This window comes from Phycicoccus ginsengisoli, assembly GCF_054779295.1.
This window is the reverse complement of sequence record NZ_BAAGYN010000006.1, coordinates 111727-167562: the sequence shown is the minus strand read 5'-3', so window position 1 is coordinate 167562 and position 55836 is coordinate 111727. Positions and strand designations below refer to the sequence as shown.

Annotated in this window: 57 protein-coding genes and 1 pseudogene (2 of these 58 cut by a window edge); 31 read left to right on the top strand and 27 right to left on the bottom strand. The window is 68.7% G+C overall.

Annotated features, from left to right (window positions below; genetic code table 11):
• From ACYVDO_RS11955 to ACYVDO_RS11935, 5 genes are all read right to left on the bottom strand, one after another.
• Positions 1–8: the beginning of a glycoside hydrolase family 99-like domain-containing protein gene (locus tag ACYVDO_RS11955; protein ID WP_460936106.1), read on the bottom strand. Its footprint begins 2059 nt before the window's first position; only the first 8 of its 2067 coding nucleotides appear in the window; it begins with the start codon at positions 6–8; its stop codon lies off the left edge, out of view.
• Positions 5–769, bottom strand: a complete 765-nt coding sequence (locus ACYVDO_RS11950) for a rhamnan synthesis F family protein (RefSeq protein WP_460936104.1) — start codon at positions 767–769, stop codon at positions 5–7. The genes ACYVDO_RS11955 and ACYVDO_RS11950 overlap by 4 nt, the downstream gene beginning before the upstream one ends.
• A gap of 62 nt (positions 770–831) precedes the next feature.
• Positions 832–2133, bottom strand: coding sequence for a class I SAM-dependent methyltransferase (locus ACYVDO_RS11945; protein ID WP_460936102.1), 1302 nt, complete (start codon positions 2131–2133; stop codon positions 832–834).
• Complete coding sequence (locus ACYVDO_RS11940; protein ID WP_460936100.1) at positions 2120–3352, bottom strand: ABC transporter ATP-binding protein; 1233 nt, start codon at positions 3350–3352, stop codon at positions 2120–2122. Before ACYVDO_RS11940 ends, ACYVDO_RS11945 begins: the two co-directional genes overlap by 14 nt.
• Positions 3353–3390: 38 nt before the next feature.
• Complete coding sequence (locus ACYVDO_RS11935; protein WP_460936098.1) at positions 3391–4206, bottom strand: ABC transporter permease; 816 nt, start codon at positions 4204–4206, stop codon at positions 3391–3393.
• Between the two features lie 168 nt (positions 4207–4374).
• Between ACYVDO_RS11935 and rfbA the strand changes: the two genes are divergently transcribed.
• From rfbA to ACYVDO_RS11850, 17 genes and pseudogenes are all read left to right on the top strand, one after another.
• Positions 4375–5259, top strand: a complete 885-nt coding sequence (gene rfbA, locus ACYVDO_RS11930; RefSeq protein WP_460936095.1) for a glucose-1-phosphate thymidylyltransferase RfbA — start codon at positions 4375–4377, stop codon at positions 5257–5259.
• On the top strand, positions 5259–5879 hold the full coding sequence (locus ACYVDO_RS11925; protein ID WP_460936093.1) for a dTDP-4-dehydrorhamnose 3,5-epimerase family protein: 621 nt from the start codon (positions 5259–5261) through the stop codon (positions 5877–5879). The genes rfbA and ACYVDO_RS11925 overlap by 1 nt, the downstream gene beginning before the upstream one ends.
• Before the next feature lie 146 nt (positions 5880–6025).
• On the top strand, positions 6026–7849 hold the full coding sequence (locus ACYVDO_RS11920) for a polysaccharide biosynthesis protein (RefSeq protein ID WP_460936091.1): 1824 nt from the start codon (positions 6026–6028) through the stop codon (positions 7847–7849).
• Positions 7849–8979, top strand: a complete 1131-nt coding sequence (locus tag ACYVDO_RS11915; protein WP_460936089.1) for a DegT/DnrJ/EryC1/StrS family aminotransferase — start codon at positions 7849–7851, stop codon at positions 8977–8979. Before ACYVDO_RS11920 ends, ACYVDO_RS11915 begins: the two co-directional genes overlap by 1 nt.
• A 2-nt stretch (positions 8980–8981) precedes the next feature.
• The gene (locus tag ACYVDO_RS11910; RefSeq protein WP_460936087.1) at positions 8982–9602 is read left to right on the top strand and encodes a sugar transferase; all 621 of its coding nucleotides are present in this window, start codon (positions 8982–8984) and stop codon (positions 9600–9602) included.
• Positions 9599–10219: a NeuD/PglB/VioB family sugar acetyltransferase gene (locus tag ACYVDO_RS11905; protein WP_460936085.1), complete on the top strand. Its 621-nt coding sequence runs from the start codon at positions 9599–9601 to the stop codon at positions 10217–10219. The genes ACYVDO_RS11910 and ACYVDO_RS11905 overlap by 4 nt, the downstream gene beginning before the upstream one ends.
• Entirely contained in the window at positions 10216–11448 is a 1233-nt protein-coding gene (locus ACYVDO_RS11900; protein WP_460936083.1) for a glycosyltransferase family 4 protein, read from the top strand. The genes ACYVDO_RS11905 and ACYVDO_RS11900 overlap by 4 nt, the downstream gene beginning before the upstream one ends.
• Before the next feature lie 14 nt (positions 11449–11462).
• Complete coding sequence (locus ACYVDO_RS11895) at positions 11463–12482, top strand: polysaccharide biosynthesis protein (RefSeq protein WP_460936418.1); 1020 nt, start codon at positions 11463–11465, stop codon at positions 12480–12482.
• Entirely contained in the window at positions 12479–13585 is a 1107-nt protein-coding gene (locus tag ACYVDO_RS11890) for a polysaccharide biosynthesis C-terminal domain-containing protein (protein WP_460936081.1), read from the top strand. Before ACYVDO_RS11895 ends, ACYVDO_RS11890 begins: the two co-directional genes overlap by 4 nt.
• Positions 13582–14697 (top strand): non-hydrolyzing UDP-N-acetylglucosamine 2-epimerase, encoded by a 1116-nt coding sequence (wecB, locus tag ACYVDO_RS11885; protein ID WP_460936079.1) that lies wholly within the window; start codon positions 13582–13584, stop codon positions 14695–14697. The genes ACYVDO_RS11890 and wecB overlap by 4 nt, the downstream gene beginning before the upstream one ends.
• 6 nt (positions 14698–14703) lie before the next feature.
• Positions 14704–16086, top strand: a complete 1383-nt coding sequence (locus tag ACYVDO_RS11880; protein WP_460936077.1) for a lipopolysaccharide biosynthesis protein — start codon at positions 14704–14706, stop codon at positions 16084–16086.
• Positions 16087–16172: 86 nt separating this feature from the next.
• On the top strand, positions 16173–16640 hold the full coding sequence (locus tag ACYVDO_RS11875) for an acyltransferase (RefSeq protein ID WP_460936075.1): 468 nt from the start codon (positions 16173–16175) through the stop codon (positions 16638–16640).
• A 143-nt stretch (positions 16641–16783) separates the two neighbouring features.
• A complete protein-coding gene (locus ACYVDO_RS11870) occupies positions 16784–18058 on the top strand; it encodes a hypothetical protein (RefSeq protein WP_460936073.1) in 1275 nt (424 codons plus the stop codon).
• A 470-nt stretch (positions 18059–18528) separates the two neighbouring features.
• Positions 18529–18687, top strand: a pseudogene (locus ACYVDO_RS11865) (DapH/DapD/GlmU-related protein); the annotation flags it as partial.
• A gap of 412 nt (positions 18688–19099) precedes the next feature.
• On the top strand, positions 19100–19942 hold the full coding sequence (locus tag ACYVDO_RS11860) for a glycosyltransferase (RefSeq protein ID WP_460936071.1): 843 nt from the start codon (positions 19100–19102) through the stop codon (positions 19940–19942).
• Positions 19921–21042, top strand: coding sequence for a glycosyltransferase family 4 protein (locus ACYVDO_RS11855; protein WP_460936070.1), 1122 nt, complete (start codon positions 19921–19923; stop codon positions 21040–21042). The genes ACYVDO_RS11860 and ACYVDO_RS11855 overlap by 22 nt, the downstream gene beginning before the upstream one ends.
• Before the next feature lie 68 nt (positions 21043–21110).
• Positions 21111–22247, top strand: a complete 1137-nt coding sequence (locus tag ACYVDO_RS11850; protein ID WP_460936068.1) for a glycosyltransferase — start codon at positions 21111–21113, stop codon at positions 22245–22247.
• Here ACYVDO_RS11850 and ACYVDO_RS11845 read toward each other — a convergent pair.
• The 3 genes from ACYVDO_RS11845 to ACYVDO_RS11835 all read right to left on the bottom strand — a co-directional run bounded on the left by ACYVDO_RS11845 (position 22244) and on the right by ACYVDO_RS11835 (position 25684).
• On the bottom strand, positions 22244–23515 hold the full coding sequence (locus ACYVDO_RS11845; protein WP_460936066.1) for a nucleotide sugar dehydrogenase: 1272 nt from the start codon (positions 23513–23515) through the stop codon (positions 22244–22246). The genes ACYVDO_RS11850 and ACYVDO_RS11845 overlap by 4 nt on opposite strands.
• A complete protein-coding gene (locus ACYVDO_RS11840; RefSeq protein ID WP_460936065.1) occupies positions 23512–24438 on the bottom strand; it encodes an NAD-dependent epimerase/dehydratase family protein in 927 nt (308 codons plus the stop codon). The genes ACYVDO_RS11845 and ACYVDO_RS11840 overlap by 4 nt, the downstream gene beginning before the upstream one ends.
• A gap of 82 nt (positions 24439–24520) precedes the next feature.
• Entirely contained in the window at positions 24521–25684 is a 1164-nt protein-coding gene (locus ACYVDO_RS11835) for an NAD(P)-dependent malic enzyme (protein WP_460936064.1), read from the bottom strand.
• Positions 25685–26021: 337 nt separating this feature from the next.
• Between ACYVDO_RS11835 and ACYVDO_RS11830 the strand changes: the two genes are divergently transcribed.
• The 7 genes from ACYVDO_RS11830 (at position 26022) to mctP (ending at position 31857) form a co-directional block, all read left to right on the top strand.
• A complete protein-coding gene (locus tag ACYVDO_RS11830; RefSeq protein WP_460936062.1) occupies positions 26022–26951 on the top strand; it encodes an ABC transporter substrate-binding protein in 930 nt (309 codons plus the stop codon).
• 20 nt (positions 26952–26971) lie between these two features.
• Entirely contained in the window at positions 26972–27952 is a 981-nt protein-coding gene (locus ACYVDO_RS11825; RefSeq protein WP_460936060.1) for an amino acid ABC transporter permease, read from the top strand.
• Positions 27952–28827, top strand: a complete 876-nt coding sequence (locus tag ACYVDO_RS11820; protein ID WP_460936058.1) for an amino acid ABC transporter ATP-binding protein — start codon at positions 27952–27954, stop codon at positions 28825–28827. The genes ACYVDO_RS11825 and ACYVDO_RS11820 overlap by 1 nt, the downstream gene beginning before the upstream one ends.
• A complete protein-coding gene (locus ACYVDO_RS11815) occupies positions 28827–29204 on the top strand; it encodes a S24/S26 family peptidase (RefSeq protein ID WP_460936056.1) in 378 nt (125 codons plus the stop codon). The genes ACYVDO_RS11820 and ACYVDO_RS11815 overlap by 1 nt, the downstream gene beginning before the upstream one ends.
• A gap of 43 nt (positions 29205–29247) precedes the next feature.
• Complete coding sequence (sodN, locus tag ACYVDO_RS11810; RefSeq protein WP_310154854.1) at positions 29248–29646, top strand: superoxide dismutase, Ni; 399 nt, start codon at positions 29248–29250, stop codon at positions 29644–29646.
• A 226-nt stretch (positions 29647–29872) separates the two neighbouring features.
• Positions 29873–30187 (top strand): DUF3311 domain-containing protein, encoded by a 315-nt coding sequence (locus ACYVDO_RS11805; protein ID WP_460936053.1) that lies wholly within the window; start codon positions 29873–29875, stop codon positions 30185–30187.
• Positions 30184–31857, top strand: a complete 1674-nt coding sequence (gene mctP, locus ACYVDO_RS11800; RefSeq protein WP_460936051.1) for a monocarboxylate uptake permease MctP — start codon at positions 30184–30186, stop codon at positions 31855–31857. Before ACYVDO_RS11805 ends, mctP begins: the two co-directional genes overlap by 4 nt.
• 69 nt (positions 31858–31926) lie before the next feature.
• On the opposite strand, the gene ACYVDO_RS11795 is transcribed toward mctP, so the two are convergent.
• The 3 genes from ACYVDO_RS11795 to ACYVDO_RS11785 all read right to left on the bottom strand — a co-directional run bounded on the left by ACYVDO_RS11795 (position 31927) and on the right by ACYVDO_RS11785 (position 34911).
• A complete protein-coding gene (locus ACYVDO_RS11795) occupies positions 31927–33222 on the bottom strand; it encodes an HD-GYP domain-containing protein (protein ID WP_460936049.1) in 1296 nt (431 codons plus the stop codon).
• Positions 33219–34667, bottom strand: coding sequence for an HD-GYP domain-containing protein (locus ACYVDO_RS11790; RefSeq protein WP_460936047.1), 1449 nt, complete (start codon positions 34665–34667; stop codon positions 33219–33221). Before ACYVDO_RS11790 ends, ACYVDO_RS11795 begins: the two co-directional genes overlap by 4 nt.
• A 94-nt stretch (positions 34668–34761) precedes the next feature.
• A complete protein-coding gene (locus ACYVDO_RS11785; RefSeq protein ID WP_460936045.1) occupies positions 34762–34911 on the bottom strand; it encodes a hypothetical protein in 150 nt (49 codons plus the stop codon).
• 308 nt (positions 34912–35219) lie between these two features.
• Between ACYVDO_RS11785 and ACYVDO_RS11780 the strand changes: the two genes are divergently transcribed.
• Positions 35220–35294 carry a 50S ribosomal protein bL37 gene (locus ACYVDO_RS11780; protein ID WP_369791897.1) on the top strand — a complete coding sequence of 25 codons (75 nt, stop codon included), beginning with the start codon at positions 35220–35222 and terminating at the stop codon, positions 35292–35294.
• Positions 35295–35383: 89 nt separating this feature from the next.
• Here ACYVDO_RS11780 and rsrA read toward each other — a convergent pair whose 3' ends face one another.
• The 4 genes from rsrA to ACYVDO_RS11760 form a co-directional block, all read right to left on the bottom strand.
• Positions 35384–35677, bottom strand: a complete 294-nt coding sequence (gene rsrA, locus ACYVDO_RS11775) for a mycothiol system anti-sigma-R factor (RefSeq protein ID WP_460936043.1) — start codon at positions 35675–35677, stop codon at positions 35384–35386.
• Positions 35674–36291, bottom strand: coding sequence for a sigma-70 family RNA polymerase sigma factor (locus tag ACYVDO_RS11770; protein ID WP_460936040.1), 618 nt, complete (start codon positions 36289–36291; stop codon positions 35674–35676). The genes rsrA and ACYVDO_RS11770 overlap by 4 nt, the downstream gene beginning before the upstream one ends.
• Positions 36292–36535: 244 nt before the next feature.
• The gene (locus ACYVDO_RS11765; protein ID WP_460936038.1) at positions 36536–37174 is read right to left on the bottom strand and encodes an alpha/beta hydrolase family protein; all 639 of its coding nucleotides are present in this window, start codon (positions 37172–37174) and stop codon (positions 36536–36538) included.
• Positions 37171–38067, bottom strand: a complete 897-nt coding sequence (locus tag ACYVDO_RS11760; RefSeq protein WP_460936036.1) for an SOS response-associated peptidase — start codon at positions 38065–38067, stop codon at positions 37171–37173. The genes ACYVDO_RS11765 and ACYVDO_RS11760 overlap by 4 nt, the downstream gene beginning before the upstream one ends.
• A gap of 91 nt (positions 38068–38158) precedes the next feature.
• Here ACYVDO_RS11760 and ACYVDO_RS11755 point away from each other — a divergent pair, with 91 nt between their 5' ends.
• Genes ACYVDO_RS11755 through rsgA form a run of 3 tightly spaced genes read left to right on the top strand, consistent with a single transcriptional unit; the run spans position 38159 to position 41050 of the window.
• Positions 38159–38698 carry a DoxX family protein gene (locus tag ACYVDO_RS11755; protein ID WP_460936034.1) on the top strand — a complete coding sequence of 180 codons (540 nt, stop codon included), beginning with the start codon at positions 38159–38161 and terminating at the stop codon, positions 38696–38698.
• Positions 38685–40016 (top strand): 3-phosphoshikimate 1-carboxyvinyltransferase, encoded by a 1332-nt coding sequence (gene aroA, locus ACYVDO_RS11750; protein ID WP_460936032.1) that lies wholly within the window; start codon positions 38685–38687, stop codon positions 40014–40016. The genes ACYVDO_RS11755 and aroA overlap by 14 nt, the downstream gene beginning before the upstream one ends.
• Positions 40013–41050: a ribosome small subunit-dependent GTPase A gene (gene rsgA / locus ACYVDO_RS11745; RefSeq protein ID WP_460936030.1), complete on the top strand. Its 1038-nt coding sequence runs from the start codon at positions 40013–40015 to the stop codon at positions 41048–41050. The genes aroA and rsgA overlap by 4 nt, the downstream gene beginning before the upstream one ends.
• On the opposite strand, the gene ACYVDO_RS11740 is transcribed toward rsgA, so the two are convergent.
• Together ACYVDO_RS11740 and ACYVDO_RS11735 are read right to left on the bottom strand one after the other, a co-directional pair.
• Positions 40972–41571 (bottom strand): hypothetical protein, encoded by a 600-nt coding sequence (locus ACYVDO_RS11740; protein ID WP_460936028.1) that lies wholly within the window; start codon positions 41569–41571, stop codon positions 40972–40974. The genes rsgA and ACYVDO_RS11740 overlap by 79 nt on opposite strands.
• Entirely contained in the window at positions 41571–42119 is a 549-nt protein-coding gene (locus ACYVDO_RS11735) for a hypothetical protein (RefSeq protein ID WP_460936026.1), read from the bottom strand. Before ACYVDO_RS11735 ends, ACYVDO_RS11740 begins: the two co-directional genes overlap by 1 nt.
• A gap of 186 nt (positions 42120–42305) precedes the next feature.
• Here ACYVDO_RS11735 and ACYVDO_RS11730 point away from each other — a divergent pair, with 186 nt between their 5' ends.
• A complete protein-coding gene (locus tag ACYVDO_RS11730; RefSeq protein WP_460936023.1) occupies positions 42306–42839 on the top strand; it encodes an RNA polymerase sigma factor in 534 nt (177 codons plus the stop codon).
• Positions 42836–43450 (top strand): hypothetical protein, encoded by a 615-nt coding sequence (locus tag ACYVDO_RS11725; protein WP_460936021.1) that lies wholly within the window; start codon positions 42836–42838, stop codon positions 43448–43450. Before ACYVDO_RS11730 ends, ACYVDO_RS11725 begins: the two co-directional genes overlap by 4 nt.
• 96 nt (positions 43451–43546) lie before the next feature.
• Here the strand turns inward: ACYVDO_RS11725 and ACYVDO_RS11720 are convergent, their stop codons facing one another.
• The 5 genes from ACYVDO_RS11720 to ACYVDO_RS11700 all read right to left on the bottom strand — a co-directional run bounded on the left by ACYVDO_RS11720 (position 43547) and on the right by ACYVDO_RS11700 (position 49441).
• Entirely contained in the window at positions 43547–44656 is a 1110-nt protein-coding gene (locus ACYVDO_RS11720) for an ABC transporter ATP-binding protein (RefSeq protein ID WP_460936019.1), read from the bottom strand.
• Positions 44649–45695 carry an ABC transporter ATP-binding protein gene (locus ACYVDO_RS11715; RefSeq protein WP_460936017.1) on the bottom strand — a complete coding sequence of 349 codons (1047 nt, stop codon included), beginning with the start codon at positions 45693–45695 and terminating at the stop codon, positions 44649–44651. The genes ACYVDO_RS11720 and ACYVDO_RS11715 overlap by 8 nt, the downstream gene beginning before the upstream one ends.
• Before the next feature lie 20 nt (positions 45696–45715).
• Positions 45716–46648, bottom strand: coding sequence for an ABC transporter permease (locus ACYVDO_RS11710; RefSeq protein WP_460936015.1), 933 nt, complete (start codon positions 46646–46648; stop codon positions 45716–45718).
• Positions 46641–47567 (bottom strand): ABC transporter permease, encoded by a 927-nt coding sequence (locus tag ACYVDO_RS11705; RefSeq protein WP_460936013.1) that lies wholly within the window; start codon positions 47565–47567, stop codon positions 46641–46643. Before ACYVDO_RS11705 ends, ACYVDO_RS11710 begins: the two co-directional genes overlap by 8 nt.
• Positions 47568–47815: 248 nt before the next feature.
• Positions 47816–49441 (bottom strand): peptide ABC transporter substrate-binding protein, encoded by a 1626-nt coding sequence (locus ACYVDO_RS11700; protein WP_460936011.1) that lies wholly within the window; start codon positions 49439–49441, stop codon positions 47816–47818.
• Positions 49442–49771: 330 nt separating this feature from the next.
• Between ACYVDO_RS11700 and hisN the strand changes: the two genes are divergently transcribed.
• The gene (hisN, locus tag ACYVDO_RS11695) at positions 49772–50563 is read left to right on the top strand and encodes a histidinol-phosphatase (RefSeq protein WP_460936009.1); all 792 of its coding nucleotides are present in this window, start codon (positions 49772–49774) and stop codon (positions 50561–50563) included.
• Between the two features lie 18 nt (positions 50564–50581).
• On the opposite strand, the gene ACYVDO_RS11690 is transcribed toward hisN, so the two are convergent.
• The 5 genes from ACYVDO_RS11690 to ACYVDO_RS11670 all read right to left on the bottom strand — a co-directional run.
• On the bottom strand, positions 50582–52048 hold the full coding sequence (locus tag ACYVDO_RS11690) for a M16 family metallopeptidase (protein ID WP_460936007.1): 1467 nt from the start codon (positions 52046–52048) through the stop codon (positions 50582–50584).
• The gene (locus ACYVDO_RS11685; RefSeq protein WP_460936005.1) at positions 52045–53328 is read right to left on the bottom strand and encodes a M16 family metallopeptidase; all 1284 of its coding nucleotides are present in this window, start codon (positions 53326–53328) and stop codon (positions 52045–52047) included. The genes ACYVDO_RS11690 and ACYVDO_RS11685 overlap by 4 nt, the downstream gene beginning before the upstream one ends.
• A gap of 76 nt (positions 53329–53404) precedes the next feature.
• The gene (locus ACYVDO_RS11680) at positions 53405–54829 is read right to left on the bottom strand and encodes an NAD(P)/FAD-dependent oxidoreductase (RefSeq protein ID WP_460936003.1); all 1425 of its coding nucleotides are present in this window, start codon (positions 54827–54829) and stop codon (positions 53405–53407) included.
• Between the two features lie 182 nt (positions 54830–55011).
• Positions 55012–55509, bottom strand: coding sequence for a methylated-DNA--[protein]-cysteine S-methyltransferase (locus ACYVDO_RS11675; protein WP_460936001.1), 498 nt, complete (start codon positions 55507–55509; stop codon positions 55012–55014).
• A 101-nt stretch (positions 55510–55610) separates the two neighbouring features.
• Positions 55611–55836, bottom strand: the 3' portion of a protein-coding gene (locus tag ACYVDO_RS11670) for an HIT family protein (protein ID WP_460935999.1). The gene runs 203 nt beyond the window's last position; 226 of the gene's 429 nt are visible here — the last part of the coding sequence; its start codon lies off the right edge, out of view — the gene reads right to left on this strand; it ends in the stop codon at positions 55611–55613.

Genomic DNA, 55836 nt, shown 5'->3' with positions numbered 1-55836 from the left:
CGCCTCACAGCCACTCCTCGAGGTCCACGCCGTAGCGCCTGAGGACGTACGTCGGGATCTGTTCGCCGTTCGGCGCCACCTCGGGTGTTCGCAGCACCTCGCGTTTCACGAAGGGGAAGCCCAGCTCGAGCAAGGTCCTCCAGCCGCTGATCGTCGGGTTCAGTCCGTTGGACACGGTCCGTTGGTGCGGGAACGCTGCGGTCACCGAGAAGCCTTCCTTGCGCAGCATGGCGCTGAGTCCGAGCTCGTTGCGGTGGATGACGTGGTCCTTGTCCTGCAGGTGGACGATGTTGTCCCAGAAGCGACGCAGGGCAGGCTCCGCGAGCACGCCCCGGCGGAAGCCCAGGAAGTAGCTCTGGAGGTGGTGCCGGAACTGCACCGTGTCCGTCAGGCCGAACACGTCGGAGCCGGTGGCCTCGAACTCGCGCAGCAGACCCTCGAGCGACCACAGCGGCCCCACGAGACTGTCGTTGCAGAGGATCACTGCGTCCTGTGGGGAGATCCCCTCGTCCCAGGCCAGGCCGACGGCCCAGGACCCGAAGTCGTATCCCAGGTTGGGCTTGCGCAACACGGTGATCTCGGCCGCCACGTCGTCGTCCCAGACAAGTGGGCCCGCGAACTCGGACGCCGAGACGACGACAACCCGGTAGCCGCCACCCAGGAGCTGTCGGACGAGCTCGTTCAGTGAGCGTGACACCGTGGGCTGCGTGGAGTACTGCGCCACGACGGCCACCCGCCCCTGGCTCCCGCCGTGACCGCTGCGTTCCACGACCACCGACTCGAGGGTCGCGGCCCCGACCTTGGATCGGCGACCGATGTGTCCCGGCCCCATCACCGTGGTCGGCGGAGCCGCCGGACGGGGGCCGTGGCCCTCCACGAGACGGTCTGTCGCATCTCGCGGACGTGTTGCCACGACTCGAGCAGGTTGTTCCGAGTCTGCTCGAGCTCGGCGTCGGTCTCGGCCAGTTTCTTCTCGGCCTCCGAGAGGCGGTCGCGGTAACCCCGCAGCTCACCCCGCAGCCTTCGCAGGTCGTTCTCGGTGCGTGAGCGCTCCTGGTCGATCGCCTCTCGGGCCTGGGCCAGCTCGGTGGCGTGCTGCTCCTCGGCCGCGACCAACGCGGCTCGTGCGACGTCCCGGTCGGCAAGGGCGGCCTGGCGCGTCGCGACCACCTCCGAGGCGATGGCGGACTGGCGCCGGGTGCCGAAGGCGAACTCTGCCCCGCCCGTCTGCTCGCTGAAGGGAGCGAAGCGATGCGCCTTCTCCAGGACCACCAGGCTGTCGTGGACGTGGATCCCGTCGACGTGGCGGGTCCACAGCGGGTGGACACCCCCCGCGAAGTGGTACCCGTTCACGTCGTCGAGGCGGGCCTTCGCCCACTCCATGAACGTCCCCTCGCGATCGAGGCCACCGCCGTACTCGGGCCAGTAGGAGGTGTGGCAGTCCTCGACGATGTAGGTGCCGCCCTCGGCCAGTCGCGGGAACAGCGTCTCGACCGAGACGATCTGCTGGGTCATCGTGTGGCCGCCGTCGTCGAGGATGACGTCGAAGGGACCGTGCTCGTCGGCGACCCGCGCAAGGGCTTCGGGGTCCTCCTGGTCTGCCAGCACCACGGTGTAGGCCGCGGCGGAGTCACGGGCCGCCACGAGGGCAGCCTCGTCGATGTCGAGGCCCACGAGCTGCGCACCCTCGCCGAAGAAGCGCGACCACATCTGCATGGAACCGCCGCGGTACACGCCGATCTCGAGGACACGCGGGGCCCGGCCGACGTACTTGGACAGGTACCGCGTGTAGACGGGGAAGTAGTGCGGCCACTTGTCGATGACCTTGCCCGCCCGGTTCGCGGCGAAGTGCGCGAAGAGCGTGTCGTCGACGAGGGCTGCCCAGTGCGGGCCTGCGTAGAACGCGGCGCGGTAGACCTCGTTGACCAGGTCCTGCGGCGCCCCGATCGACGACATCGCCTCGCCCAGCCGGTCGAGTGCGGTGGCCTGCGGCTCACTGGTCAGGGCCCCCCAGAGCGCCGATCGCTCCTCATCGGTGAGGCCTTGCGACTCCACCAGCACGTTCCTGGCACGGTCCGGGAAGTCCGTCAGCCACGAGTGCAGCAGGACGGACGTCTCCTCAGAGGTCAGCACGATGCGATGTCCTTCCTTGTCCCGAGGCGACGCGGTCGCTCGTCCACGCCCCGAACATCCGGGTCAGCCCGGGCTCGCCCGAAGGGACCCCACGGACCCTGAGCTCATAACCTCGGTCGATGTAGTCGTAGGTGTGGCCCCTGTACACGGCTGCGGCGGAGAGCTCGTAGACCCCGGGCTGCAGGCTCAGCCGAGGCACGGTGAAGTCGACGGTGCCGCGCTCCTGCAGCTCGGGCACCACGGGTTCGCCCACCCCGGAGTTGGGACCCGCGACGATGACGCCCGACTCGTGGTGGAAGCCCAGCCCGAAGACGACGTCCCGCAGCGGCTCCTTGGCCTCGTAGTGCAACCTGAATCCGGCAGGTTCCCCGGTGAGCAGGACGGGGGTGGCCGCACCACTTCCGTCCAGGTACTCCACCGCGGTGATGCGCACCTCCCCGGACCCGAGTCGGGCATGGGCCCCGGGCACTTCGGGTGCCTCGACCACGCCGGCGGCGTCGGCCGCCGCCGCCTCACTCGTGTTCACCGCGTCGAGGTACTGCTGCACCACGTCGCGGGAGTCACCGAGGGCAGCCATGTGCCCGTGGTCCAGCCAGACCGCCTGGTCGCACAGGTCCTGCACCAGGCCGAGGGCGTGCGACACGAGAATGATCGTCGTGCCCCGCTTGCGCAGCTCGAACAGGTGGTCGAAGCACTTGCGCTGGAACTCCTCGTCCCCCACGGCGATGATCTCGTCGACGATGAGCAGTTCGGGCTCGATCGTCACCGCGATCGAGAACCCGAGCCGGACGTACATCCCGCTGGAGTAGACCTTCACCGGCGAGTCGATGAAGTCGCCGATCCCGGCGAAGTCCACGATCTGGTCCATGGACGCCTCGATCTGGCGTCGGGACAGCCCGAGGATGGCACCGTTGAGGTAGATGTTCTCGCGACCGGTGAGCTCGCCGTGGAAGCCGGCGCCGAGTTCGAGCAACGCCGACAACCGGCCCGTGGTGGCCACCCGCCCCGACGTGGGTCGGTGGACTCCGGCCAAGAGCTTGAGCATCGTCGACTTGCCCGAGCCGTTGTGACCGACCAGACCGAAGGTGGTCCCCCGCTCGACGTCGAAGCTGACGTCACGAAGCGCCCAGAACTCCCCGTCGGTCTTGCCCGAACCCCTGACCAGACGCTCCTTGAGAGAGTTCCTCTTCTCGGTGTGGAGGATGAATCGCTTGGACACACCTTCGACCCGGACCGCCGGGCCCCTCGCATTCTTGCTCACAGTTCCTCCCCCAGGTCCAGGCCGCGGGTTCGATGGACCAGGATCGCCAGGCCGGCAGCCACTGCGGAGCTCCCGAAACAGTAGAGCCAGGCGTGCGCCGGCGGGAGGTTGAGACCGTAGACCAGCTCCCGGAAGACCTGGATGAACTGGGTCATCGGATTCGCGGAGATCACCAGCCGCAGCGGGAGCCCGTGCCACTCCTCGGGGATGATCTGGATCCGGTAGATGATGGGCGAGATGTAGAAGAGCAGCTGCAGGGTGACCCCGATGATGTGGACGAGGTCCCGGAAGTAGACATTCAGGATCGACAGGATGTGGGACATCGCGGCGATGAACACGACGAAGCTCACGGCCCAGGGGACCACCAGCAGCCACGTCCAGGCGACGTTCCCGAGCACCACGAGGACGACGAGCAGGATCGAGAGCTCGATCGCCGACTGGATCAGCACGGCGATGACGGAGCCGAGGATGGGCGCGTAGGAGGGGAAGAAGATCTTCTTGAGCAGCGGCCCGGTGGCCAACAGCGTCGGCATGGCCGTGTTGATGGAGGTGGCGAACATGGTCCACGGAACGAGGCCGGCCAGGAGCCAGACGGTGAAGTTGCCCTTGCGCCCGGAGCCGAAGTCCGGTGGCGCCGCCCGGAAGATGACAGCGAAGACGACCGTGTACGTGAGCAGCGTGGCCAGGGGCACCACGAGCGACCAGGCCCACCCGAGCGCGGTCCCCTTGAACCGCGCACGGAGGTCACGCTCGGCGAAGTTCCAGACGAGACCGCGATAGGCAAGAGGCCCCGTCGCGTCACGAACAGCCATTCGAAGATCCTCCCGTTGAAGCCTTGGGACCGGGCCCCGCCCTGCCTCCACGCCGATGCCTCGACGCCCTGATCGGCGGCCCAGTCCGGCTCCGCGACCCCGGGAAGGGTACCCGATGAGCAGGCCCCGGCTGCCCCCGCGGGCGCGCGCGACCGTTAGAGTCGCCGCATGAAGGGCATCATCCTGGCCGGCGGATCGGGCACCCGACTGCACCCGATCACCCTGGGCATCAGCAAGCAGCTCATGCCGATCTACGACAAGCCGATGGTGTACTACCCGCTGTCGACCCTGATGATGGCCGGCATCCGCGAGGTGCTCGTCATCACGACCCCGGAGGATGCCGACCAGTTCCAGCGGCTCCTCGGCGACGGCTCGCAGTGGGGCATCGAGCTCTCGTATGCCGTGCAGCCGCGGCCCGAGGGCCTGGCCCAGGCGTTCGTCATCGGGGCCGACTTCATCGGCCAGGACTCCGTGGCGCTGGTCCTCGGCGACAACATCTTCTACGGCACCGGTCTCGGCACTGCCCTGCGCGACAACACCGAGGTCACCGGCGGCCACGTCTTCGCCTACCACGTGACCGAGCCGTCGGCCTACGGCGTGGTGGAGTTCGCCGAGGACGGGCAGGTGCTCTCGATCGAGGAGAAGCCCGCGGAGCCGAAGAGCTCCTACGCCGTGCCGGGCCTGTACTTCTACGACAACGACGTGGTCCAGATCGCCCGCGACCTCGAGCCCAGCGACCGCGGCGAGCTCGAGATCACCGGGGTCAACAACGCCTACCTCGAGCGGGGCACCCTCACGGTCACGGTCCTGGAGCGCGGCACCGCGTGGCTCGACACCGGCACATTCGAGGGGCTCATGGACGCCTCGCAGTTCGTCCACGTCGTCCAGCAGCGGCAGGGCCACAAGATCGGCTGTGTCGAGGAGATCGCCTGGCGCAACGGCTGGCTCACCGACGACGAGCTCGAGCGGCTCGCCGACTCCCTCGCCAAGAGCGGCTACGGCAGCTACCTGCACAGCGTCCTGGCCGAGGGTCGTGCCCGGGTGGAGGCGTGATGCACATCCGTCCCCTCTCCGTGGCCGACGCCTTCGAGGTCACCCCGCGCCAGTTCCCGGACGACCGGGGGGTGTTCCTCGAGTCGTTCCGCGGCGACCTGCTGGCCGAGCACGTGGGGCACGTGCCCGACATCGTCCAGACCAACGTCTCGGTGTCGTCCCGGGGCACCGTCCGGGGCATCCACTTCGCGGACGTGCCCCCGTCGCAGGCGAAGTACATCACCGCCCTGACCGGTTCCCTCATCGACTTCGTCGTCGACATCCGGGTCGGCTCCCCCACCTTCGGCCAGTGGGACTCGGTGCTGCTCGACACCCGGGACCGCCGCGCGGTCTACCTGCCCGAGGGCATGGGACACGCCTTCGTCGCCCTCGAGGACCACACCACGGCCATGTACCTCGTCACCGCGCCCTACAACCCGGGCCGCGAGCACGGCCTCCACCCGCTCGACCCCGAGGTCGGGCTCACCCTTCCCGAGGGACTGCAGTCACCACTGCTGTCCCCCAAGGACGCCGCCGCGCCCACGCTGGCGCAGGCGCAGGTTGCCGGACTGCTTCCCTCGTATGCCGAGTGCCGGGCTTACTACGACCAGCTGGCCCAGCGGGTGGACGCCTCGAGCTGACCGTTCTGGGTCGGTCTTCGCAGGTCAGGCGCCTGCGGAGGGTCCAACACGGACCAAACGGACTAGTAGACCTGCGCATACCCGACCCAAACCACCTGTAAACTCCTGATGGTTTTGTCGGGCAACCAAGGTGGAAGGGCCGTGCGATGCCGCCGAGCAGGGGACGTCAGCGTCGCGAGCGCCTGACCCGCTGGAGCTGGGCCCTCATCGACTCCGGCGCCTGGGTCGTCGCGATCTTCCTCGCCGCCTGGTTCCGGTTCGACCTGCGGCTGGAGCAGACGATCAGCCCGGCCATGCTGTGGTTCGCCGTGGCAGCCATGCTGGCGCAGCTCGTCTTCGGCACGGTCTTCGGGCCGTATGCCGTGGGGCACGAGCGAGGGTCGTTCGAGGAGACCTACGACGTGGGTCGCACCGTGGCCCTCACCACCCTCGTCCTCCTGACCCTCGTCTTCGCCCTCCACCTCGGCCCCATCCCCCGCAGCGTGCCCTTCACGGCGCCGGCCTTCGCGATGATCGGCATGTTCGCGGCGCGCTTCATCATCCGGTCCTGGCGTGCCCGGCAGGCCCTGATCCACAAGGCGGAGCAGCGCGCCATCGTGTTCGGCGCGGGCGAGGCCGGCCGCCGCCTCACCCGCAGCCTCATCCGCGACGCCGGGAGCGGCTACGCCCCGGTGGCCCTGCTCGACGACGACCGCGCGAAGGCACGCCTGCGGTTCGAAGGCGTCCGGGTCCGTGGGACGCGCACCGACATGGCGGCAGTGGCGGCCAAGCACGACGCCGAGGTCCTCATCATCGCGCTCCCCCTGGCCGAGGCTCCGACGATCCGCGAGCTGACCCAGCTGGGCGAGGACGCCGGGCTACAGGTCCTGCTGCTGCCGCCCATCAGGGACATCATCGGCGGCCGGCCGACCGCCGGCGACCTGCGCAACGTCGATGTCGCCGACCTCCTCGGGCGCCGCCCCGTCGACCTCGACACGGCCGTCATCGCCGACCAGATCGCCGGCAAGAGCATCCTCGTCACGGGCGCCGGAGGCTCGATCGGCTCCGAGCTGTGCCGGCAGATCGCCCGCTTCGGCCCCGCCAAGCTCTACATGCTCGACCGCGACGAGTCGGGCCTGCAGTCGACGCAGATGAGCCTCGACGGCCAGGGCCTGCTCAACACCGACACCGTCGTCCTCGCGGACATCCGCGACGTCGCCCGGATGCGCGAGGTCTTCACCCAGACCCGGCCCGACATCGTGTTCCACGCCGCCGCCCTCAAGCACCTGCCCCTCCTCGAGGCGAACCCCCTCGAGGCGTGGAAGAGCAACGTCATCGGGACCCACAACGTGCTCCAGGCGGCTGCCGAGGTCGGCGTCGGCTCGTTCGTCAACATCTCTACCGACAAGGCGGCCAACCCGAGCTGCGTCCTCGGCTACAGCAAGCGCGTCGCCGAGCGGCTCACGGCCGACTTCGCCCACCGCGAGCCCGGCCGTTACGTCTCCGTGCGGTTCGGCAACGTCCTGGGCTCTCGCGGCTCCGTCGTCCACACGTTCACCGCCCAGATCGAGCGAGGCGGCCCCATCACCGTCACCCACCCGGAGGTCGAGCGCTACTTCATGCTGATCCCCGAGGCGTGCCAGCTGGTGCTCGAGGCCGCGTCGATCGGCTCCGACGGCGAGGTCATGGTGCTCGACATGGGCGAGCAGGTGAAGATCGTCGAGGTCGCCCAGACCCTCATCCGGATGAGCGGCCGCCGCGACATCGAGATCACCTACACCGGCCTGCGCCCGGGCGAGAAGCTCGGCGAAGAGCTCTTCTCCCCTGACGAGGAGCGTCGCCACACCGCCCACCCACTCGTGAGCAGTGTCGAGGTGCCGGCGATCGACGCCGGCCAGGTGGCCCTGACCACCCACGCCGAGCCGACCCACGCCGCCCAGTGGATGCGACGCGAGGCCACGACCATCGCCGACAGGAGTCGCGCCCTCTGATGTCACGGATCTTCATGTCCAGGGCGGACGTCACCGATGTCGAGGAGCGCTACGTCCTCGACGCCCTGCGTTCTGGCTGGGTTGCACCCCTGGGTCCCGACGTCGATGCGTTCGAGGCCGAGGTCGCCGAGCGGACTGGCGTCTCCCACGCCCTGGCCCTGTCCTCGGGCACGGCTGCTCTGCACCTAGCGCTTCTCGATTCCGGGGCCAAGCCCGGGCGCATCGTCGTGCTGCCGTCCATGACGTTCGCGGCCAGCGCCAACGCCGTGGTCTACACCGGTGCTACGCCGGTCTTCGTCGACTCACGCCTGGACGACGGCAACGTTGACCCTCAGCTGCTCTTGGATGCGGTCGACGCACTGAGGGCCGAGGGCGCCGACGTCGCCGCTGTGATGACCGTGGACCTGTTCGGGCGCTGTGCGGACTACCGAGTACTGGTTGATGGACTCCTGTCGCGGGGCGTTCCCCTCGTCGAGGACGCCGCAGAGGCGTTGGGCGCCTCCTTGGACGGGAGAGCGGCCGGCTCATTCGGTCGTGCGGCCGCCCTGTCGTTCAACGGCAACAAGATCATGACCACGTCGGGCGGGGGAATGCTGCTCTCGAACGACGGCGAGGTCGTGGCCCGCGCCCGGTACCTCTCGGCCCAAGCTCGCCAACCAGCGCCGTGGTACGAGCACACCGAGGTCGGCTTCAACTACCGCATGTCGAACCTCTTGGCGGCCCTCGGCCGGGCGCAGTTGTCCCGACTTGATGCCATGATCGCTCGCCGACGCACGATCCGTGATCGCTACCAGGAGGCCCTGGCCGACGTGCCCGAGGTGCGGTTTCTTGGCCTCGACGGTGACAGCAAGTACGTCGACAACTGCTGGCTGACCTGCATCGTCATCGACCCCGACATGGCGGATGCATGTGGCGTCATCAAGCATCTCGACGCGGCCGACATCGAGGCGCGCCACCTGTGGAAGCCCATGCACCTGCAACCTGTGTTCGCTGACGAGCGCGTGTTTGCAACAGGCGCGTCCGAACAGCTGTTCTCTCGTGGCGTGACCCTTCCCAGCGGTTCTGCGCTGGGCGATGGCGACATCGACCGCGTCATCATCGAGTTGCGGTCCGCCCTCGGCGTGCGCTGATCATGGTCGGCTATCCGGGCAAGCGCGCCCTCGACCTGCTTGTTGGGATCCCCGCGCTCGTGCTCTCGATGCCCCTCCAGGCGGTCGTGGCCGTTGCGGTACGACGCCGACTTGGGTCTCCGGTCGTGTTCCGCCAGGCGAGACCAGGGCTGCAGGGCCAACCCTTTGAGCTGCGAAAGTTCCGCACCATGCTCCCGGTGGACATCGAGCGCGGATGGACCGATGACGAGAGTCGGATGACACGGTTCGGCGCCTGGTTGCGGTCGACGAGCCTGGATGAGCTGCCCACCTTGTGGAACGTCGTCCGCGGAGACATGTCCCTCGTCGGCCCGCGGCCACTGCTCATGCAGTACCTGGATCGATACTCGCCGCACCAGGCCCGGCGGCACGAGGTACGACCCGGCATGACGGGGCTTGCGCAGGTCTCAGGCCGCAACGCCATCACGTGGGAACGCAAGCTGGACCTCGACGTCGAGTACGCCGACCATTGTTCCCCTCGCCTGGACTTGGCCATCGCGCTGAGGACCGTCAGGCAGGTGGTCCGACGACACGGAGTCACGGCTGAGGGGCACGCAACGACATCGGAATTCATGGGATCGGCGTCTGATGGGCGGACGCCGTGACCGGGATCGTCGTCGTCGGCGGTGGAGGATTCGGACGTGAAGTCATCGAGATCATCGGCGCCACCGGCCATGCTGTCGAAGGCGTGGTGGACGACTCGCCTTCGGCCGAGCTCGCCTCGCTCGTGGGGAGAGCTGGCTCCCGGTTGGTCGGAACGCTCGACTGGTTGCTGACGCAACCGGCCGAGCCCACCGTTGTCATCGCAATTGGTGATGCGATGGCTCGCCGGACCATTGTGCGGCGACTTGAACCTGTTGCACCTGTGTACCCAGTGTTGATCCATCCCGACGCCACGGTTGGACGAGACGTTCGCTTGGGGGCGGGCACAGTCATCGCGCCAGGTGCCCGGCTGAGCACGAACATCGACATTGGGCGACACGTCCACATCGACCAGAACGCGACCGTTGGCCATGACACGACGATTGGCGACTTTGTGCGGCTGAACCCGCAGGCATGCATCTCTGGCTTCGTGACGGTAGGCGCCTCCGCTCTCGTTGGAGCTAGCGCCACGGTCCTGCAAGGTCTCGAGGTAGGTCCGCAGGCCATTGTGGGGGCCGGGGCTGTGGTGACGAGAAGCGTGTCTCCCGGTCTCACCGTCATGGGGGTACCCGCGCGATGAGGATCGCAGTGGTGACGCAGTGGTTCCCACCCGAGCCAGGCACGGTGGTGGCATCGGCCATCGCAACTGGTCTTGCATCTCGGGGACATGAGGTCCATGTGCTGACGGGCTTTCCGAACTATCCCACGGGGGTCCTTCACCCCGATTACCCCCTGCGTCCCTATCGTCGTGAACAGGTGGGCTCCGTGACCGTCCACCGCGCACCCCTGCACCCCAGCCACGATCGATCAGCGGTGCAGCGGATGCTGAACTACGTATCCTTCGCGGCCTCATCAACGGTTGTCGGCTGGACCCGGCTCCCCCGACCCGACGCCTGGCTCGTGTACTCGTCCCCGGCAACCGCCGCGATGCCGGCGCTGTTGTCCCGGTGGCCTCGGCACGCACCGACCTGCTTGATCATCCAAGACTTGTGGCCGGACAGCGTCACCCAGAGCGGTTTCGTCGGCAGCGGCCGCGTCGTCGCAGGCATCGAACGAGTGCTGAACCGGTTCTGCTCCTGGACCTATCGGCAGGCGTCGGGTATCGGCGTGATCAGCCCCAGCATGCGCGACATCCTGATTCATCGGGGGGTGCCGAGCTCCAAGATCTTCGACACGCCCAACTGGATCGATGACGAGCATGTCTCCGCGATCAGTCCCGACGGCCGGGCCGCTCTTGGTCTTCCGGAGGGCCGCCTTTTCATGTACGCGGGCAACGTGGGAGAGCTTCAGGGCCTCGACCCTCTGATCGAGGCGTTCGGCCATGTTCCTGAGGCGCAACTTGTGGTTCTGGGCGACGGTGTCGCTCGTGAACGCCTTCAAGCCCTGGCGAAGACTTCCCGTCTCGACAACGTGCGTTTTCTGGGTAGCCTCCCCTCCGAGAGAGTCGGTGCCTACATCCACGCCTCCGACGTGCAGATCGTCTCCCTTCAGGACACACCCCTCCTGCGAGCCACGATGCCGAGCAAGGTGCAGAGCTCCTTCGCTTTCGGGAAGCCGGTCCTTGCGCACGCCGCCGGCGACGTAGCCGCCCTCATCGATCATCACCACGCCGGGGTCGTGGCTCCCCCCGGCGACCTGGAAGGTACGGTTTCGGCGATCCGCTCGCTGGTCTCCTCGACGGACCCGAGGCTTGCGGAGATGGGCTCCAACGCCCGGGCGCTGTTCGAGGAGCAGTTCTCTGCCGACGCTGGACTTGATCGACTCGAAGCAATGCTCATGACCTCTCTGGCATCTGGAAGGACGCGGTAGTGCACTCCGAGAACATGGAAGGGGCGACCATCGCCATCACTGGCGGGACCGGCTCCTTCGGCTCCACCATGGCCGCACACCTCCTCGGTCGGGGGGTGGAGACGATCCACATCCTCAGCCGCGACGAGGCCAAGCAGGACGAGATGCGCAAGCGCTTCTCGGACTCGAGACTGCGCTTCTTCTTAGGCGATGTCCGCGACTACGACAGCGTCCTGTCCGCCTTCGTCGACACCGACTTCGTCTTCCATGCGGCTGCCCTCAAGCAGGTGCCGTCCTGCGAGTTCTTCCCAGAGCAGGCCGTGAAGACCAACGTCACCGGCAGCCACAACGTCATCGAGGCAGCTGCCCGTGTAGGCGTCCGCTCGGTCGTCTGCCTGAGCACCGACAAGGCGGTCTACCCGGTCAACGCCATGGGCATGAGCAAGGCCCTCATGGAGAAGACGGCGCAGGCGTTCGCCCGCAACAACCCGCACTCCAAGACGACCGTGTCAGTGACCCGGTACGGCAACGTCATGTACTCGCGCGGCTCCGTCATCCCGCTCTTCGTCCAGCAGATCCAGCAGGGCAAGCCGCTGACGATCACCGAGCGCAGCATGACCCGCTTCCTCATGTCCCTGCAGGAGTCGGTGGACCTGGTCGAGCACGCGTTCAACCACGCCGAGCCCGGCGACCTGTTCGTCCGCAAGGCGCCGGCCTCCACGGTCGACGTCCTCGCGCGTGCAGTCGCGTCCCTGCTCGGCGTCGACGACCCGCAGATCCGCGTCATCGGCACCCGCCACGGCGAGAAGCTCCACGAGACGCTCCTGAGCCGTGAGGAGATGCTCAAGTCCAACGACCAGGGCGACTACTACCGCGTCCCGCTGGATGCGCGCTCGCTCGAGTACGAGCTGTACTTCGAGGAGGGCGAGCGCGACGCGGTCGCCGTGGAGGACTACACCTCCGAGAACACCGAGCGGATGGACGTCGAGCAGACCAAGCAACTGCTGCTCAAGCTGCCCGAGATGCAGACCCTGCTCGCCGGGGTCCGCCCGTGAAGGTCCTCGTCACGGGTGCCGGCGGCTTCCTCGGCTGGCACACGCTGGCCCGGCTGCGCGCCCAAACGGACCACGAGGTGGTCGCCGTCACGCGGGAGAGCTGGGGCTCCCTGGCGGACGAGGTGCACTCCGCCGACGCCGTGATCCACATCGCCGGCGTCAACCGAGCTGAGGACCCGGAGCAGGTCCGGCTGGGCAACGTCCGGCTGTCCGAGGACCTGGCCGCCGCGGTCCGCGAGGCCGGCCGACCCGTGCAGCTGGTCAACGCCAACTCGATCCAGAGCGGCAACGGCACCCCGTACGGCGCCGGGAAGCAGCAGGCGGCCGAGCTCCTCGCAGCGGCCAGCGCGGACACCGGCAGCACGTTCGTCAACGTGATGCTGCCGAACCTGTTCGGCGAGCACGGCCGTCCGTCGTACAACTCCTTCGTTGCGACCTTCGTCCAGGCCGCCATCGACGGGAACGAGCCCTCCATCCAGGACCGGCCCGTGGATCTGCTGCACGCCCAGCGGGCCGCCCGGGCATTGCTCGACGGCCTACTGGCCCCCGCCGGACGCCTCGAGCCCCAGGGCACGCCCACGAGCGTCCTCGAGGTCTGGGAGCTGCTGCGCGAGTTCCACGGCCTGTATGCCACGGGCGACATCCCCGCCCTCGACACCGCCCTGCGCGTGGACCTGTTCAACACCTACCGCGCCGCCCTGTTCCCCGGGCACTACCCCATCACCCTCACGGCGCACTCGGACGACCGCGGGCGCCTAGTGGAGACCGTTCGGGCCCACGGTGGCCAGGGCCAGACCTTCGTCTCGACCACCCGGCCGGGGATCACCCGCGGCGAGCACTTCCACCTCAGCAAGGTCGAGCGCTTCGTCGTCCTGAGCGGTCAGGCACGCATCTCCCTGCGCCGGGTGTGCACGGAAGAGGTCGTGTCCTTCGACGTCAACGGCGCCGAGCCGGCGGTGGTCGACATGCCGACCATGTGGGTCCACAACATCACCAACACCGGTGACACCGAGCTGACCACCCTCTTCTGGACCCACTCGCTCTTCGATCCTGATAACCCGGACACGTTCTGGGAGCCTGTAGCCGTGGAGGCCAGCGCATGACCAAGGTGATGACCATCGTCGGGACCCGACCGGAGATCATCCGGCTCTCCCGGGTGATGTCCCGTCTGGATGAGACCGTCGACCACGTGCTCGTCCACACCGGGCAGAACTACGACTACGAGCTCAACGGCATCTTCTTCGACGAGCTGGGCATCCGGAAGCCCGACCACTTCCTCGAGGTCGACACGAGCAGCCTCGGTCGCGTCCTCGGGGAGACGCTCATCAAGGCCGAGGCGGTCCTGCTGACGGAGCAACCCGACGCCGTCCTAGTCCTGGGCGACACCAACAGCTGCGTCGCCGCCATCATGGCCAAGCGGATGCGGATCCCCGTGTACCACATGGAAGCCGGCAACCGCTGCTTCGACGAGAACGTCCCCGAGGAAACCAACCGGCGGCTGGTCGACCACGTGGCCGACTTCAACCTGGTCTACACCGAGCACGCCCGTCGCAACCTCCTGTCAGAAGGGCTGCATCCCCGTCGCATCCTTCTCACTGGATCGCCCATGAAGGAGGTGCTCCTGCATCATCGGGAGCAGTTCCAGGCGAGCAGCATCTTGGAGACCCTCTCCCTCGAGCAAGGCCGGTACCTGCTGGTTTCCGCGCACCGTGAGGAGAACGTCGACAACCCGGATCGCCTCGGCCAGTTGCTTGACTGCCTGGTGGCTGCGCACGAGAGGTTCCAGGTCCCTGTCCTGGTCTCGACCCATCCGCGGACCCGCAATCGCCTGGAGGCTCTCGGTCGCGAACTCCCTGAAGGAATCGTCTTCCACAAGCCGCTCGGCTTCATCGACTACGTGCGCCTCCAGCAGGACGCGCTGTGTGTCCTGTCGGATAGCGGCACCATCAGTGAGGAGTCGTCAGTCCTCGGCTTCCCGGCGATCACGCTGCGCGACTCCATCGAGCGCCCCGAAGCCCTGGATACCGGGGCAATCATCATGACGGGCCTGGATCCGGAGAACGTCGTGGAGGCGGTTGAGGTCGTGGTGCACGACCGGAGCGCCGGCCAGCACGTCCCCGCTGACTATGCGATCGACAACTGCTCCGAGCGAGCCGTGCGTTTCATTCTCTCGACCCGAGGACGTCACCGCGCTTGGGCCGGAATTCGGGGTTAGACGGGGATGGCAGCAAGGGTGATCGGTCCAGAAGAGGCATCGCAAAGCGACCCGGCGATGGCCGCTGCGGGCCTGACACGGTCGAGTCAGCTGAGACGCGGGATCCTCACGTCATTCATCAGTCGCGGAATCGCGGCGGTTGGGCCACTAGTGCTGATCCCTATCACCCTACGCTACCTAGGGGCCGAGACATACGGCTTATGGATGGCGGTGAGCGCTGTAGCGGCGATGGTCATGTGGGCGGATCTTGGCCTAGGCAATGGTCTGATGACGCAACTCGGCGAGCGACTGGCCGTTGGCGACACTCGCGGCGCCTCGAGACTCATATCTACTACCTACGCTCTGCTCGGGGCGGCGTCACTGACCTTAATTGGAGCTATATGGCTGTGCGCGCCTTGGATCCCTTGGACGCGGCTTCTCGGGGCAACCACTGCTCAGACATCGGGGCAGGCTCGCGCGGTTGCCCTCATCTGCCTGTCCGCGTTCCTGATCAACATCCCCCTCTCCTTGGTACAGCGGGTTCAATACGCGCGGCAGGAAGTCAGTCAGAGCAACTTGTGGCAGGCGGCAGCTGGCCTTCTGACGATCGCCACTACTGGGGCTGCGGTCGCCCTCACAGCAGCGCCGATCGAGGTCATCGCGGCGTCGAGCTTCGCGCTGCCCCTCACCAACACGATAAACGCCATCTGGTTCTTCTCGAGAAACCGGGAACTCCGGCCGACGGCGCGAAGAGTAAGTCGGAACGCCGTGCGCGGTCTAATGAGCTTGGGCGGGCAATTCCTTCTGGTGTCGGTGTTGACCTCAGTCGCCATCAATTCAGACAACTTGATAGTCGCCCACACGCTTTCACTGGCCGAGGTGACCACCTATGCGGTGCCTGCCAAGCTTCTCACCGCCTTGGGCCTAGTTGTGTCCCTTCTCAATCTCCCCCTCTGGCCAGCTGCCGCCGACGCTCTCGCACGCGGTGAGACCGAATGGGTCAAACGCACCGTTTCCCGCATGACGTTGCTGTCGGGCGCCGCGGTGGCAGTTCCAGCCGTCTGCTTGGTTGCGTTCGGTCCTCACCTCATTAGAGCTTGGAGTTCGGTTGACGTCTCCGGTCGCCCCGGGATGCTGCTGGGACTCTCGCTATGGTGGCTCATGCTCGCCATCGCCTCTCCGCGCCTGATGGTCCAGAACGCGCGTGGCTACCTTCGGCCGCAGGTGCTGGGCTGGCTAGCATTCGTACTAATCGGGATCCCACTCAAACTCCTCGCGGCTCAGAAGGCGGGGCTTGCCGGACTCGCGCTCACCGGGGCAGCCGCATACATGGCGTTTCTTGGCCCCGCAGTTCACGTCGGCTACCGCCGAACTCTCAAGCAGACGCTGTCGGGATCGGGGCAACAGTGAGCAGATTTCTTACGAACGCGCGGGCCATTTTTCGCAGATTGAACGATCGCCGCCTCGCTGCAACCGACCCCGAAGCCTTTGCCAGGATGATCGGTGTGCAGCTCCGGGGTCGCGTGCGGTTCTACGGGATCGACCGTGCGATGTTCGGCTCGGAGCCTTGGCTCGTCACGCTGGGCGACAACGTATACGTGACCGCAGGCGTACAGTTCGTGACGCACGATGGCGGCACGCTCATCCTCAGGAAAGAGGTCCCTGACCTCGAGTGGACTGCCCCCATTGTTGTTGGCAACGATGTGTATTTCGGAATTCGCTCTATCGTGCTCCCGGGCGTGCGAATCGGCGATCGGAGCATCATCGCGGCCGGGGCGGTAGTAACACGCGACGTGCCTGCGAACTCGGTCGTGGGAGGGGTACCCGCAAAACTGCTGTGCACCACGGATGACTACTTGGCACGAATGAGGGAGAAGTCTCTGGGACTCGGACACCTTGCAGGGGCAGAGAAGGAAGCAGCCCTTCGCAGACACTTTGACAGTACGAACCGAGAAACAAAGTGACTATCTCTCGATCGAACGCAGCGCCGGATCGAGGAGTAGCGCGAGGGCCGAAGCTCGCGACTCCCCTCTACTACTCCGCCGTCTACCTTCTCGGGACGTTCCTCCTTTTTCTGGTTGTCGGGCAAACTGGCAAAGTCCAGAGCATGTTTCAGCTGACGACGTTTGTGTCTCTGACTGTCGCGGCTTTTGTAACTGGATATCTGCTCAAGGTTGCGCGCCTGAAGCAGTTCCTACTTTTGGCACCCGCTGAACCCCCGCAGGCGCCGCGGAACCTACCGCTCATAATTGGACTGAGCGCCGCATATTACATGGCATACGGCATCGCCTTGCTTCGCACGTACGGAGCCGCTACCCCCGGCGACGTCATTCAAGCAATAACTCATCCCGGGGCGGCATATTTCGCAAAGTTCAGTGTCTACGAGATGCAGACAGCCGAAGGAGTTCGAAACCCCGCGGTCCAGATACTGACATTGTTTGCGGTTGGTTCTACGCCGCTAATTCCTTTCGCCATTCTGTACTGGCGCGACCTGAAGTTGGCCTTGCGCATTTTTGCAGCATTAGGTCTGGCGATCTACTGCTCCTTCTTCCTCTTCATCGGCACGCTCAAAGGGCTAGGAGATGTACTTATCTTCACCCTCACTGCCTTGCTCCTTCGCTCCAAAGGCGGTTGGGGTCGCGCCGGGAAGCGTCGTGCCTCAAAGGGTTCGAAGATCGTCATGGCGCTGTTGATTGCGACCTTCGGTTCATATATGGCGTTCAATCAAGCGCAGCGAATCCAGGCAGTTGGAATCCAACGGCTCTTCGAGCCCAATCCCATTGTCACTTCCATCATGGGTCCGGACATCGGCCGTGGGGTGAGCGCAACCCTCTTCTACCCCACCCATGGATACCTAGGGCTGTCCTATAACCTAGGAACGGATTTCCAGTGGACCAAGGGGCTAGGCGCTTCCAGAGCTCTCGACAGCTACTGGGGTCAGTATTTTGGGGGGCAGTCCCAGGTTGACAACACCTATCCCGCTCGAACCGAGGTGCGGACCGGCTGGCCTCAAGGGCAGTTCTGGGCCACCATTTATCCTTGGCTGGCCTCGGATATAACATTCCCTGGGACTATCGTCTTCATGGGTCTCCTGGGCTGGTGGCTTGCTAAGTTGTGGTTCGAAAGCGTCTTCCAGCGAGACCGTCTTAGCGTGCTGTTGTTGTGCCAAGAAGTATTGTGCATTGCCTACATTCCAGCGAACAACCAAATTGGCACAGGGCGACCCTCCCTCATTGCATTCGTTTCGTTGTTGATAATGTACGCACTCAGGCGACGAAAGCCGAGTCCTGCCCGCCTGCAAATCGCCAAGCCCCTGCCCTCGATGCGACTCCGACCACCGATGCGGGAGATCTACCCCAGGCGGGGGCCGAGATACCGCTAAGCCGATAGGCACCCAGGCATTCGTCGCAGGATCGTCGGGGCTTGAGCTAGTGAAGCGGCGGAGGTCCCCCATGGAGAAGGAGATGCATGATGCGCGCACAGACGGACCGCCTTTCGTCCTTTGCCCTCTTTATCGCCCGACCCCTCGATGCCGCGTTCAGCTTTGTGGCCAGGGCACGTCGCTGGTCCCACGGCACTGTGTCGGCTCGTCGCTTCGGACACGTGGGCACCGACTTCCGGTTTGACCCCGACGGCGTGTACTCGTACGACACGATCTTCTGCGGCGATCGGGTCGATCTCGGGTATCGACCCGTCCTCCTAGCCACTCGCAGCAGGATCACGATTGGTGATCACGTCATGTTCGGGCCCGAGGTGACGATTCGGGGAGGCAACCATCGGACAGAGGTGGCCGGACTTCCAATGATTGATGTCACAGATGACATGAAGAGCACAGAGGACGATCCCGGCGTCGTAATCGGCAGTGACGTCTGGGTGGGCACCCGCGCCGTGATTCTTGCCGGAGTGCACATCGGGGATGGGGCCGTGATCGCGGCTGGCGCCGTCGTGACCCGAGATGTGCCTCCCTATGCGATCGTGGGCGGGGTTCCTGCGCGAGTCATACGCTTTCGCGAGGGCGCGCCTGCATTGTCCGAAGGCAAGCAAGGATCAACGCGTGACTAACCTTGGCAGCGGCGCCAGAAGTTACGACTTTTTCGTAATTGGCGCCTTTCGCTACCCGGCTGGAGATGCCTCGGCGAATCGCATGCTAGGACTTGCGAAGTGCGCAGCAGCGGCCGGATACAACCCGCTCGTAATTAATGATGCGCCACCTACCGACGGTGGTCGGCCGTCCACGATCGGTGCTTACGACGGAGTCGATTACGTCTGCATCGGCGAACAGGGCGCATCGCGATCGAGACGGTTCGTGCGGCGCTTGAACCGGCCCGTTCGCCTCGCCAACACGATAAGGCGCCTCAGGTCACCGGGCCGACGGTCCTACGCAACCTTCGCGTCTGGTCTGTATACCCTCGGTGCGCACCTGGTGCTGCACACCCTTCTGCGGGTCACCATGATCAGCGATGTTGTGGAACGACACGACGTCGAGCAGTTTCCGTCGGGGTGGCGCTCGCCGTATCTCGTCCGCCACCGATGGACTTCGCGCCTCTCACAGATCCTTCCTGACGGCGTAATTGCGATCTCACGCACTTTGGAGGGAGGTTATGCGGAACGGCGACCCGTGCTCCGGATACCCCCATTGATCGACATGGCTGAGTACGCCACCCCATCACCCCGAGACCCTCGAGATCCACTGACCCTGCTCTATATTGGCAGTCCCTCCAACAAGGACCAGCTAGGAGTCCTCGTCGACGCTGTCATGGATCAGGACGGCGCCCCCCGCCCGATCCTTTTGCGGGTCGCGGGTACTGACTCGAATCAACTCGCAGCCAATGAGGATGTCGGTCCCGACAGGGTGTCGAAATTCGGCAATGTCGTGCAGGTCCTGGGAAGGCTCGAACGTGAAGAAGTTCTCAGTCAACTCCGCGAGGCCGATTTCTCGGTCGTTCTCAGGCCACGAGCGGGATACGCACAGGCGGGATTCCCGTCGAAGGTGCCCGAGAGCCTCGCCGCCGGCTGCCCCCTATTTGCCAATATCACGAGCGACCTCGCGGACTACCTGAGGGACCTCGACAACTCAGTCATCTGTGAGACGGGTGCCGACGGACAAGTGACCGCTGACGCCGTTGCCACGGCGCTGCGGCGGGCCAACGGACTTACTGATCCCGAGCTCCACTCCTTGCGCCTAAGGGCGCGGGAGACCGCCGCGCACCTGCACTACGGTGCGTGGGCTCCAGCACTTCGTGCTTGGCTGGTGACGCTGAGTTGAGCACCCCGTCTAAGCCCGTCATCGTCCAACATTCGTTCGGCGACACCGGTTCGGGTGGTCCGATCGGAGCCCTGGAACGCCTTCTGAGGTCGCCGCTGTCCGACCGCTACGAGTTTGTCCGCATGCACCAGCCCGGCCCGGCTGGTGGCATCAACCTCCCACTTGTGCAGGCGTGGGCTTCAATGTTGCGAGAGGTGCGCCCAGATCTCGTCCACGTTCGTGGACTGGGTAACGAAGGGTTCCACGGTGTGCTCGCGGCACGGGTGGCGCGATGCCCACGGATCCTCGTCAGTATCCATGGGACAGTGCGCGACCTAAGCCATTCGACCAACCGGTTGCGGCAGGGTGTTCTCGTTCGCGGGATCGAGCCCGCCACACTCTCGATGGCGACTGACGTCGCAGCCGTGTGTCGAGCGATGCGCGACCGGACTTTCCTCGATCGCGTGCGCGAGAACGTGCGTGGGTACGTCCCCAACGGAGTCAACGTCCCGCTGCCGGTAACGGCGGCCGATCGTGCAAAAAAGAGGGCTGGGATTGGACTATCCCCGAGTGATGTGGGGGTCGTCGTCGTGGGCAGGCTCAGCCTCGAGAAGGGCCATCTGCAGTTGGCAGACGCCTTGGGGCGGCTGGATCAAAAGGCGCTCACCTCGGCTGTCCTCGTTCTCGTTGGTGACGGCCCCGATGCGGCAACAATCACCGCGGCCTATACCGCCGTGCCTGGCCTCAGGCTGGTCGCATTGGGCCGAAGGCACGACGTGCAGGACATTCTTCAGGCATGTGATGTCTTCGCCTTTCCCACTCTCCACGAGAACCTGTCGAACGCCCTGCTGGAGGCGATGGCGGCGGGGCTGCCGGTTGTGGCCAGTGCCGTCGGAGGTAACGTGGAGGTACTCGAGCAAGGCGGGGGCATCCTCGTACCTGTGAGTGATCGCGTGCAGCTTTCGGACGCAGTCGAACGGCTGGTCCGGGAACCGGGACTACGGACCTCCCTAGGTCAGCAAGGCGTAGACGTGATCCGAAATTCGTACACCGAGGATCACATGGTGAGAGGTTGGGACCGCATGTACCAGGCGATCCTGACAGACACGGACCGCCAATGAGAATCGTCCTGCTTGGCTTCACGATTTCGGACGAGCGCGTGGCGGAGATCCTCCAGACAGACGCTCACATGCCCACCCAGACGCACAGTTTCGCCTGGTCAGTGGTCCGGGCGCTCCGGGCGGCGGGCCTCAGCGTCTCCCTGCTGTCGTCGGAGCCGCTGACCAGCTATCCGGGCAACCCCAGCGTCGCAGTCCGCGGCAGCGCCTTCGTGGCCAATGGTGTCGAGGGGCGCACGCTGGGCTTCGTCAACCTGCTGCTCGCAAAGCACATCACGCGGTTCTGGTCCTGCCTGACCTCCGGCACGAGGTTTCTGCGCCGCAAGCGGCCCGATGTGGTACTTGTCCATGGCGTCCACAGCCCGTACCTGCTGTACGGCGTACTGGCCCGTCGGCTTCTCTCCACGCCGTTCGTCGTGATCCTCACCGATCCGCCAGGTGTCGTCCTGCCCGACGACTCACGGTTGGTTCGGGCACTCAAGCGGCTCGACATCGCGGTGGTCCGGGGCCTGCTTGCCAGGCTCGACGGCGTCGTGGCCCTGACGGCCGCACTGGCTGAGCACTACGCCCCCAGCCTCCCGCCGCTCGTGATGGAGGGCATCGTCGACGACCTCCCCGAGGAGGAACCGCCAGCAGATTCCATCTCAGAGCAGCAACCTCACGTCGTCATGTACGCAGGCGGCCTCAGCGGACCGTACGGCGCTGGTCTGCTGCTCGACGCCGTCCAGCGGCTCGACCACCCGGACGTCGTGTTGCGGACGCTCGGCCGTGGCGAGCTGGCCGAGGCGATCGACGCCGCGGCGCAGACCGACCGGCGGGTCGAGCCCACTCGGTTCGCCACGCGTCAGGAGGTGCTGGCCGAGTACCGCCGTGCCAGTGTGCTCGTGCAGCCGCGCCCGGTCGACCAGGACTTCGTCCGCTACTCCTTTCCGTCCAAGCTCATGGAGTACCTTGCGTCGGGAACGCCAGTCATAAGCACGCGCCTACCCGGCATACCCGCGGAGTACGGCGACCACCTGCATTGGGCCGACGACACCGCTGACGGGCTGGCGAACGCCATCGAGGAGGTCCTCGACCTCACCGCTGACGAGCGACGGCGCCGCGGCGCAGCCGCCCGGGACTTCGTGTGGCGGACGCGAGGGTATGCCGCTCAGGGCCGCCGCCTGCGGGACTTCCTGCGGCAGGTCGCGCATGCTCATCGCCCCTAGAGGCGCTCGACGACCGCCGACTCCTCGAAGGCACCCCGGGTGTCGAGCAGGACGCCGGCGCGCCGTGACAGGGAGTCGGCCTCGTACTCGTGGTGGTTCTGGAGCAGCACGACGATGTCGGCCGACTCGAGTGCCTTGTCTAGGTCGTCGACACACGTGAGGCGGGTGTCGCCCGCGCCCTTAATGGTCCACTCGGCCACGAATGGGTCGTGGTAACTCACGTCCGCGCCCCACTCGAGAAGGCGCTTGGCCAGCGGGTCGGCGGGGCTCTCGCGCCGGTCCGAGATGTTGGCCTTGTACGTCACCCCCAGCAGCAGGACCTTCGCTCCGTTGACCGCCACCCGGCGGTCGTTGAGCGCCTGCCACACCCGGTTTGCGACGTACAGCGGCGCCGCGATGTTGATCTCCTCAGCCAGCTCCACCATGCGGAAGGCATACCCGAGGCGGGCCTTCACCCGGTGGCTAAGGTACGACGGGTCGACCGGGATGCAGTGTCCACCCACGCCCGGGCCGGGGCGGAAGGCCATGAAGCCGAAGGGCTTGGTCTCCGCGCAGTTGATCGCATCCCAGAGATCGATGTCGAGCTCGTGGGAGAAACGGACCATCTCGTTCACGAGGGCGATGTTCACGTGCCGGAAGGTGTTCTCGAGAAGCTTGGCCATCTCGGCCTCCTTCGCCCCCTTCGCCTCGACGACCGTATCGATGAACTGGGCGTAGAAGTCCGCTGCGGCGCGCGTGCACTCAGGGGTGAGTCCCCCGACGACCTTGGGCGTGTTCTTCACCCCGAACTCGTGGTTGCCCGGGTCGATGCGCTCCGGCGAGAACGCGATGTGCACGTCCTTACCGGCTACCAGGTCGTCGCCGAGTACGAGCGGGGCGAAGACCTCCTCGGTCGTACCCGGGTAGGTGGTGGACTCGAGGATGACGAGGGTGCCCGGCCGGATGTGTGCGCCGATCGCGCGGGCGGCGCCTTCGACTGCGCCCAGGTCCGGTCCACCGTCCTCGCTGAGGGGCGTCGGCACGCACACCACGACGACGTCCGCCTCGGCGATGACCGCAGCGTCGGTGCTGGCCGTGAAGCCGGCGTCCAGCCCGGCCCGCAGGTCGGTCTCCGTGACGTCGTCGATGTGCGAGACCCCGGCGTTGAGGGCTTCGACCACGCCGGTGTTGGTGTCGAGCCCCACGACGGTGAGGCCCTTCTCGGCAGCACGGAGGGCCATCGGCAGGCCGACGTATCCCTGCCCTACGACGACGAGGTTGGTGGTCACGAGTTCTCCTTGAACCAGGCAATGGTGTCGTTCAGACCCTGCTCCAGCGAGACGGGCTCGACGTCAGGGAAGAGTCCGCGCAGGACGGCGTTGTCCGCCTGAGAGTGCTTGACGTCGCCCGGCCGGGGGTCGCGGTGCACCACCTCTGCCTTCACGCCGGCCGCACTCTCGATGAGGGCGATGAGCTGCGTCAGCGTGGTGTTGGTGCCGAAGGCCAGGTTGACCGGCTCCGGGTGCGACACGCGACGCTGCGCGGCGTCCAGGAGAACGCGGCACACCGTTCCGACGTAGGTGAAGTCTCGGGAGTTCGTCCCGTCACCGTTGACCGGAAGCGCCTCGCCGCGAAGGAGAGCGTCGATGAACACGGGGATCACCGCGGCATACACGTGCCCCGCGCGCTGCCGGGGGCCATAAACGTTGAAGAAGCGGAACGCCATCGTCTTCATGCCGTAGGACTGCTGGTAGGCCAGCGGGTACTGCTCGGTCGCCAGCTTCGAGACGGCGTAGGGGCTCATCGGCCGGACCCACTCGCGCTCGTTCTTGGGCAGGGCGGGGTTGAGTCCGTACACAGACGACGAGGACGCGACCATCACGTGCTCGACGTCGTGCGCCCGTGCGTTCTCGAGGACCGTCAGGGTGCCCGTCGCGTTGGCGGCGTGCGAAGCAATCGGGTCCTTGATGCTTCGGGGAACACTGCCGAGGGCGGCGAGGTGCACGACAGAATCGACACCCGCCATCGCTTCGGACAGGGCTGCCGGCTCGAGGATCGATCCTTTGACGAAGCGCACGTCGAGACCGTCGAGGTTGTCGGCGTACCCGGTGGACAGGTCATCGATGACGCTGACCTCGTGTCCCCCGGCGAGTGCCAGCCGAGCCAGGTTGGAGCCGATGAACCCGGCACCGCCGGTGATGAGCAACCGCAAGGAGACGCCCCGTAATCGTGGATGGACCCGACAAACGTGCTCATCCTAGTTGCCGTCCGCATCCACCTCGGCCATCACCGTCTCAGGCGCGTCCTCCCACGGCAGCGGCGACGGCGTCGGCGACTCCGAGCTCGAAGACGCTGGGGACGATCTCGTCCGCCTTGGGCTCCGGCACCAGGTCGGCGATAGCGCGCGCCGCGGCCAGCTTCATCGCCTCGGTGACCTGAGGGGCCCCCGAGTCGAGCGCCCCACGGAAGATCCCAGGGAAGGCGAGCACATTGTTGATCTGGTTCGGGTAGTCCGACCGGCCCGTGGCGACCACCGCGGCATACCGGGCAGCCACCTCAGGGTGGACCTCCGGCGTGGGGTTCGCCAGGGCGAAGATGATCGAGCCGGGAGCCATCCGCGCGACCTGTGCCTCGGGCACCTGGCCACCGGAGACCCCGACGTAGACGTCGGCACCCACGAGGGCGTCGCCCAGCGAGCCGGACAGGCCCCGGGGGTTGGTCGTGGCGGCGAGCCGGCGCTTGTGCGCCTGCTCCCCCAGGTCGGTGCGGGACGGGGCTATGATGCCGCGCGAGTCGCACACGACGATGTCGGCGACCCCGGCCCGGGCGAGCAGCCGCGTCACGGCCACGCCCGCCGCGCCGGCCCCGGACACCACCACCCGCAGACCGGCCAGCTCGCGGCCCACGACCTTCGCAGCGTTGAGCAGCCCGGCGAGGACGACGATCGCGGTGCCGTGCTGGTCGTCGTGGAAGACCGGGATGTCGAGCCGCTCCTGGAGGCGTCGCTCGATCTCGAAGCACCGCGGCGCCGAGATGTCCTCGAGGTTGATGCCCCCGTACGTCGGCGCGATCCGGGCGATGGCGTCGACCAGCTCGTCCACCGTGCCGGTCTCCATGCACACGGGCACGGCGTCGACGCCGCCGAAGTGCTTGAAGAGGACGGCCTTGCCCTCCATGACCGGCATCGCCGCGAGCGGACCGATGTCGCCGAGGCCGAGGACGGCCGTGCCATCGGAGACGACCGCCACGGTGTTGGAACGCGAGGTGTACCGGCCGGCGAGCGACGGGTCGGCCGCGATGGCACGCGACACGTCGGCCACCCCGGGCGTGTAGAGCAGGGACAGGTCGGCCCGGTCACGCAGCTGCTGCGTGGCGTGTACACCTAGCTTGCCGCCCTCGTGCGCCCGGAAGACCGGGGAAAACGGGTCGAACAACGGGTACGACGGAGACGCGGACACGGAAGGTCACCTCAGAAGAAGGAGGGGGCGTTGGGGCACACCGCGCACGGATCGAACCGCGCGGTCTCGAGATGGAGCCGGGTGTGGCCACACAGAAACGCAGAGGCGGGGGTTTACCCGCGAGTTCATCGTGGCACAGCGCCCCCGGAGGCCACCACCCCTCGTGACAAGAGTGTGACCGGCGTCGCGTCACAGGTTCTCGGATGCGAGACGGAAACGATCTGGGCAGGACTGGCGCCGTTCGCAGGTATGGCTGGCAGGATGCCCCTATCCCCACAGCCGTGGTGGGCAAACCGTCCCAGCCACGCGGCATACCCCGAGGAAGGACCTCACCAGCATGACCTCACGCCTTCGCCCCGCCGCCGCCCTGGTCGCGGGCCTGGCCACGGCCGGACTCGCCCTGAGCGCGTGCGGCTCCAGCTCGCTCGACACCGGTTCGTCGTCCTCGAGCAGCTCGAGCTCCTCCTCGTCCTCGTCCTCCAGCTCCGGCGGGGGCGTGGACCAGGCCCTTGCCGCCAAGGTCCCGCAGAAGATCAAGGACAAGGGCACGATCGTCGTCGGGTCCGACGCCTCCTACGCCCCCAACGAGTTCCTCGCCAGCGACGGCAAGACCGTCCAGGGCATGGACGTCGACCTCTTCAACGCGGTCGCCGCCAAGCTCGGGCTCAAGGCCGAGTTCCAGAACGCCGGCTTCGACACGATCATCCTCGGTGTGAGCAGCGGCAAGTACGACATCGGCGTCTCCTCCTTCACCATCAACGACCAGCGCAAGAAGCAGGTCAACATGGTCAGCTACTTCAACGCCGGCACCCAGTGGGCGGTGAAGAAGGGCAACCCGAAGAAGGTCGACCCGGCCAACGCCTGCGGCCTGTCCATCGGTGTGCAGAAGGGCACGGTGCAGGTCGACGACCTGACCGCCCGCTCCAAGAAGTGCATCGCCGCCGGCAAGCCGGCCATCAAGCAGATCGTCGAGCAGGACCAGTCGAAGGTCACCGCCGACCTGGTCTCCGGCAAGGCCGACGCGATGCTCGCCGACTCCCCCGTCTGCCTCTACGCGGTCAAGCAGACCAACGGGCAGCTCGAGGCGCTCGGTGACATCTACGACTCGGCCCCCTACGGCTTCGTCGTGCCGAAGGACGAGACCGACTTCGCCCAGGCCATCGCCGACGCGCTGAAGGCGACCGCGGCGGACGGCAGCTACAAGGCAGCCCTCAGCAAGTGGGGCAACGACAGTGGGTCGATCACCGACTTCGCCGTCAACCCCTGACCCGCCGAGAGGCAGGCACCATGACCGAGGCAACGCAACAGCGGCCCGGCTCGACCGGGGCGGGCGCCGGCGACGGCGCCCGCCCGGGGGCGATCCACGCCCGACCCGTGCCGCACCCGTGGCGGTGGGTGGCGCTGGCCGTCATCGCCGTGCTGGTCGCCATGATGATCAGCTCCTGGGTGACCAACCCGAAGTGGGACTTCGGGTTCGCGCTCAAGGTGATGAACTACAAGCCGGTCCTCAGCGGGCTGGTCCAGGGCACCATTCTCACGACGATCTTCTCGATGATCCTGGGCGTCGTCGGCGGGGTGCTCATCGCCATCATGCGGCTGTCGAGCAACCCCGTGCTGCGTGGGGTGTCGTTCGTCTACACCTGGTTCTTCCGCGCCATCCCTCGGTACGTGCTGCTCGCCGTCCTCGGTGTCGGCGTGCTGTACCTCTACCCGACGCTCGACTTCGGCATCCCCTTCGGCAAGGAGATCGCCAAGGCCTTCGGCTTCGGCGACCCGACCTTCTGGACGCTGGACGTCCGCACGATCAGCAGCGGCATCATCGTCGGCATCATCGGCCTCGGGCTCTCCGAGGCTGCCTACATGGCCGAGATCGCCCGCGCCGGGATCCTGTCGGTCGACCGGGGGCAGACCGAGGCCGCCCAGGCCCTCGGCATGTCGTCGAGCAAGACGATGCGGCGGATCGTGCTCCCGCAGGCGATGCGGGTCATCGTGCCGCCGACGGGCAACGAGACCATCGCCATGGTCAAGGACACCTCGCTTCTCGCCGCTGTGCCGGTGAACGTCGAGCTCTTCTTCCAGACCCAGGCCGTCGCCAACCAGACCTACCGGATCATGGGCTCCTACGTCGCGGCGGTGACCTGGTACCTCATCATCTGCTCGGTCCTCATGGTCGGGCAGTCCTGGCTCGAGAAGCGGTTCGGCCGCGGCTTCGGCCAGCCCACCGCCGCCAACCGGGCCCGGTTCCTCAAGATCGGGGCGGACCACTGATGGCCACCGACACGACCAGCAACGCCGACGCGTCGCCGGGCGCCGCCGCCTCGCGACGCACCCGCGGCGCGGCCTCGGACGCCGCGGCACGAAACAAGGACTTCCCCCTCGTCCACGCCGTCAACGTCACCAAGGCGTTCCACGGCAACGAGGTCCTCAAGGGCATCGACATGGACGTCCAGCAGCGCGAGGTCGTCTGCCTGCTCGGGCCGTCCGGCTCCGGCAAGACGACCTTCCTGCGGTGCATCAACCAGCTGGAGTCGATCGACGGCGGCCGCATCTGGGTCGACGGCGAGCTCATGGGCTACACCGACAGGGGCGGCACGCTGCACCACCTCACCGACAAGCAGATCGCCACCCAGCGCCGCGACATCGGGATGGTGTTCCAGCGGTTCAACCTCTTCCCGCACATGACGGCGCTCGAGAACATCATGGAGGCGCCGATCCAGGTCAAGGGCGAGAAGAGGAAGGACGTCCGCGACCGCGCCATGACCCTCCTCGAGCAGGTCGGCCTCAAGGACCGGCACGCGGCATACCCCTCCCAGCTCTCCGGTGGCCAGCAGCAGCGCATCGCCATCGCGCGGGCCCTCGCGATGCAGCCGAAGCTCATGCTCTTCGACGAGCCGACGTCCGCCCTCGACCCCGAGCTCGTCGGCGACGTGCTCCAGGTCATGCGCCAGCTCGCCCACGACGGCATGACCATGATCGTCGTCACCCACGAGATGGGGTTCGCCCGCGAGGTCGCCGACCGGGTGGTGTTCATGGACGCCGGTGTGGTCGTCGAGGAGGGCAAGCCCTCCGAGGTCATCAGCAACCCGCAGCACGAACGCACCCGCTCGTTCCTGCGCCGGATGCACCAGGAACGCGACGAGTAGTGCTGAGCCTCTGCCTCGTCGTCGTCAAGGGCCGCTCGATGGAGCCCACGCTGCACACCGGCGACCGGATGGTCGTCCTGCGCGGCGCTCCCCCGAAGCTGGGACGGCTCGCCATCGTCCGACTCCCCCCTGACGAGTCGGGCGCGCCCCGGCCGCTCGCGGTCAAGCGGGTCACCATGCGCGACCCCGAGGACCCCCGCCGCTACTGGGTGGAGAGCGACAACCAGGCGATGCCCGGCGTCGCCGACTCGTGGACCTACGGCGTCGGCTCGCTGGCGCGCGACCAGATCCGCGGTCTCGTGCTGTTCCGCCTCCCCCACCGCCTGCGTCTGCCCAGGGTCAGGGGGCGCCGTGCGACCGGTGGGGGCGCGGGGTAGGTTGGTGGAGCACGTGATGGTCCATCTCGCAGAAGGGATTCGCATGCTCTCCCGTTTCTTCCGCACCACTGAGGTCAGCGCCCACTGCGACCTGCCCTGTGGTGTCTACGACCCCGCCCAGGCCCGCATCGAGGCCGAGTCGATCAAGGCGATCATCGCCAAGGTCGCCGACAACGACGACCCCGACTTCCGCACCCGCGCGGTGGTCATCAAGGAGCAGCGCTCCGAGCTGGTCAAGCACCACCTGTGGGTGCTGTGGACCGACTACTTCAAGGCGCCGCACTTCGAGAAGTACCCGCAGCTGCACACCCTCTTCAACGAGGCGACCAAGCTCGCGGGCGCGTCCGGCACCAAGGGCGAGTTCGACGCCGGCAAGGCCGACGAGCTGCTCGCCAAGATCGACGAGATCGACAAGATCTTCAAGGAGACCAAGGCCGCCTGAGGCGCCTCACCTCCCCATCCGAAGGGCCGGTCCGCACCGTGCAGACCGGCCCTTCGCGCGTCCTGTGGCTGACGGGATCGCGGGGATGGCGACCGCTCGGCGCTGGCAACCCACCTACCGGCGCAAGACGCCACGGCGAGATCCCCCACGACCGGGACTTCCAGGAATACGGTGCAAGGCGGACTGCGAACGCAGCCCGCCCTTTCCTCATGTGGAGGTACGAGAGGTGAGCACCGACAACGCTGTCGACCACGACACCGTTCCACCCGCCAACAAAGGGATGCTGGCCGCGGCCGCAGTCCTGCTGGCGATCCCCATCATCGCCCTGATGTGGGTGAGCAGCTATGCCAAGGTCGAGCCCAAGCTCGGCGGGTTCCCCTTCTTCATCTGGTACCAGTTCCTGTGGGTCTTCCTGTGCTCGGGGATGACGTACACGGCCTACCGGCTGGTCCTCAAGGCGCGGCCGCACCGGCCCATGACCGGTGGCAGGACCGACGGCCGGACGGGCACCGACCGCGACGCCGTGGACGGTGACCGATGACCACCCTGGTCCCCGCCGCCGCCCACACCGGCGTCAACGGGGTCGCCCTCGCGGTCCTCGTCGTGCTCTTCCTCCTCGTCACCGCGATGGGCTTCTTGGCCACCCGCTGGCGCCGTGCCGAGAGCATGGAGTCCCTCGACGAGTGGGGCCTCGGCGGCCGCCGCTTCGGCACCTGGGTGACCTGGTTCCTCCTCGGCGGCGACCTCTACACGGCCTACACCTTCGTCGCTGTCCCGGCAGCCATGTTCGCGCTGGGTGCGGTCAGCGGCTTCTTCGCCGTCCCCTACACGATCGTGCTCTACCCGATCATCTTCATCTTCATGTCCCGCCTGTGGTCGGTGAGCCACCGGCACGGGTACGTCACGCCGGCGGACTTCGTCAAGGGCCGGTACGGCTCGCGAGGGCTGTCCCTGGCCGTCTCGCTGACGGGCATCCTCGCGACGATGCCGTACATCGCGCTGCAGCTCGTCGGTATCCAGGCGGTCCTCGAGGTGGCAGGACTCGGCGGCAGCAACGCCCTCGCCAAGGACCTGCCGCTGTTCATCGCCTTCGCGCTGCTCGCCGCGTACACGTACTCGAGCGGCCTGCGCGCCCCGGCGGTCATCGCCTTCGTCAAGGACGCGCTGATCTACCTCGTCATCATCGTCGCGGTCATCTACCTGCCGTCCAAGGTCGGCGGCTGGGACTCCGTGTTCGGCGCCGCCGAGGCGAAGATGGCCAAGCCCAACCCGGCCACAGGGAAGCCCGCGGGGGCGTTCATCCCGAACAGCCAGCAGTACTGGGCCTACGCCTCGCTGGCACTCGGGTCGGCGCTCGCCCTGTTCATGTACCCGCACTCGATCACGGCGACGCTCTCGAGCCAGAACCGCAACACGATCCGGCGCAACGCCTCGATCCTGCCGGCGTACTCGTTCGTGCTCGGCCTGCTGGCCCTGCTCGGCTGGGTCGCCATCAAGGCCGGCACCAAGCCGATCGGCCTCGACGGCAAGCCCAACGCCCAGCTGGTCATCCCCCAGCTGTTCGAGGACATGTTCCCGAGCTGGTTCGCCGGGGTCGCGTTCGCGGCGGTGGCGATCGGGGCACTCGTGCCCGCGGCGATCATGTCGATCGCGGCCGCGAACACCTTCACCCGCAACATCTACAAGGACTGGATCAAGCCGGACGCCACCCACGCCCAGGAGGCCAAGGTCTCCAAGCTGGTCTCGTTGCTGGTCAAGGCGTTCGCGCTCGTCTTCGTGCTGACGCTGGACAAGCAGAACGCCATCAACTTCCAGCTGCTCGGCGGCATCTGGATCCTGCAGACGTTCCCCGCCATCGTGCTCGGCCTCTACACGCGGTGGTTCCACCGCTGGGCACTGCTCGCCGGTTGGGCGGTCGGCATGGTCTACGGCACGCTCACCGCCTACAACGTGGTCAACCCGGCCACCAAGGCCCACTTCGGCGGTTCGCTGGCGATGATCCCGAGCATCGGCAAGATGGGCTACATCGCGATGACCGCGTTCGTCCTCAACCTCATCGTCGCCGCCGTGCTGACGCTGATCCTCAACGCGCTCAAGGTGGACAGCGGCCACGACGAGACGATCAAGGGCGACTACTTCGCCGACGCGGGCGACCCCCGCGTGGAGAAGCACCTCGAGACCGACGTGCACCTCACCACCGGGTCACCCTGACCCGGGCGCCTGCAGACAGGGGGTGGTGCCGGACGTCGGTCCGGCACCACCCCCTCGTCGTGTGCCGGGTCAGGCGCCGGCCGCGCGCCGGCGGCGGGTGAGCACCCGCGAGAGCGAGTCGACCACGTGCGGGTCGTACTCATAGCCCAGACCGAGGTGGATCCGCTCCATCGCGTGCTCGTCCTGGCTCTCGTCGGGTCCGGCGAGGTCGACGTAGGCGTTGGCCACCTTGATGATCCGGCTCGACAGCGGCAGGTCCTGCCCGAACTCGCGGACCTGCCGGTAGGGCGTCGTCTGCGCCTCGAGGATGGTGGCGACCTCGTCGAGGACGCCGGTGGACCGGACGATCTCCGCTCCGTCCTGGGCGATCCGCTGCTGGTCCGCCGGGGCGGCCATGACGGTGGCTCCCTGCGGGATCGGCTCGCGGAGCGCGACCTGGCCAAGGTCGTGCAGCAGTGCGGCGTACTCGAGGTCAGTGAGCTCGCGGTGGCCCATCCCGAGGTCGCGACCCACCGCCACGGCGAGGTCGCAGACCTGCGAGCCGTGGCCGGCCCGGGTGTACCCGGCCAGGTCGGTGAGCGACGAAAGCGCGCCGATGGTCTGCCGGTAGGTGGTGCGGATCGAGGCGTACCGCTGCACCGCGAAGTAGGTGAGCACCAGCGGGAAGAGGAACAGCGGGACCGACGCGACCCCGATGGCTACCTCGGCCAGCGCGATGAGCGCCCCCGAAGTCACCAGGGCGCTGGCGAGCGCCCCCACGGACCGGTACTCGTCGAGGATCGCGGGCAGCAGCGGCGCCTCCTGCCGGTCGGCCCGGATGCACGCCTCCAGCGTGAGGTCGACCACCATGGCGGCGCTGCCCACGAGCAGCATCACCAGCGCCACGAGCCAACGGCGGCCTTCCCACTGGGCCTGCCAGTCGAGCAGCGTGTGGTCCCGGAAGTCCAGCTGCCGGAAGAGCACGGGGGCCACGGCAGCACCGAGCAGTCGCGCCGCGACGTCGCCCCACTGCGGGACGGCTCCACGGGCGCGGCGCAGGCCCTGTCCCACGAGCATGCCCGCGCTGATGGTGGCGATGACCACGTCGGCACCGATGGCGGGACGGCCGTCGGACGCGATGGTCGAGAAGGCCAGGCCGAGCGCCGCCGCGGTCGACATGGGGGCGGTCTCGCGGCCGGTGAGGATGGTCAGGCGCGCGGTCTCCCCCAGCGCGATGGCGACGAGGAAGAGCAGCAGCCGGCCCCACTCGTCCCCGACCAGCGAACCCAGGTGGGGCGCCGCGGACCACCACGACGCCACGGCCACCAGCAGGGCCAGGACGGCGATGGGCGCCCCCAACCGGACGGTCCGCCAGCTCCCGGTCACGAGCTCATCCTGGCCGATCCGCGGACGTCGGGGACGCCGTGGATGTGCGCGCGCAGGTCGCGGCGCAGGGCGAGCCGGTCCGACACCTCGGGCTCGTCGTGGTCGAGCGCCAGCGAGGGGCTCGCCCCCTCGGCGGGGCGGACCGTGGGCTGCCACGGATGCCGGGCGAGCACCTTGCCGAGGGCGTCGACGACGAGGGGGTCCAGGTGGGTGCCCGCTCGGTCGCGCATGACCTGGACGGCCTCGGCGACGTCGAGGGCCGGCCGGTAGGACCGCTCGGTGGTCAGGGCGTCGAAGGAGTCGGCCACGGCGACGATCCGGGCGACCAGGGGTATGCCCTCCCCGGCGAGGCCGGAAGGGTAGCCCAGGCCGTCGTACCGCTCGTGGTGGTGCGCGATGCCGTCGAGCGACCCGGACAGGAACTCGATCCCCTGGACGAGCTCGACGCCGGCGCCGGCGTGCTCGGCGATGACGACGAGGTCCTCGTCCTCGAGCGGCTTGCGCGAGCGCAGGTACCGCGCCGGCACGCCGACCTTGCCGATGTCGTGGAGCATGCCCGCCGTACGGACGTCCTGGATCTCCTTGTGCCCCAGGTTCAGGGACTCCGCGAGCCACTCGCTCAGCTGGGCCACCCTCTCGCTGTGCCCGGCCGTGAGCGGGTCCTTCTTCTCCTCGGCGACGACAAGGGCGCGCAGGGTCCGCTCGTGGGCCCTGAACTCCTCACCGTACTGTTCGAACGCCCAGCGTGCGACGAACAGCGGCGCCAGGACGAGGAGGGAGCTGAACCAGCCGACCCCGGCCGGGATCCAGAGCACCACGAACAGGAAGCCGATGACTCCGTAGCCGATGTAGGCCAGTCCGGACGTACTGAGGAGCAGGACAACCTGGGGGCGCACCGGGCTACCGCTCGCGGCCCGCAGGATCCCCGCGATCAACAGGGCATTGAGCAGGCACTGCGTCACGTCAGCCACGAGGAGCGGGATCCCCACGCCGACGAGAATGTCCATTGCTCCGGTCTCCGCGGGGATCCGGGCCATGCCCCCGGCCCAGAGATACACCAGGCCGCCGAGGGACGCGACGCTGGAGAACATCGCGACGTTGAAGACACGGACGATGAGCTTCGCCCGGTCGAACTTCAGGAGCGTGGCGAGCGCCCCGACGAGGCCGGCTCCCACCGGGCCGACGATGACTGCTGATGCCAGCAGGATGATGCTGATGAAGCTGAGCTGCACACGCGCGCCCACGTGGGTCTCACGGAGCAGCCATCCCGTGAGTCCGAAGGACGACAGGAGTGCCACCGCGAACCAGTCGCGGGGGGTTCCCGAGAGCGACCATCCCCACCCGAGGAGGGCGACAGCCAGGACGACCACGAAGGCGACGAACGCCAGCGTGACGCGGCTGCCGAGGCGCGAGTTGCGCCCGTCGGATCGGGAGTCCTGGCTCACAGGACAAATCTAGGGGGGTGATGCCGCAGCTGACGTGACACCGCGTTGCCGGGGTTGCTGCGCGTCACCGGCGCCGAGCCGGCGCGGCCGCGGATCAGGGGGCCCAGGACCAACCGCGCGCAGCAGCGTCCACCGGCGCCCAGCTCCAGCCGCGGGAGAACTCGGTCGGGCCGTCGGTGGGGTTCCAGACGATCGACTCGTCGTTGCTGAGGATGGACTCGAAGAGGGTGGTGATAGCCTTCATGGCTGCTGCTCCTTCTGCCCGAGTACGAACTCAGCCGTTCGGTTGGTTCGGGCCGGTACTTGTCGCCAACCGTCAGGGGTTCGCTTGGTCGACGGGTCTATGATGCCCGCCAACTGGTCTCTTTTGCCTGCAACAGACCCCTTCTTTGCCAAGTCTTGAACCTTGCCCTCCCCCGTTCGGCGAGCTTTTCGGCTCGGAAGGGGCCTTAACTGCCCGGTACGGCAGGAGCGCGCACCCCGGTATGAGAGACTGGTCGGTGGCCCGGGTGTCGTCTCGGCACCACCACCCCCCGACGGAAGCGAAATCCCATGAGCAAGCGCGCCCGCAAGCGCCGCTCGCGCAAGGGCAACGCGGCCAACCACGGCCGCAAGCCCAACGCCTGAGCACGCGCTCCGACGCAGCACGAAGCGGGCGGTTCGACCAGGTCGAACCGCCCGCTTCGTGCGTCCGGGGCCGCGCCCGGTGCGTCGTGCTACTCGCTGATCTGGTACCGCAGGGTCGTGATGCGCGCGACGATCTGGGTGCGCAGCTCCACGGGTGCCGCCTCGTTCTCGCACGAGCGCTTGACCAGCGCCTTGAGCGCCTGGTCGAGGTCGTACTCCTTCAGGCAGGGGCCGCACTCGTCGAGGTGCTGCTTGATCTTCTCCGTGTCGTCACGGGTCATCTCGCCGTCAAGGTACTCGTAGACGCGGTGCAGGACCTCCGAGCAGTCGGTGCCCGACGCGGGGTCCTCGCCTGCCGTGCGGCCGCAGCCCTCGCCGCTCATCGGTCCGCACCCTGCGCTGCGAAGCCGCGCTCGGCGGCATACTCGGTGAGCAGCTCTCTCAGCTGGCGCCGGCCACGGTGCAGGCGTGACATGACGGTGCCGATCGGGGTGTCCATCATCTCCGCGATCTCCTTGTAGGCGAATCCCTCGACGTCCGCGAGGTACACGGCCATCCGGAAGTCCTCGGGCAGCTCCTGCAGCGCCCGCTTGACCTGGGTGTCGGGGAGGTGGTCCAGCGCCTCGACCTCGGCGGAGCGCAGGCCCGAGGAGGTGTGCGACTCGGCACGGGCGAGCTGGTAGTCCTCGATCTCCGCGGCGTCGGACTGCTGGGGCTCCCGCTGCTTCTTGCGGTAGCTGTTGATGTAGGTGTTGGTGAGGATGCGGTACATCCACGCCTTGAAGTTGGTGCCGGGCTTGTACTGGTGGAACGCCGCGAACGCCTTGGTGTAGGTCTCCTGGACCAGGTCCTCGGCGTCGGCGGGGTTGCGGGTCGTGCGCAGGGCCGCGGAGTACAGCTGGTCGAGCAGGGGCATCGCCTCGCGCTCGAAGCGGGCCTGCCGCTCGGCCGGTGACTCGGTGGCCACGTCGACCGTGGTGTCGGGTGTGTCGCTCATTGCCCTCCAGCCTAGCCCGTGCGCCGCACGGACGGGCTCGGCGATGGGGGCGGAGAAGCCCAGGGGGCCCGTCGGCGACAGGTCGACACGTCGACGGCTCGGGCGATCGGTCACAGTGGGCACAGGCAGTCTCTCCGCGGGTCGGGGTTGGACACCGGTGTCAACGACGCCACGGGGACCCTCATTCCCCGTCGGTGCACGGTCCGTCACCGGGCGCCCGACACCCACCGCGGGCCGGGAGACCTCAGGCGAGGAGGGCGACGAACCGGTGGGCCGCCGCGACGACGTCCACCGGGTTGCGCGGGAACGCGTGGCCGCCCGTCACCTCGCTCACCAGGGCCGGGTCCGGCAGCTCGGCGCGCACCTCCTCGGGCGTCCCGAACGGGTCGGTGCGCCCCTGGACCACGTGCAGGGGTATGCCGTGGGCGAGCGGGGTGCGCAGCTCCTGCGCCCGCGAGGCCTCGGGCCGTCCCGGCGGGTGCAGCGGGAAGGACAGGCCCAGGACGCCGTCGGCGCCGGAGAGGTGCGCCGTGCGGCACGCGACCCGCGCCCCGTTGCTCTTGCCACCCACGACGAGCGGTCCGGCCAGGCGCCGCCGCCCCGACCGCAGCCACTCCACCACCGGCAGCCAGGAAGGGTCCTGGGTCGGCGCCTGCGGCGGCATCTTGCGCCCCGCGAGGACCCAGGCCTGCTCGACCAGCGCGACGGCCCACCCGTCGGCCACGAGGGCGTCCCGGAGCGGGGCGAACTCGGGCGCCCTGAGGCTGCCACCTGCGCCGTGCGTCAGGACCAGCACCCCGCCGACGTCGGCCGGCCGGGTGAGGTGGATGCGGGCCGGCCCCATCGGGGTGTCGACCTCGGTGCGCGTCGTCCGCGGTGTCATCTCGGGTTCGGCCCGCCCTCACCGGGGGCTCCCCGGCCGCCGGTGCCGATGATCTCGCCGGTCATCGGATCGACCACGCCGTCGAGCTCGTCCAGCCCGGCGGGCTCGACCAGCTGGGGGCCGTTGCTGCGGTTGGACGACACCGCCGCCCCGACCGGGTACGCCTCGAACCGGCCCGGCGGCCGCGGTCCCAGCAGCCGGCCCACCTCGCCCAGGTCGGTCATGGTCGGGTCGAGCCAGGCCGCCCAGTCCGCACGCTCGAGCACCAGGGGCTGGCGGTCGTGGATGCGGTCGAGCCCGGGCTCGGCGTCGGTGGTGAGGATGGTGAAGGTCGTCAGCCACGCGTCCGGGTCGTCCTTGTCGGCGACGTCCTTGTCCCGCCAGAACTCGTACAGGCCCGCGAACGCGACGACGTCACCGTCGGCCCGGTGGGTGAAGAACGGCTGCTTGCGCGGCTTGCCCTTGGCGTCGGTGGCCACCGGGGACTTCTGCCACTCGTACCACCCCTGGGCCGGGACGAGGCAGCGCCGGGCCGCCGCCGCCCGGGCGAACGAGGGCTTCTCCAGCACCGAGTCGGCGCGGGCGTTGATCATCCGCATGCCGACCTTCACGTCCTTGGCCCAGCTCGGCACGAGGCCCCACGTGAGCAACCGGAGCTGGCGCACGCCGGCCGGCTCGCCGGCATACCCCTCCTCCTTCTGCTCGCGCGGCACCCGGCTGAGGACCACGGGCGCCAGCTTGCTCGGGGCCATGTTCCAGTCGGGAGTGCCGGCGGGAGGGTTCTGCGGGTTCTTCAGGATGGTGCGCACGGGCTCCAGCGAACGGTCGTCCTCGACCTCGAACTCCTCGACCAGCTCGTCGGGGTTGGCCGTCGCCGCGTATCGCCCGCACATGCTGGACAGGGTACGCAGGGCCACCGACCGGTCCATACGGTAGGAAGGGAGGCGACGTTTCCGTACCCCGACCGGCACCACAGGAGTGATCATGACGCTCGTCCGCCGCGTGGCCCGACCCATGCTCGCCGCGATCTTCGTCGCCCAGGGCCTGGAGCAGCTGCGCCACCCCGCGGCCCTGCGCGAGAAGGTCGCGCCGTTCGCGCACCGGGTGGCCCCGCTCGGCCTGCCCGACGACCCCGAGCTGCTCGTGCGCGCCAACGGCGCCACCATGGTCGGCGCGGGCGCCCTCCTGGCCACCGGACGCCTGCCGCGGCTCGCCGCCCTGGCGCTGGCCGGCTCGCTCGCGCCGACGACCTACGTCGGACACCCGTTCTGGGTGGAGAAGGACCAGACCGCCCGGCGCACGCAGCGCATCGGGTTCCTCAAGAACGTCGGCCTCATGGGCGGCCTGCTGCTCGCTGCCGTCGACACCGAGGGACGGCCCGGGCTGGCCTACCGGGCCGGGCTCGCCAGCGACTCGGCCCACCGGTCGGCGAAGCGCGCCAAGCGCGAGGCGAAGCACGCCGCCCACGCAGCCCGGCGCGAGGCCAAGCTCGCCGCGAGCCAGGCGCACGATGCCCTCACCTGACCCTGCGCCGGCGGCCCGCATCGACTGGGCCGCCCCCACTCCCCCCGGTGACGTGACCGGCACGGCGGTGCTGCCGGGCAGCAAGTCGCTCACCAACCGCTACCTCGTGCTGGCCGCGCTGGCGAGCACACCCTCCCTGCTGCGGGCGCCGCTGCGCTCGCGCGACACCCTGCTCATGGCGCAGGCCCTGCGCTCGCTCGGGGCCACGGTCGAGGACCTGCCCGACGCCTCGGGGTCGCTCGACTGGCACGTGACCCCCGCCGCGGTCCGTGGCGGCACCCGCGTCGACTGCGGCCTGGCCGGCACCGTGATGCGCTTCGTCCCGCCGGTCGCGGCCCTCGCCGACGGCCCGGTCGCCTTCGACGGCGACGCCCAGGCGCGGGTGCGCCCGATGGGCCCGGTCCTCGGTGCGCTGCGCGCCCTCGGCGCCACCATCGACGACGGCGGTCGGGGCACCCTGCCGTTCACCGTCCTCGGCACCGGCCGTATGCCGGGCGGCCGGGTCACGCTCGACGCCTCGGCCTCGTCCCAGTTCATCTCCGCGCTCCTGCTGGCCGGCGCCCGCTACGACGACGGCGTCACGGTGCACCACGACGGGAAGCCGGTGCCGTCGGAGCCGCACATCGAGATGACGGTCGAGACGCTGCGCGACGCGGGGGCGATCGTCGACGACAGCGACGCCAACACCTGGCGGGTCGAGCCGTCCGAGCTCGCCGGGCTCGACGTCCAGGTCGAGCCCGACCTGTCCAACGCCGCACCGTTCCTCGCCGCCGCGCTCGTCTGCGGGGGCCGGGTCACCGTGCCCGGCTGGCCCCAGCACACCACCCAGGCCGGCGACGCGATCCGCGACGTCCTCGACGCCATGGGCGCCGACGTGTCGCTCACCCGCGAGGGGCTGACCGTGGCGGGCACGGGTGAGGTCTCAGGCGTCGACCTCGACCTGCACGACGCCTCCGAGCTGACCCCCGTCGTGGCGGCGCTGGCCGCCCTCGCGGACTCCCCCTCGCAGATCCGCGGGGTCGGCCACATCCGCGGCCACGAGACCGACCGGCTGGCCGCCCTCGCCCGCGAGCTGCAGGCGCTCGGGGGCAGCGTCACCGAGACCGAGGACGGCCTGCGGATCTCGCCGGCACCGTTGCACGGCGGCCTGTTCCACACCTACGCCGACCACCGCATGGTCATGGCCGGTGCGGTGTTGGGGCTGAGGGTCCCGGGTGTGGTCGTCGAGGACGTCGTCACCGTCGGCAAGACGCTCCCGGAGTTCACGACGCTCTGGGAGGGCCTGGTGGGCTCCAGCCGGGATGCGGTCAGCGCATGACCCGTCGCGCCTCCGACTACGACGAGAGCGACGTCAGGATCCGGCCGAGCCGGCGCGGGTCGCGCCCGCGCTCCAAGGACCGCCCTGCCCACGAGGACGCCCTGCCCGGGTTCGTCACCGCCGTCGACCGTGGCCGGTACACGGTCCTGGTGGGTCGTGGGGTGGGCGGCAAGCGGATGCCGGAGCGTGTCGTGACCGCGATGAGGGCGCGTGAGCTCGGCCGCAAGGGGATCGTCGTCGGCGACCACGTCGACCTCGTCGGGGACACCGCCGGGGGCCCCGACGCCCTCGCGCGGATCGTCCGGGTGACCCCGCGGGAGTCGGTGCTGCGCCGCACCGCCGACGACACCGACCCGTTCGAGCGCGTCATCGTGGCGAACGCCGACCAGCTGGTCGTCGTCTCGTCCCTCGCGAACCCCGAACCCCGCCCGCGCCTCATCGACCGCTGTCTCGTCGCGGCATACGACGCCCACCTCGAGCCGCTGCTCGTCCTCACCAAGGCCGACCTGGCGGACCCGGGGGACTTCCTCGGCCACTACGCCCCGCTCGACGTCGCCCACGTCGTCACCTCGACCGGGGAGAGCGGCTTCGACGGGCTGGAGGCCCTGCACGAGCGGCTGTCCGGCCGGGTCAGCGTGCTCGTCGGTCACTCGGGCGTGGGCAAGTCCACCCTCGTCAACGCCCTGGTCCCCGAGGCGCACCGCGCGACCGGTGTCGTCAACGACGTCACCGGCCGCGGGCGCCACACCTCGACCTCCGCCGTGGCGCTGCGGCTGCCGGGCGGCGGCGGCTGGGTGATCGACACACCCGGCATCCGCTCCTTCGGCCTGGCGCACGTCGACCTCGGCCGCATCATCGAGCACTTCCCCGACCTCGAGCCGGGCACCGCCGGCTGCCCGCGAGGGTGCAGCCACGACGAGGAGGAGTGCGCCCTCGACGACTGGGTGGCCTCGGGTCAGGCCGGCCCGGCAGGGGCGGCGAGGCTGGACTCGCTGCGCCGGCTGCTGCGTGCCCGCTCGGGAGAGGCCGACTGAGCCAGCCGGCGCCCGCGAGCCGGGACGAACAGGCCCCTCGACCACCAGGCCAGGGCGAGCCCGAGCAACGGCATGAGGATGAGCGCGGCCGCCTGCGCGCGGTACGGCGCGGACAGCATCGTCACCTCGTCGAGCCGCAGCTGCCACCACATCACGACCGGCACCGCCGCGTTGGCGACGACCGCCACCGGGACGGAGAGGGCCGGGCGCCAGCGACGGGACAGCGCGATCGCGCCGAGCAGCGCCCCGGGCAGGAACGGCGCTCCCTGGCCCGCGAACAACAGCAGCGCGGGGAGCGCGAGCAGTCGCCACCACCCACGGCGTCCCGCTCGCAGCTTGGCGCTCGCGGCAGCCACGAAGGCCCCGAACCACGCGGCGACCGCCAGGATCCCCAGCGTCCCGGCCCAGCTGAAGCTCGGCGCGTCGGACACCAGACGCATGAAGACCCGGGCGACCACCCCCCAGGCCAGCCCGAAGGCCACGCCGGCCAGGACGGCGCGGAGCCCAGGATGGCGGCTCATCACCACACCACCGGAAGGCAGGCGAGCCGGGCCCCGGCGGTCCCGTCGGGGGACGTCGCGCGCTCGTGCACCACCACGGAGCGCTGTCCCGGCTCGGGGACCCAGGCGACGTGCGAGACAGCCCTACCCGTGCCCCCACCGGTCACCGTGAAGTCGAGCCACACCTCGGTCCGGTCGTTGACGGTCGCGGGCACCGTCCCGCTGTGGTTGTAGTGCGGACCCGCCGCCGAGCCCGAGCCGGCCACGCACGGGCCGGTGTGCAGGTGCGCCCCGAAGGTGCGCCCCGCGACCGATCGGTCGATGCCCTTGAGCCCGAGGACGACCGTGGTCGCGCCGTCGTGCGGCACGAGCTCCAGCGTCGCGGTGGCGCCGTCGAACGGACCACCGGCAGCGGGGGTCAGGTCCCGCAGCGAGTCGCCGAAGTGCAGGGCGGGACCGGCCACCGCGGGGCCGACCGCCACCGCGGTGGTCACGGCGGCCGCCAGGGCCAGGGCCGGCCCGAGGCGCCCCCTCCGGCGCCTCGGACGGGTGGGTGGGGTGCGGGTCATGGTCGACTCTCCTCGTTCGATCGGCGGGCGTGCCGTCCTTCGGCACGTCCGTGCCTGAATTGCTGCTGACACCCCACCGACGCAGCCCACGGGTTCTGCGGGTGACGCCACGAGATCAGTAGAAACACGCAAGAATCCGTGTCACCCGAGACGCGTTGCGGATCGTCTGTCGAGGTGATGGAGGCGGTGGGTGCACTACAGGAGGACGGGGTCGCGGCGGCGCCGGGGGTGGCCGCCGACGACCTCGTCGTCGTGCTGTTCCGGGACGAGGCGGCCAGGCTGGTGTCGCTGGCCAGGTTCTTCGTCGACGACCGCACCGCCGCCGAGGACCTGGTCCAGGAGGCCTTCATCCGCCTGTCCCGCAGCGCGGCCCGCATCCGCGACCAGGACCGTGCCGCCGCCTACCTGCGCTCGATCGTCATCAACCTCGCCCGCGACCACAACCGCCGAGGGCTGGTGTCCCTGCGGCACCGGCCACCGGCCCAGCCGGACGAGCCCTCCGCCGAGGAGACCGCCACGGCGGCGCAGTCACGCCAGGAGGTGGTCGACGCCGTCCGCGCCCTCCCCCGCCGCCAACGTGACTGCGTCGCCCTGCGCTACTACCTCGAGCTGCCCGTCGAGGAGATCGCCCGCACCCTCGGGCTCTCGCCCAACTCGGTGAAGACCCACCTGCGCCGCGGCCTGCGCGCGCTCGCATCGACCCTGGAGGAGAAGCGATGAGCGCCCTGGAGGACCGGCTGCACGACGCCCTCACCGAGGTCGGGCAGACCCGCGGACCTGCGCCGGACCTGTTCGAGCGCGTCGTCGACGGCATCGAGCACGACCGCGAACGCCGCCGGCGGGTCCGCTGGGCGGTGGTCCTGTGGGTCGTGGGCATCGTTGCCGCGACCACCCTCGTGCTGACCCTGACACCCCGTGGAGAGAGAGGACTGGAGATGCCCTGGTGGGTCCTGGAGGTGGCGACCAACCTCGCCCTGCTCGGCATCGCGCTGTGGCTCGGCCCGTTCATCAAGCGGTTCGGGAGGGCGTACGCAGCCGACGTCTTCCACGACAACCCGCTGACCGGCAAGAGCTACATCGTGCTGACCGACATCGTGTACTACCTGATCTTCGCCGCCTTCATCCTGTTCAGCGTGCACGTGGCCCCGCAGCCGGACTGGAAGAACGAGATCAGTGGACACGTCAGCGCCGAGCAGGTGACCTTCGAGCTGTCGCGGCTCGGCGGGATCCTGCTCATCATCGGCATCCTGCACGGCCTCAACATCGTGCTCATGCCGGTCCTCGGGCGGCTCTTCTCGCTCAACCGCCGGCTCCCCGACCGCACGCCCTGACCCGCGGCACCACGCCTCCCGGGCACGGGACCACGACGACCGCGCCGCCCCCAGCGAGGGGGCGGCGCGGTCGGTACGGCTCGGATGTGGTGCGGGTCAGGAGTCCTGCGTCCCGTCGCCGACCCGCTCGAACGGCTCCTCGAACGACGCCTGGTCACGGACCTCGGCCCGGAACACCGGCTCCTGGCCAGACACGTCGACGGTCGGGATGATCTCGCGCGGTGCCGCGAAGTGGCAGGCGGAGAGGTGCTGGCCCACACCGTCGGGGCGCAGCTCGAGCACGGGCTCGTCGACGGAGCACTTCTCCTGCGCCTTGAAGCAGCGGGTGTGGAACCGGCAGCCGCTGGGCGGGTTGGCCGGCGACGGCACGTCGCCCTTGAGGACGATCTGCTCCTTCTTGTCGCGCAGGGTCGGGTCGGGCACCGGCACCGCCGACAGGAGGGCCTGGGTGTACGGGTGCGTCGGGCGACCGTAGATGTCGTCCTCCTCGCCCAGCTCGGCCATCTTGCCGAGGTACATCACGCCGACCCGGTCGGAGATGTGCCGGACCACGGACAGGTCGTGGGCGATGAAGATGTAGGACAGCCCGAGCTCGTCCTGCAGCTTCTCCATCAGGTTGACGACCTGCGCCTGCACCGACACGTCGAGCGCCGAGACCGGCTCGTCGCAGATGAGGACCTTCGGGTTGAGCGCAATGCCGCGGGCGATGCCGATGCGCTGGCGCTGGCCGCCGGAGAACTGGTGCGGATACCGGTTGATGTGCTCGGGGTTGAGGCCCACGAGGTCCAGCAGGTCCTGCACCGCCTTGCGACGGCCCTTCTTCGGCACGGCGTCCGGGTGGATCTCGAACGGCTCGCCGACGATGTCGCCCACCGTCTTGCGCGGGTTCAGCGAGGTGTACGGGTCCTGGAACACGATCTGGATGTCCCGGCGCAGGCGCCGCATCGCGCGGCCCTTCTGCGCGTACATGTCGACTCCGTCGAACATGACCGTGCCGGACGTCGGCTCCTCGAGCCGCATGAGCAGCCGACCGAGGGTGGACTTGCCACAGCCGGACTCGCCCACGATGCCCAGGGTCTCGCCCTTGAGCAGCTCGAAGCTGACGCCGTCGACGGCCTTGACCTGCCCGACGGTGCGGCGCAGCACGCCGCCCTTGATCGGGTAGTACTTGACCAGGTCGGTCGCGGTCAGGATGGGCTCAGCCATGGAGGACCTCCTCGGCGAAGTGGCAGGCGCTCTCGCGGCCGGGTGCCACGGTCAGCAGCTGGGGACGCTCCTCACGGCAGACGTCCTGGGCGTAGCGGCAGCGCGGGTTGAACGCGCAGCCCGGCGGGATCCGCATGAGGTTCGGCGGCAGGCCGCCGATCGCGGCCAGCTGCTGGCCCTTCTGGTCCAGGCGCGGGATCGACTCGAGCAGGCCCTTGGTGTACGGGTGGGCCGGCTGCCGGTACAGGTCGTACACGTCGGCGCGCTCGACGATGCGGCCGGCATACATGACCGCGATCTTGTCGGCGACGTCGGCGACGACACCGAGGTCGTGGGTGATGAGGATGAGGCCCATCTGGCGCTCCTCCTGCAGCTCCTGCAGCAGCGCCATGATCTGCGCCTGGACGGTGACGTCCAGGGCGGTGGTCGGCTCGTCGGCGATGAGCACCGCCGGGTCGAGCGCGATCGCCATCGCGATCATGATGCGCTGCCGCATGCCACCGGAGAACTGGTGTGGGTAGGCCTTCACCCGCTCCTTGGCCGCCGGGATCTGCACCCGCTGCATCAGCTTGATCGCCCGCTCCAGGGAGTCGGACTTGTTCATGCCGCGGTGCTTGCGGAACATCTCCGCGATCTGCCAGCCCACCGGGAAGACCGGGTTGAGCGAGGACAGCGCGTCCTGGAAGACCATGGAGATCTCCGGGCCACGGGTCCGGCGCCGCTGGTCCTCCGGCATCGTGAGCAGGTCCTGCCCGCAGTACCGGATCTGCCCGCCAGGGATCTTCGCCGGGGGCATGTCGAGGATGCCCATGATCGCCTGGGCGGTCACGGACTTGCCCGACCCCGACTCGCCGAGGATCGCGAGCGTCTCGCCCTCGTGCAGGTCGAAGTCCACGCCGTTGATGGCCTTGGCCACCCCGTCGGGGGTGTGGAACTCGACGTAGAGGTCGTCCACCTCGAGCAGCAGGCCGTCCTGCGGGGTGTACACGGGCCCGTCGGTCTTGTGAGACCGGTTGGGCTTGGTGTCAGTGGTCGTCATGTGGTGTTCGTCTTTCCCGCTCAGCGCGACTTCGGGTCGAAGGCATCGCGCACCGCGTCGCCGAGCATGATGAAGGCCAGCACCGCCAGGGACAGGAACAGGCTGGGGAAGAACAGGATGTGCGGCGTGGTCCGGAAGGCCAGCAGCGCGTCCGAGATCGCCACACCCCAGGAGATGGCGGGCGGGGTCAGGCCGATGCCCAGGAAGCTCAGCGTCGCCTCGACCGAGATGAACACGCCGAGGTTGATGGTGGCCACGACGATCATGGGGGCGACGGCGTTGGGCAGGACGTGCGACTTCATGATCCGCCACGGGCTCGCGCCGAGGGCACGGGCCGCCTGGACGTAGTCGTTCGGCTTGACCTGCAGCACGCTGGAGCGCATCAGGCGGGCCAGGCTCGGCCACCCGAAGATCGCCATCACGAGCACGACCTTGCCGACCACGACGAGGTACGGGGTGTCGGGGTCGTTCGGCTTGACCGACATGAACAGGATGCCGCCGAGCAGCAGCGGGATCGCGAAGAACATGTCGGTGATGCGCGAGACGACCGCGTCGAGCCAGCCACCGTAGAACCCGGACAGCATGCCCAGGGCCCCGCCGATGATGACGGTGGTCACCGTCGTGAACACGCCGACGAGGATCGAGGCGCGGGCGCCGTAGATGGTGCGCGAGTAGATGTCGTAGCCCTGGATGTCACGCCCGAACCACGCGTTCGCGTTCGGGGGGACGCGGGCGTCCTTGAGCACCGCGGCCGACGGGTCGGTGCTGGTGAACAGGGACGGCCAGGCCGCCATCAGCAGGAACAAGGCGATCAGGACGACCGACACCCAGAAGATCGGGTTCTTCTTCAGCGACCGCCACGCGTCCGAGGTCAGCGAGCGGGGTGCGTCCTGGACGTCCCCACCGGCCGGGCCGGTCTCGGCGGAGACGGCAATGGTCGAAGCCTCAGTCATGGCTGATCCTCGGGTCGAGCACGCCGTAGAGCAGGTCCACGACGAGGTTTACGAGCAGGAACACGAGCACCAGGATCGTCACGGTGCCCACCACGGAGACGCCGTCGCGGTTGTGGATGCCGGTGAAGAGGTATCCGCCGACGCCCTGGATGTTGAAGATGCGCTCCGTCACGATCGCGCCACCGAGCAGCGAGCCGAAGTCGGCGCCGACGAAGGTCACCACGGGGATGAGCGAGTTGCGCAGGGCGTGCACGCCGATCGAGCGCTGCCGGGTCAGGCCCTTGGCGATCGCGGTGCGCAGGTAGTCGGCCCGGAGGTTCTCGACCAGATTGGTGCGGGTCAGGCGCGCGACGTAGGCGATCGACGCGCTGCCCAGGACGAACGCCGGGAGGACGAGCGAGTACAGGGCGCGGTCGGCCGAGTAGGTCACCGGGAACAGCTGCCACTTCACGCCGAGGTAGTACTGCAGCGTGGCGCCGATGACGAAGATCGGCACGGAGATGACGAACAGGGTGCTCACGAGGACGAGGTTGTCGATGAACCTGCCCTTGCGGATGCCCGCGAGCACGCCCGCGATGATGCCGATCACCGCCTCGAAGAGGATGGCCATGCCGGCCAGCTTGGCGGTGGTGGGGTAGCGCTGCTCGAGCTCGGCCGAGACCTCCACGCCACGGAAGGTGGTGCCGAGGTCACCCTGAACCGCCTGGCCGAGGTACTTGCCGTAGCGCACCATGAACGGGTCGTTGAGGTTGTGCTCCTCGCGGAACTTGGCCACGAAGGCCGGCGAGCAGGGGCGCTCGCCACACATGCCTGCCGTGGGGTCACCCGGCAGCAACGAAACCATGGCAAAAATGATGAACGTGGCTCCAAGCAGCACCGGGATCATCTGGAGCAATCGCCGAAGGATGTACTTGTACACGTCACCTCCTCAAGATCGACGCCCGCGGGGATGGGGTGGGTCCCGGTGGCGTGGCTGGTCGGGCCGAGCGGGTCCGACAGACCCGCCGCTCCTCGACACAACATAGTCGTATGGACGGTACATGGGGCAGGCCCCGGGGTTCACCCGGGGCCCTGCCCGGACAGGCCGTCGGCCTGCCGGCACGGGGCCGGCAGGCCGACGGTCGCTGCTCGGTCGGCACGCCCCTGGGGGCGGGCCGCCAGGGCGACTTACTTCAGCGCGAGGCTGGTGAAGTCGATGGTGCCGAAGGCGGTGATCTTCACACCGGTGACCTTGTTGGACCAGCCGAAGGTGGCGGTGGAGTACCACATCGGGATGGCCGGCATGTCGTTGGCGAGGAGCTTCTCCGCGTCCTGGTACTTGGCGTTCGCCGCAGCCGCGTCGGTCTGGGCAGCAGCCTCGTTGAGGAGCTTGTCGAACTCGGGGTTGCTGTAGTCACCGTCGTTCGAGGACGCGCCGGTCTTGTAGATGGGGGCGAGGAAGTTCTCGATGGACGGGTAGTCCATCTGCCATCCCGTGCGGAACATGCCCTTCATCTTCTTGGCCGCGATCTGGGCGCGGAAGGTCGCGAAGTCCACGACCGGGGTGGCGACACAGTCGACACCGAGAGCGCCCTTGATCGAGTTGCAGGTGGCCTCGACCCACGCCTTGTGCGAGGCGTCGGCGTTGTAGGCGATGGTCATCTTGCCGCCCTTGAAGCCACCGGCCTCGTCGAGCTTGGCCTTGGCCTTGGCAGCGTCGAAGGTGCAGTACTCACCGCACTGGCCGGCCTTGTAGCCGTCGACGACCGGGGACACCCAGCCGGTGGCCGGCTGACGGGTGTTGTTGAAGATCTGCTTGATGATCGTCGGGCGGTCGATCGCCATCGAGATCGCCTGGCGGATCTTCGGGTCGGCGTAGTTCGGGTCGACCTTGACCGGCGCGAACGTGATGGTCTGGATGACGCCGACGGCCTTCTGGGCGTTGCGGTCCGGAAGGTCGGTCTTGTACTTGTCGTCGATCATCGCCGAGGACGGGACCTCGTCGGTGACGTCGAGCTGGTTGGCGATCACGTCGTTGTAGGCAGCGTCGCTGTCCTGGTAGATCTTGAACGTGATGCCGTCGAGCTTGCCCTTGTACTTGCCCGAGTAGTCAGCGAACTTGCTGAGCTTGATCTCGGTGTTCTTGGTCCAGGAGTCGAGCTTGAAGGGACCGGCGCCGATCGGCTTCTCGCCGTAGGCCTTCGGGTCCTTGAAGAACGAGTCCGGGAGCGGCGCGAAGGCGGAGTAGCCCAGGCGGACCGGCATGTTCGAGACCTTCTCGGTGGTCTTGATCGTGAAGGTGTAGTCGTCCTTCACCGCAAGGCCGGTCATCTTGTCGGTCTTCGGCTTGGTCTTGCAGTCGGCGTCGGCGCACTGGGTGGCGTCGTAGCCCTCGATCGGCTCCATGAAGTACCCGGAGGACTGGGCGTTCGGACCGTACGCGGCGTAGTTCCACGCGTCGACGAAGTTCTTCGCCTTGACCTCGGTGCCATCCTGGAACTTGTAGTTCTTCTTGATGGTCACGGTGAAGTTCTGGTTGTCCGACGTCTCGATCTTGTCGGCGATGTCGTTCTCGGGAGCACCAGTCTCCGCGTTGTAGTGGATGAGCTTCGCCGTGATCGCGTCGAGCACGTTGCCGCCGCAGGTCTCGGTGGTGTTGCTCGGGATCAGCGGGTTCTGGGGGTTGCACCCGCGGACCGTCACCGAGCCACCGGTCTTGCCGCCGGCAGTGGATTTGGTGTTGTCGTTGCTGCTGCCTCCGCCACAGGCTGCGGCGAGCAGCGTGACGGCGGAGACTCCGGCAACAACAGCCACCGTGCGAGCAGTTCCTCGCATTGATGTCCTCCTACGTAGGGGTTCCCCGACCGGTGTGGACGGGATGGTCAAGACGGCGCACCGATCGGCGCGCAGCCCTGCAACGCACAAGGCGTCGTCGTGTGGGACCCATGAAAGAGCAAGGAGACGGTAAAGGCGACGGTCTGGCACAACCCGAGACAAAAACGTGATCGTCCTGCAGCCGACTCGAGAGCAATCTTGCGGCCGAGCGGCGATCTGGCGCCTTCCCGGGGCATTGCGGCACATTCCGCCCCCGGCGTGTCGTCGCCGGTCCCCGGTGGCCGGTCCGCGCTGGTCTAGCGTGGCGGCGTGCCCTACGACGACGACCTGCGGCTCGCCCACGTCCTGGCGGATGCCGTGGAGCGGATCACGGTGGCGCGGTTCCGCGCCGAGGACCTCGTGGTGGAGTCCAAGCCCGACCTCAGCCTGGTCAGCGACGCCGACCGCGACGCCGAGGAGCTCATCCGCGCCCAGCTCAAGCGCACCCGGCCCCGGGACGCCGTGGAGGGCGAGGAGTTCGAGACCACGGGGCACGGCCCGCGGCGGTGGGTGGTCGACCCGATCGACGGCACCCACAACTTCGTGCGGGGCGTGCCGGTCTGGGCCACGCTGATCTCCCTCGTCGACAACGAGACCCCCGTGCTGGGGCTCGTCGCCGCCCCGGCCCTGGGTCGCCGCTGGTGGGCCGCCACGGGCTCCGGCGCGTGGTCGGGCCGCAGCCTCACCTCCGCGAAGCGGATCTCCGTCTCCCGGGTCTCCCGGCTCGAGGACGCCTCGCTCTCCTACTCCAGCCTCAAGGGCTGGCGCGCGGTCGACCGGTACGACGAGCTGCTCGACCTCACCGACACCTGCTGGCGCACCCGCGCCTACGGCGACTTCTGGTCGTACATGCTCGTCGCCGAGGGTGCCGCGGACATCGCGGCCGAGCCAGACCTCGCGGTCTACGACATGGCGGCCCTCGTGCCCATCGTGACCGAGGCAGGCGGCCGGTTCACCTCGCTCGCGGGCCGGGACGGGCCGTGGGGCGGCAACGCGGTCGCCACCAACGGCCTGCTGCACGACGAGGTGCTCGCCCGCCTCGGCACCGACGCCCGCGCCTGAGCCCGGACGACATCCCCCTCAGGCCGGGACGACGGTGACCTCGCCGACCCCCAGCCCACGCAGGGCGTCGGCCTGCACCGAGGCGTCCCCGACCACCACGACGGTCCACTCCCCCGTCACCCAGCGGCGCCACGCCGCGAGCAGCGCCTCGGGGTCGAGGGCACGCATCCGCTCGAGGTTCTCGGTGGTGAACTGCGTCGTGAGCCCCTCGAGCGACAGCGCCGCCGCCTCGTCGGCCACGGCGTCGGCCGTCGCGAAGCGTCCCGGGGCCGTCTTGCTGATGAAGTCGACGCCGGCGCGCACTTCCTCCTCGGTGAGGCCCTCGCGGACCCGGCCGAGGATGTCGAGCAGCAGCCACACCGACTCCCCGGTGGCGTCGGCGCGGACCGATCCGGACGTCAGGAACAGGCCGCCGCGGCGCCGGGGCCGGAAGGCGGAGCGGATCCCGTACGTGTAGCCCTTCTCCTCGCGCAGCACCGCGTCGAGGCGCGCGTTCGGCGAGCCGCCCACGACGAAGCCCAGGACCGGGTATGCCGCCCAGCCGCCCTCGTCGTGCCGGTCCGGCCCGGGGCACCCCACGAGGAGCTCGGACTGCACCGCACCCGGGCGGTCGACGAGGACGACCCGCGCACGGTCGGTGGCGAAGGTGGGCGGCACCGGGACCGGCACCTCGAGCTGGGCGGGGTTGGACCAGGCACCCAGGCCCGCCTGCGCCAGCGCGGGGACGTCGAGGTCCCCCAGGTCACCGGCGATGACGACCGTCGCACCCCGCGGGCCGACCCGCTCACGGTGGAACCGCGCCACTGCCTCGCGGGTGATCGCGCGCACCGTGTCGGGCGACCCGCCCGTCGGACGGGAGGCCCGGTCGCCGGCGTCGAAGACGGTGGCGACGAACTGGCGCGCGGCCCGCTGCGGGCCCAGCGCGCGCTCCTGCTCGATCTCGGCCAGGCGGGTCCGCAGGTGCCGGTCCAGCTCCGGCTGGGGGAACACGGGGTCGGCGAGCAGCTGGCGCAACAGGTCCAGGGCGTCCGCGAGCCGGCCCTTGGGGACGTCGAGGTCGACCGACAAACCGGCGTCGTTCACCCCGGCCCCGATCGCGATCCCCTTGCGCTCCAACAGTTCTGCGAACTCCTCGGCACTGTGCTCGACCGTCCCCTCGTCGAGCATGCGGGCCATGATCGTGGCCACCCCCTCGACCTCCGCCGGCTCGGCCGACAGCGGGAGGGACACGGCCGTGCGGACGGAGACGACGTACTGGCCGGGGATGTCGTAGACGACCAGCTCGACCCCGTTCGCCAGGGTGCTCCTGGACGGGGTGGGGAAGCGCCACGGCTCCGGCGGCAGCACCGGTGGCCGGCCGGTCGGGTCGAGCACGGTGGTCCCTGGCCCGGCGGTGTCGGGCCCGGTGGTGTCGGGCCCAGTGGTGCCGGGCCCAGTGGTGTCGGGCCCGGTGGTGTCGTGGTCGGTGGTGCGGGGCGTGCTCACGCGGCATCCTCCTGCGCCTGGACGAGGTGCCGGACGACAGCCCGGTGCTCGGGCCGCAGCCAGGCGTCCGCCGCGGCCCGCACCTCCTCGGCGGTCACGGTGGCGAGGCGGTCGAGGAACGTGTTCACGAACTGCCCGTCGCCGTGGAGCAGCACGTGCTGGCTGATGAGGTCGGCCCGTTCCTCCTGCCCGGCGAGGGCGGACAGCCACGACCGCTCGGACTGGGCGAGCGCGGACTCGAGCTCGACCTCCGTGGGCCCCTGCGACGCGAACCGCTCGAGCTCCTCGAGCACGGCCGCCTCGATGGCCTCGGGGTCGTGGCCCTCGGCTACGTCGACGACGAGGAAGCCGAGGGAGGAACCGTCCACGAACCCCATGGTGTGCGCCTGCACCGAGTTGGCGACCTGCTCACGGCGGACCAGCCGCTGCACGAGCCGGGAGGTGGTCAGCCCACCCAGGGCGTCGACGGCCAGGGCTGCGGCGAAGAACTCCTGGGTGTTGTCGACCGGCAGCCGGAAGGCGACGTGCAGCCGGTCGTTGGGCACGGCCCCCGGGCGGTCGACCCGGACCGGGGCCTCGAGCGGCCCCAGCTGGGGCAGGTTGTCGCGGGGCGGCGACGCGGACGCCGGGAGCGGGCCGAAGTAGCGCTCGGCAGCGGCGAAGCCCTCCTCCGGGGTGAGGTCGCCCACGAGGGTCAGCACGGTGTTGTTAGGCCCGTAGTAGTGCCGGAAGAACTCGTGCACGTCCTGCAGGCTCGCCGCGTCGAGGTCCTCCATCGACCCGATCGTCGGGTGGTGGTACGGGTGGCCGGGAGGGAACGTCGCGGCATACACCTCGATGAGGGCGTTGCCGTAGGGGACGTTGTCGTAGCGCTGGCGCTTCTCCTCCTTGACCACGTCCCGCTGGTTGTCGAGGTTCTCCTGGGTGACGGCGTCGAGCAGGTACCCGTGCCGGTCGGCCTCCATCCACAGCGCGAGCTCGTACGCCCCCTTGGGCACCGTCTCGAAGTAGTTCGTGCGGTCGAACCAGGTCGTCGCGTTGAGCCGTCCGCCCTCGGCCATGAGGCGGGAGAAGTGCTCGCCGCTGGCCACGTGCCGCGAGCCCTGGAACATGAGGTGCTCGAAGAGGTGGGCCAGGCCGGTCCGACCCGCGACCTCGTGGCGCGAGCCGACGTCGACCCACAGGTTGACCGTCACCATCGGGACGCTGCTGTCGGGTGAGACGACGACCCGCAGCCCGTTGTCGAGGGTGCGTTCGTGGATGGGGTACTCCAGCGGCATGCCAGCACCCTACGTGCCCCCCCGCCCGGCCGACGGCGGGTCGGACGGTTCCGGCTGAGGGGTGGGACGGCCCCGGTCAGAGGGTGCGGCTGGCCTCGTCGCGGGCCTGGGCGACCGACTGCACCGGAGGGCGCTTGTCGGCCGGGACCCGCGGCAGCGACGGGGCGTACTGCTCGCCCAGCTGCTCGATCGCCGTGCGGGCGAAGACCTGCTGCTCGGTGACCGTGCGCTCGGACCGCCCCCGGCCGAGGAAGCTGACCGCCCAGTGCAGCAGCGTGGTCAGCCGGTGCTTGAAGCCGATGATGTAGACGAGGTGGACCGCGAGCCACAGCACCCAGGCGACGAAGCCGCCGAAGCGCAGGTTGCCGATCGAGGCGACGGCGCTGAACCGGGAGATCGTCGCCATCGACCCCTTGTCGTGGTACTGGAAGGGGCCCTGGGCCGGCCTGCCGGCGAGGCGCCGCTTGATCGACTCCGCGGCGTACCGGGCGCCCTGGATGGCCACCTGCGCCACGCCCGGGTAGCCCTTGAGCGAGGCCATGTCGCCGACGACGTACACCTCGGGGTGGCCCGGGAGGGTCAGGTCGTCGTTCACCTCGATCCGCCCGGCGCGGTCGAGCGGAGCTCCGGACTGCTCGGCGAGCTGGGCGCCGAGCTCGGAGGCCTGGACGCCCGCGGCCCACACCTTGGTGATCGACTCGATCCGGCGCGTCGTGCCGTCCTTGTCCTTGACCTCGATGCCGGTGGCGTCCACGTTGGTGACCATCGCGCCGAGCTGCACCTCGACCCCGATCTCCGCGAGCCGCTTCTGCGCCTTGGTGCCGAGCCGGTCGCCGAACGCGGGCAGCACCTGCGGCGCCGCGTCGAGCAGGATGATGCGGGCGTCGGCCGTGTCGATCCGGCGGAAGTCGTGGCGCAGGGTGCGGCGCGACAGCTCGGCGATCTGACCGGCCATCTCCACCCCGGTCGGGCCGGCGCCGACGACGACGAACGTCATCAGCCGCTGGATCTCCTTGGGGGTGCTGGCGAGCTCGGCGTACTCGAACGCTCCGAAGATGCGGCCGCGCAGCTCGAGCGCGTCGTCGATGGACTTCATGCCCGGGGCGTACGTGGCGAACTGGTCGTTGCCGAAGTAGGACTGGCCGGCCCCTGCGGCGACGACGAGCGAGTCGTAGGGGGTGACGGTCTCCCGGTCGAGGACGCGCGAGGTCACGGTGCGGGCGCTGAGGTCGATGTGGGTGACCGTGCCCAGCAGGACGTTCGCGTTGGCCTGGTGCGCCAGCACCTCACGGGTCGAGGGGGCGATCTCGCCCTCCGACAGGATGCCCGTGGCGACCTGGTAGAGCAGTGGCTGGAAGAGGTGGTGCGTGGTCTTGGCCACCAGGGTGACGTCGACGTCCGCCCGCTTCAGCGCCTGGGTGCCGAACAGCCCCCCGAAGCCCGACCCGATCACGACCACCCGGTGGCGCCCGGTGGTGGTCCCGTCCTGATGCGACGACATGCCCATACTCTCCTGTCAAAGACGAAGGACGGCCACCCGGGGTTCTGTCCCGGGCGCCGTCCTCGATGACGCCGTGCACTCTCGACAACCACGCTAGCGCCTCCCGTATGCCGGGCAGCCCCCGTCCCAGCAGCCGGTGCGACCGGGATCACGTCCGCGGTCCGGGCCGTCTCGCGGACCGGTCAGAACAGGCGTTGGGCGCGGGTCTCCTCGGTCTCCTCGAGGGCCAGGAGGAACCGCTTGCGGTCGAGGCCGCCCGCGTAGCCAACCAGGCTGCCGTCGGCGCCGATCACCCGGTGGCAGGGGACGACGATGGCGATGGGGTTGCGCCCGTTGGCGAAGCCGACCGCCTGGCTGAGGTTGACGTCGCCCAGCGCCCGGGCGAGGTCGCCGTAGGACCGGGTCTGGCCGTAGGGGATCTCGCGCAGCAGGGCCCAGACGCGCTGCTTGAACTCGTCGCCGCGGGGTGCCAGCGGCAGGTCGAACTCGGTGCGCTCCCGGGCGAAGTACTCGGCCAGCTGGCGCACCGCCTCGGCCCCGGCGACGTCGTCCCGCTCCCCCAGCTCCTCCGCCGCCGGCGCGTGCTTCTGGCTGTAGGTCATGACGCGCGTGACGGCACCGGCGTCGGACACGACGGTGATGTCGCCGATCGGCGACGGCATGACGGTGTGGGTCGGCACGACCCGATTGTGGCGCACGGCGCCGACAGCCCGGCCCGGCCCATCCATTCCTGGCAGAGTCCGGTCCGGCCTGGCCTGGCCCGGCCTGGCCTGGCACAGGGCTACTCGGGTGGTGCCTCGAGGGCGGCCCGCAGGCGCGCGGCATACTCCTGCGCCTCATCGTCGGAGGAGTAGCGGGTGCGTGGCCAGAAGAACCCGCGCAGCCCGTCACCCTTGGTCCGCGGCACGACGTGCCAGTGCAGGTGCGGCACCGACTGCGACACGACGTTGTTGGCCGCCACGAAGGAGCCCTGCGAACCCAGCCCGACGGGCATCGCGGCAGCCGTG

What these genes read in the sequence shown, in the direction of transcription:
- ACYVDO_RS11900 (WP_460936083.1), top strand. Translation starts at nt 10,216, where the DNA reads ATGAGGATCGCAGTGGTGACGCAGTGGTTCCCACCCGAGCCAGGCACG.
- sodN (WP_310154854.1), top strand. Translation starts at nt 29,248, where the DNA reads ATGCTCTCCCGTTTCTTCCGCACCACTGAGGTCAGCGCCCACTGCGAC.
- wecB (WP_460936079.1), top strand. Translation starts at nt 13,582, where the DNA reads ATGACCAAGGTGATGACCATCGTCGGGACCCGACCGGAGATCATCCGG.
- rsgA (WP_460936030.1), top strand. Translation starts at nt 40,013, where the DNA reads ATGACCCGTCGCGCCTCCGACTACGACGAGAGCGACGTCAGGATCCGG.
- rfbA (WP_460936095.1), top strand. Translation starts at nt 4,375, where the DNA reads ATGAAGGGCATCATCCTGGCCGGCGGATCGGGCACCCGACTGCACCCG.
- ACYVDO_RS11720 (WP_460936019.1), bottom strand. Translation starts at nt 44,656, where the DNA reads ATGGCTGAGCCCATCCTGACCGCGACCGACCTGGTCAAGTACTACCCG.
- ACYVDO_RS11895 (WP_460936418.1), top strand. Translation starts at nt 11,463, where the DNA reads ATGGAAGGGGCGACCATCGCCATCACTGGCGGGACCGGCTCCTTCGGC.
- ACYVDO_RS11725 (WP_460936021.1), top strand. Translation starts at nt 42,836, where the DNA reads ATGAGCGCCCTGGAGGACCGGCTGCACGACGCCCTCACCGAGGTCGGG.
- ACYVDO_RS11740 (WP_460936028.1), bottom strand. Translation starts at nt 41,571, where the DNA reads ATGAGCCGCCATCCTGGGCTCCGCGCCGTCCTGGCCGGCGTGGCCTTC.
- ACYVDO_RS11925 (WP_460936093.1), top strand. Translation starts at nt 5,259, where the DNA reads ATGCACATCCGTCCCCTCTCCGTGGCCGACGCCTTCGAGGTCACCCCG.
- ACYVDO_RS11760 (WP_460936036.1), bottom strand. Translation starts at nt 38,067, where the DNA reads ATGTGCGGGCGATACGCGGCGACGGCCAACCCCGACGAGCTGGTCGAG.
- ACYVDO_RS11870 (WP_460936073.1), top strand. Translation starts at nt 16,784, where the DNA reads ATGTTTCAGCTGACGACGTTTGTGTCTCTGACTGTCGCGGCTTTTGTA.
- ACYVDO_RS11735 (WP_460936026.1), bottom strand. Translation starts at nt 42,119, where the DNA reads ATGACCCGCACCCCACCCACCCGTCCGAGGCGCCGGAGGGGGCGCCTC.
- ACYVDO_RS11820 (WP_460936058.1), top strand. Translation starts at nt 27,952, where the DNA reads ATGGCCACCGACACGACCAGCAACGCCGACGCGTCGCCGGGCGCCGCC.
- ACYVDO_RS11755 (WP_460936034.1), top strand. Translation starts at nt 38,159, where the DNA reads ATGACGCTCGTCCGCCGCGTGGCCCGACCCATGCTCGCCGCGATCTTC.
- ACYVDO_RS11825 (WP_460936060.1), top strand. Translation starts at nt 26,972, where the DNA reads ATGACCGAGGCAACGCAACAGCGGCCCGGCTCGACCGGGGCGGGCGCC.
- ACYVDO_RS11685 (WP_460936005.1), bottom strand. Translation starts at nt 53,328, where the DNA reads ATGCCGCTGGAGTACCCCATCCACGAACGCACCCTCGACAACGGGCTG.
- rsrA (WP_460936043.1), bottom strand. Translation starts at nt 35,677, where the DNA reads ATGAGCGGCGAGGGCTGCGGCCGCACGGCAGGCGAGGACCCCGCGTCG.
- ACYVDO_RS11920 (WP_460936091.1), top strand. Translation starts at nt 6,026, where the DNA reads ATGCCGCCGAGCAGGGGACGTCAGCGTCGCGAGCGCCTGACCCGCTGG.
- mctP (WP_460936051.1), top strand. Translation starts at nt 30,184, where the DNA reads ATGACCACCCTGGTCCCCGCCGCCGCCCACACCGGCGTCAACGGGGTC.
- ACYVDO_RS11830 (WP_460936062.1), top strand. Translation starts at nt 26,022, where the DNA reads ATGACCTCACGCCTTCGCCCCGCCGCCGCCCTGGTCGCGGGCCTGGCC.
- ACYVDO_RS11850 (WP_460936068.1), top strand. Translation starts at nt 21,111, where the DNA reads ATGCCCACCCAGACGCACAGTTTCGCCTGGTCAGTGGTCCGGGCGCTC.
- ACYVDO_RS11680 (WP_460936003.1), bottom strand. Translation starts at nt 54,829, where the DNA reads ATGTCGTCGCATCAGGACGGGACCACCACCGGGCGCCACCGGGTGGTC.
- aroA (WP_460936032.1), top strand. Translation starts at nt 38,685, where the DNA reads ATGCCCTCACCTGACCCTGCGCCGGCGGCCCGCATCGACTGGGCCGCC.
- ACYVDO_RS11915 (WP_460936089.1), top strand. Translation starts at nt 7,849, where the DNA reads ATGTCACGGATCTTCATGTCCAGGGCGGACGTCACCGATGTCGAGGAG.
- ACYVDO_RS11715 (WP_460936017.1), bottom strand. Translation starts at nt 45,695, where the DNA reads ATGACGACCACTGACACCAAGCCCAACCGGTCTCACAAGACCGACGGG.
- ACYVDO_RS11770 (WP_460936040.1), bottom strand. Translation starts at nt 36,291, where the DNA reads ATGAGCGACACACCCGACACCACGGTCGACGTGGCCACCGAGTCACCG.
- ACYVDO_RS11875 (WP_460936075.1), top strand. Translation starts at nt 16,173, where the DNA reads ATGATCGGTGTGCAGCTCCGGGGTCGCGTGCGGTTCTACGGGATCGAC.
- ACYVDO_RS11880 (WP_460936077.1), top strand. Translation starts at nt 14,704, where the DNA reads ATGGCAGCAAGGGTGATCGGTCCAGAAGAGGCATCGCAAAGCGACCCG.
- ACYVDO_RS11785 (WP_460936045.1), bottom strand. Translation starts at nt 34,911, where the DNA reads ATGAAGGCTATCACCACCCTCTTCGAGTCCATCCTCAGCAACGACGAG.
- ACYVDO_RS11910 (WP_460936087.1), top strand. Translation starts at nt 8,982, where the DNA reads ATGGTCGGCTATCCGGGCAAGCGCGCCCTCGACCTGCTTGTTGGGATC.
- ACYVDO_RS11710 (WP_460936015.1), bottom strand. Translation starts at nt 46,648, where the DNA reads ATGACTGAGGCTTCGACCATTGCCGTCTCCGCCGAGACCGGCCCGGCC.
- ACYVDO_RS11935 (WP_460936098.1), bottom strand. Translation starts at nt 4,206, where the DNA reads ATGGCTGTTCGTGACGCGACGGGGCCTCTTGCCTATCGCGGTCTCGTC.
- ACYVDO_RS11765 (WP_460936038.1), bottom strand. Translation starts at nt 37,174, where the DNA reads ATGACACCGCGGACGACGCGCACCGAGGTCGACACCCCGATGGGGCCG.